The 57,671-nt window shown below is 62.1% G+C and carries 47 protein-coding genes and 2 tRNA genes (2 of these 49 running past the window's edge); 21 read left to right on the top strand and 28 right to left on the bottom strand.

The annotated features are described in order from the left end of the window. Nucleotides 1–427, top strand: partial view of a signal recognition particle-docking protein FtsY gene (gene ftsY, locus CHB73_RS06665; protein ID WP_089273339.1) — the 3' end only. It extends 920 nt beyond the left edge of the window; 427 of the gene's 1,347 nt are visible here — the last part of the coding sequence; the start codon falls outside the window, past its left edge; it ends in the stop codon at nucleotides 425–427. Nucleotides 428–430: 3 nt separating this feature from the next. Here ftsY and CHB73_RS06660 read toward each other — a convergent pair whose 3' ends face one another. The 3 genes from CHB73_RS06660 to CHB73_RS06650 are packed head-to-tail and all read right to left on the bottom strand — an operon-like array spanning nucleotide 431 to nucleotide 2,841. Next, the gene (locus tag CHB73_RS06660; protein WP_089273337.1) at nucleotides 431–1,483 is read right to left on the bottom strand and encodes a DUF2157 domain-containing protein; all 1,053 of its coding nucleotides are present in this window, start codon (nucleotides 1,481–1,483) and stop codon (nucleotides 431–433) included. A 12-nt stretch (nucleotides 1,484–1,495) separates the two neighbouring features. After that, on the bottom strand, nucleotides 1,496–1,960 hold the full coding sequence (locus tag CHB73_RS06655) for a DUF3124 domain-containing protein (protein WP_089273335.1): 465 nt from the start codon (nucleotides 1,958–1,960) through the stop codon (nucleotides 1,496–1,498). Then, nucleotides 1,957–2,841 carry a pseudouridine synthase gene (locus tag CHB73_RS06650; RefSeq protein WP_089273333.1) on the bottom strand — a complete coding sequence of 295 codons (885 nt, stop codon included), beginning with the start codon at nucleotides 2,839–2,841 and terminating at the stop codon, nucleotides 1,957–1,959. Before CHB73_RS06650 ends, CHB73_RS06655 begins: the two co-directional genes overlap by 4 nt. A 123-nt stretch (nucleotides 2,842–2,964) precedes the next feature. Between CHB73_RS06650 and CHB73_RS06645 the strand changes: the two genes are divergently transcribed. From CHB73_RS06645 to CHB73_RS06610, 8 genes are all read left to right on the top strand, one after another. Then, nucleotides 2,965–3,954, top strand: a complete 990-nt coding sequence (locus CHB73_RS06645) for an ornithine cyclodeaminase family protein (protein ID WP_089273331.1) — start codon at nucleotides 2,965–2,967, stop codon at nucleotides 3,952–3,954. A gap of 3 nt (nucleotides 3,955–3,957) precedes the next feature. Continuing rightward, nucleotides 3,958–4,848, top strand: coding sequence for a DMT family transporter (locus tag CHB73_RS06640; protein ID WP_143337327.1), 891 nt, complete (start codon nucleotides 3,958–3,960; stop codon nucleotides 4,846–4,848). Continuing rightward, entirely contained in the window at nucleotides 4,845–8,132 is a 3,288-nt protein-coding gene (locus tag CHB73_RS06635; RefSeq protein WP_179216931.1) for a UvrD-helicase domain-containing protein, read from the top strand. The genes CHB73_RS06640 and CHB73_RS06635 overlap by 4 nt, the downstream gene beginning before the upstream one ends. Further along, a complete protein-coding gene (locus CHB73_RS06630) occupies nucleotides 8,129–11,071 on the top strand; it encodes a PD-(D/E)XK nuclease family protein (RefSeq protein ID WP_089273327.1) in 2,943 nt (980 codons plus the stop codon). The genes CHB73_RS06635 and CHB73_RS06630 overlap by 4 nt, the downstream gene beginning before the upstream one ends. Before the next feature lie 25 nt (nucleotides 11,072–11,096). Beyond that, complete coding sequence (locus tag CHB73_RS06625; protein WP_089273325.1) at nucleotides 11,097–11,537, top strand: PPC domain-containing DNA-binding protein; 441 nt, start codon at nucleotides 11,097–11,099, stop codon at nucleotides 11,535–11,537. 13 nt (nucleotides 11,538–11,550) lie between these two features. Then, entirely contained in the window at nucleotides 11,551–12,774 is a 1,224-nt protein-coding gene (lhgO, locus tag CHB73_RS06620) for an L-2-hydroxyglutarate oxidase (RefSeq protein WP_089273323.1), read from the top strand. A gap of 78 nt (nucleotides 12,775–12,852) precedes the next feature. Continuing rightward, nucleotides 12,853–13,983, top strand: coding sequence for an NAD(P)H-dependent flavin oxidoreductase (locus CHB73_RS06615; protein ID WP_089273321.1), 1,131 nt, complete (start codon nucleotides 12,853–12,855; stop codon nucleotides 13,981–13,983). Nucleotides 13,984–14,013: 30 nt separating this feature from the next. Continuing rightward, nucleotides 14,014–14,523 (top strand): peptidylprolyl isomerase, encoded by a 510-nt coding sequence (locus CHB73_RS06610; protein ID WP_089273318.1) that lies wholly within the window; start codon nucleotides 14,014–14,016, stop codon nucleotides 14,521–14,523. Between the two features lie 195 nt (nucleotides 14,524–14,718). On the opposite strand, the gene CHB73_RS06605 is transcribed toward CHB73_RS06610, so the two are convergent. From CHB73_RS06605 to CHB73_RS06575, 7 genes are read right to left on the bottom strand one after another with little or no spacing between them, the layout of a single operon-like run. Next, on the bottom strand, nucleotides 14,719–15,174 hold the full coding sequence (locus CHB73_RS06605) for a DUF523 domain-containing protein (RefSeq protein WP_089273316.1): 456 nt from the start codon (nucleotides 15,172–15,174) through the stop codon (nucleotides 14,719–14,721). Further along, complete coding sequence (locus CHB73_RS06600; protein ID WP_089273314.1) at nucleotides 15,171–16,163, bottom strand: tyrosine recombinase XerC; 993 nt, start codon at nucleotides 16,161–16,163, stop codon at nucleotides 15,171–15,173. Before CHB73_RS06600 ends, CHB73_RS06605 begins: the two co-directional genes overlap by 4 nt. Continuing rightward, nucleotides 16,138–17,088, bottom strand: a complete 951-nt coding sequence (locus CHB73_RS06595; protein ID WP_089273312.1) for a GGDEF domain-containing protein — start codon at nucleotides 17,086–17,088, stop codon at nucleotides 16,138–16,140. Before CHB73_RS06595 ends, CHB73_RS06600 begins: the two co-directional genes overlap by 26 nt. An 11-nt stretch (nucleotides 17,089–17,099) precedes the next feature. After that, entirely contained in the window at nucleotides 17,100–17,975 is an 876-nt protein-coding gene (locus tag CHB73_RS06590; protein ID WP_089273310.1) for an HDOD domain-containing protein, read from the bottom strand. Nucleotides 17,976–17,978: 3 nt separating this feature from the next. Next, entirely contained in the window at nucleotides 17,979–18,320 is a 342-nt protein-coding gene (locus CHB73_RS06585) for a hypothetical protein (RefSeq protein ID WP_089273308.1), read from the bottom strand. 25 nt (nucleotides 18,321–18,345) lie between these two features. Beyond that, nucleotides 18,346–19,545: a DNA-processing protein DprA gene (dprA, locus tag CHB73_RS06580; protein WP_089273306.1), complete on the bottom strand. Its 1,200-nt coding sequence runs from the start codon at nucleotides 19,543–19,545 to the stop codon at nucleotides 18,346–18,348. A 22-nt stretch (nucleotides 19,546–19,567) separates the two neighbouring features. Further along, nucleotides 19,568–20,275 (bottom strand): tetratricopeptide repeat protein, encoded by a 708-nt coding sequence (locus tag CHB73_RS06575; RefSeq protein WP_179216930.1) that lies wholly within the window; start codon nucleotides 20,273–20,275, stop codon nucleotides 19,568–19,570. A 163-nt stretch (nucleotides 20,276–20,438) separates the two neighbouring features. Between CHB73_RS06575 and CHB73_RS06570 the strand changes: the two genes are divergently transcribed. Further along, complete coding sequence (locus CHB73_RS06570) at nucleotides 20,439–21,461, top strand: hypothetical protein (RefSeq protein WP_143337326.1); 1,023 nt, start codon at nucleotides 20,439–20,441, stop codon at nucleotides 21,459–21,461. Between the two features lie 187 nt (nucleotides 21,462–21,648). Here the strand turns inward: CHB73_RS06570 and CHB73_RS06565 are convergent, their stop codons facing one another. The 7 genes from CHB73_RS06565 to CHB73_RS06535 form a co-directional block, all read right to left on the bottom strand. Then, nucleotides 21,649–24,720, bottom strand: coding sequence for a chemotaxis protein CheA (locus CHB73_RS06565; protein WP_089273300.1), 3,072 nt, complete (start codon nucleotides 24,718–24,720; stop codon nucleotides 21,649–21,651). Nucleotides 24,721–24,813: 93 nt separating this feature from the next. After that, the gene (locus CHB73_RS06560) at nucleotides 24,814–25,182 is read right to left on the bottom strand and encodes a response regulator (protein ID WP_089273298.1); all 369 of its coding nucleotides are present in this window, start codon (nucleotides 25,180–25,182) and stop codon (nucleotides 24,814–24,816) included. Then, complete coding sequence (locus CHB73_RS06555; RefSeq protein WP_089273296.1) at nucleotides 25,175–25,852, bottom strand: chemotaxis protein CheW; 678 nt, start codon at nucleotides 25,850–25,852, stop codon at nucleotides 25,175–25,177. Before CHB73_RS06555 ends, CHB73_RS06560 begins: the two co-directional genes overlap by 8 nt. After that, complete coding sequence (locus tag CHB73_RS06550) at nucleotides 25,839–26,618, bottom strand: ParA family protein (RefSeq protein WP_089273434.1); 780 nt, start codon at nucleotides 26,616–26,618, stop codon at nucleotides 25,839–25,841. Before CHB73_RS06550 ends, CHB73_RS06555 begins: the two co-directional genes overlap by 14 nt. A gap of 43 nt (nucleotides 26,619–26,661) precedes the next feature. After that, nucleotides 26,662–27,540: a CheR family methyltransferase gene (locus CHB73_RS06545; protein ID WP_089273294.1), complete on the bottom strand. Its 879-nt coding sequence runs from the start codon at nucleotides 27,538–27,540 to the stop codon at nucleotides 26,662–26,664. Further along, nucleotides 27,541–29,469, bottom strand: a complete 1,929-nt coding sequence (locus CHB73_RS06540) for a HEAT repeat domain-containing protein (RefSeq protein WP_089273292.1) — start codon at nucleotides 29,467–29,469, stop codon at nucleotides 27,541–27,543. Nucleotides 29,470–29,541: 72 nt separating this feature from the next. Beyond that, nucleotides 29,542–30,645, bottom strand: a complete 1,104-nt coding sequence (locus tag CHB73_RS06535; protein WP_089273290.1) for a protein-glutamate methylesterase/protein-glutamine glutaminase — start codon at nucleotides 30,643–30,645, stop codon at nucleotides 29,542–29,544. A 199-nt stretch (nucleotides 30,646–30,844) separates the two neighbouring features. On the opposite strand from CHB73_RS06535, the gene CHB73_RS06530 reads away from it, so the two are divergent. The 5 genes from CHB73_RS06530 to CHB73_RS06510 all read left to right on the top strand — a co-directional run bounded on the left by CHB73_RS06530 (nucleotide 30,845) and on the right by CHB73_RS06510 (nucleotide 38,385). Then, nucleotides 30,845–30,921: transfer RNA gene (locus tag CHB73_RS06530), tRNA-Pro, on the top strand. Between the two features lie 462 nt (nucleotides 30,922–31,383). After that, entirely contained in the window at nucleotides 31,384–32,055 is a 672-nt protein-coding gene (locus CHB73_RS06525) for a TetR/AcrR family transcriptional regulator (protein ID WP_089273288.1), read from the top strand. Between the two features lie 16 nt (nucleotides 32,056–32,071). Beyond that, entirely contained in the window at nucleotides 32,072–33,667 is a 1,596-nt protein-coding gene (locus CHB73_RS06520; protein WP_089273286.1) for an efflux RND transporter periplasmic adaptor subunit, read from the top strand. Nucleotides 33,668–33,688: 21 nt separating this feature from the next. Further along, nucleotides 33,689–36,916 carry an efflux RND transporter permease subunit gene (locus CHB73_RS06515; RefSeq protein ID WP_089273284.1) on the top strand — a complete coding sequence of 1,076 codons (3,228 nt, stop codon included), beginning with the start codon at nucleotides 33,689–33,691 and terminating at the stop codon, nucleotides 36,914–36,916. Further along, nucleotides 36,916–38,385, top strand: coding sequence for an efflux transporter outer membrane subunit (locus CHB73_RS06510; RefSeq protein WP_089273282.1), 1,470 nt, complete (start codon nucleotides 36,916–36,918; stop codon nucleotides 38,383–38,385). The genes CHB73_RS06515 and CHB73_RS06510 overlap by 1 nt, the downstream gene beginning before the upstream one ends. Before the next feature lie 197 nt (nucleotides 38,386–38,582). On the opposite strand, the gene CHB73_RS06505 is transcribed toward CHB73_RS06510, so the two are convergent. The 3 genes from CHB73_RS06505 to CHB73_RS06495 all read right to left on the bottom strand — a co-directional run bounded on the left by CHB73_RS06505 (nucleotide 38,583) and on the right by CHB73_RS06495 (nucleotide 42,018). After that, nucleotides 38,583–40,835: a DNA translocase FtsK gene (locus CHB73_RS06505; RefSeq protein WP_089273280.1), complete on the bottom strand. Its 2,253-nt coding sequence runs from the start codon at nucleotides 40,833–40,835 to the stop codon at nucleotides 38,583–38,585. Nucleotides 40,836–40,941: 106 nt separating this feature from the next. Further along, complete coding sequence (gene efp / locus CHB73_RS06500) at nucleotides 40,942–41,499, bottom strand: elongation factor P (protein WP_089273278.1); 558 nt, start codon at nucleotides 41,497–41,499, stop codon at nucleotides 40,942–40,944. Nucleotides 41,500–41,544: 45 nt separating this feature from the next. Then, entirely contained in the window at nucleotides 41,545–42,018 is a 474-nt protein-coding gene (locus tag CHB73_RS06495; protein ID WP_089273276.1) for a type II 3-dehydroquinate dehydratase, read from the bottom strand. A gap of 108 nt (nucleotides 42,019–42,126) precedes the next feature. Here CHB73_RS06495 and yihA point away from each other — a divergent pair, with 108 nt between their 5' ends. After that, on the top strand, nucleotides 42,127–42,747 hold the full coding sequence (yihA, locus tag CHB73_RS06490) for a ribosome biogenesis GTP-binding protein YihA/YsxC (protein WP_089273274.1): 621 nt from the start codon (nucleotides 42,127–42,129) through the stop codon (nucleotides 42,745–42,747). On the opposite strand, the gene CHB73_RS06485 is transcribed toward yihA, so the two are convergent. Genes CHB73_RS06485 through CHB73_RS06475 form a run of 3 tightly spaced genes read right to left on the bottom strand, consistent with a single transcriptional unit; the run spans nucleotide 42,728 to nucleotide 45,242 of the window. Beyond that, complete coding sequence (locus tag CHB73_RS06485) at nucleotides 42,728–43,882, bottom strand: LptF/LptG family permease (RefSeq protein WP_089273272.1); 1,155 nt, start codon at nucleotides 43,880–43,882, stop codon at nucleotides 42,728–42,730. The two genes, yihA and CHB73_RS06485, sit on opposite strands and share 20 nt — an antisense overlap. After that, nucleotides 43,879–45,054, bottom strand: coding sequence for an LPS export ABC transporter permease LptF (lptF, locus tag CHB73_RS06480; RefSeq protein WP_456152179.1), 1,176 nt, complete (start codon nucleotides 45,052–45,054; stop codon nucleotides 43,879–43,881). The genes CHB73_RS06485 and lptF overlap by 4 nt, the downstream gene beginning before the upstream one ends. Next, nucleotides 45,042–45,242: a hypothetical protein gene (locus CHB73_RS06475; RefSeq protein ID WP_089273430.1), complete on the bottom strand. Its 201-nt coding sequence runs from the start codon at nucleotides 45,240–45,242 to the stop codon at nucleotides 45,042–45,044. The genes lptF and CHB73_RS06475 overlap by 13 nt, the downstream gene beginning before the upstream one ends. Nucleotides 45,243–45,429: 187 nt before the next feature. Here CHB73_RS06475 and CHB73_RS06470 point away from each other — a divergent pair. From CHB73_RS06470 to CHB73_RS06460, 3 genes are all read left to right on the top strand, one after another. Then, nucleotides 45,430–45,506 (top strand) — tRNA-Met (locus tag CHB73_RS06470). A gap of 222 nt (nucleotides 45,507–45,728) precedes the next feature. Then, nucleotides 45,729–46,994, top strand: a complete 1,266-nt coding sequence (locus CHB73_RS06465) for a branched-chain amino acid ABC transporter substrate-binding protein (protein ID WP_089273270.1) — start codon at nucleotides 45,729–45,731, stop codon at nucleotides 46,992–46,994. 83 nt (nucleotides 46,995–47,077) lie between these two features. Then, a complete protein-coding gene (locus CHB73_RS06460) occupies nucleotides 47,078–48,724 on the top strand; it encodes a GGDEF domain-containing protein (protein ID WP_179216929.1) in 1,647 nt (548 codons plus the stop codon). On the opposite strand, the gene CHB73_RS06455 is transcribed toward CHB73_RS06460, so the two are convergent. Further along, nucleotides 48,721–49,299 (bottom strand): LysE/ArgO family amino acid transporter, encoded by a 579-nt coding sequence (locus CHB73_RS06455; protein ID WP_235641529.1) that lies wholly within the window; start codon nucleotides 49,297–49,299, stop codon nucleotides 48,721–48,723. The two genes, CHB73_RS06460 and CHB73_RS06455, sit on opposite strands and share 4 nt — an antisense overlap. A 155-nt stretch (nucleotides 49,300–49,454) precedes the next feature. Here CHB73_RS06455 and CHB73_RS06450 point away from each other — a divergent pair, with 155 nt between their 5' ends. After that, a complete protein-coding gene (locus CHB73_RS06450; RefSeq protein ID WP_089273266.1) occupies nucleotides 49,455–50,357 on the top strand; it encodes a LysR family transcriptional regulator ArgP in 903 nt (300 codons plus the stop codon). Between the two features lie 201 nt (nucleotides 50,358–50,558). Here the strand turns inward: CHB73_RS06450 and ahcY are convergent, their stop codons facing one another. Next, a complete protein-coding gene (gene ahcY / locus CHB73_RS06445; protein ID WP_089273264.1) occupies nucleotides 50,559–51,977 on the bottom strand; it encodes an adenosylhomocysteinase in 1,419 nt (472 codons plus the stop codon). A 37-nt stretch (nucleotides 51,978–52,014) separates the two neighbouring features. Further along, nucleotides 52,015–52,926 carry an ArsR/SmtB family transcription factor gene (locus CHB73_RS06440; RefSeq protein ID WP_089273262.1) on the bottom strand — a complete coding sequence of 304 codons (912 nt, stop codon included), beginning with the start codon at nucleotides 52,924–52,926 and terminating at the stop codon, nucleotides 52,015–52,017. 182 nt (nucleotides 52,927–53,108) lie between these two features. Here CHB73_RS06440 and CHB73_RS06435 point away from each other — a divergent pair, with 182 nt between their 5' ends. Beyond that, nucleotides 53,109–55,004, top strand: coding sequence for a methyl-accepting chemotaxis protein (locus CHB73_RS06435; RefSeq protein ID WP_179216928.1), 1,896 nt, complete (start codon nucleotides 53,109–53,111; stop codon nucleotides 55,002–55,004). A 68-nt stretch (nucleotides 55,005–55,072) separates the two neighbouring features. Here CHB73_RS06435 and CHB73_RS06430 read toward each other — a convergent pair whose 3' ends face one another. Next, a complete protein-coding gene (locus CHB73_RS06430) occupies nucleotides 55,073–56,011 on the bottom strand; it encodes an SAM-dependent methyltransferase (RefSeq protein ID WP_089273426.1) in 939 nt (312 codons plus the stop codon). A gap of 44 nt (nucleotides 56,012–56,055) precedes the next feature. Beyond that, nucleotides 56,056–57,671 carry the 3' portion of an NAD(P)/FAD-dependent oxidoreductase gene (locus CHB73_RS06425; protein ID WP_089273258.1) on the bottom strand. Its footprint extends 49 nt past the window's final position, so 1,616 of the gene's 1,665 nt are visible here — the last part of the coding sequence; the start codon falls outside the window, past its right edge; the stop codon is at nucleotides 56,056–56,058.

Genomic DNA, 57,671 nt, shown 5'->3' with positions numbered 1-57,671 from the left:
GGCCGAGGGGGCGGATCCGGCGGCAGTGGCCTTCGAGGCCGTGGACCACGCCCTCAAGGAGGGCTACGACCTTGTGCTGCTGGACACGGCCGGCCGCCTGCATACCAAGGTCAACCTCATGGAGGAGCTCCGCAAGATCAAGCGCGTGCTGGACAAGAAGCACTCCGGCGCGCCCCACAAAAGCGTGCTCGTCATCGATGCCACCACCGGACAGAACGCCCTGTCGCAGACCAAGCTGTTCAACGAGGCCGTCGGCGTGGACGAAATCGTGCTCACCAAGCTGGACGGCACGGCAAAGGGCGGGGTCATGGTTGGCGTGGCCATCAGCCACAAGCTGCCCATCAGCTTCGTGGGCCTGGGGGAAAAGATGGAAGACCTGCGCCCCTTCGTGGGCGAGGACTTCGCCAAGGCGCTGCTGGGACAATAGCCGTCAGCGCACGCGGCCACGCGGCAGTGCGCAAAGCAGCCACTCGGGCAGCCGGGCCAGCACGGCTGCTTCCAGGGCGGCTGCGCGCCGTTGATACGCCCAGCCAAGCGCCATGACCGCAAGGCCGATGAAGCTCAGCACGAATGGAAAAACCAGGGAATCGGCGAACACCCTGTAGGCGAGATGTCCCAGGTACAGGCACACGCCCGCCCCGCCGAACACGAGAAACGTCCTGCGCTCCAGCAGCACGGCCAGTCCAAGCAACCCCACGTTCACAGCCAGATACCCCAGGCGGGCAAGCTCAGAGGCGCTATCCATGGCCGTCAATGCGCCCCAAAAGGCCATCAGACCAAACAGATAGCCCCAGAACGCGAAATCTTCTCGCGTTCGTCGGTCCAAGACATACGCGCAGGACAGCATGAACAGGCCGAACCACAAGGTGACCTGACGGCGCTGGTCCCAGCTGAACTCTCCCCCTCCGGCCAGCAGCGCGGTAAAATCCATGGACATGAACCACAGCGCCAAAGCAATGGGCGCGGCGAGGAAAGGAAAGCGGAAGCGCCGCACGGCGAGCGCCCCGCCGAACACGGTCGCGGCCTCCATGAGCAGCCAGCCGGAACGTATGCGCGTGGGATACAGATGGTACGCCGCCGGGGATCCTGATGGCCAGAAGCCCGTCAGCACTTGCGCCCCGTATACGCCCATGGGGATCATGCTCACGGCCAGGGCGATGAGCACGCCGCCTGGCGTCCGGCCGCCAGGCCTGCTCCACAGGGCCGCGCCAGCACAGGTGAATGCGCTGGCGTACCCTGCGGAGGTGAGCAGAAATCCGATCCCGCCCATGTCGTCCCAGGCGGAGGTGACAAACCAGCCCATGGCGCCGATGACCAAAAGCCCGCCAAGATAAAAGGCCAACTGCTGGACGTTCAAACCTGGCTGCTGGACGCAACGCTGTTCGGCAATGCGCAGCAGTTCGCGCACCTGCTCCGAGGTCACGACGCCCGCCTGAACGGCCACGTCCAGGTCGACGCGTTCGATGGCCCGGCCTGACTTCATGCGGCTCCCCGGCTATTCCTGAACCGCCACGCCACGGCTGGTGAAGGAAATGCCCTGGCTGTTGGCCGTGCCGATCATCACGGACTCCACCACAGGCTCGTTCACGGGCGCGTCCGCGCGCCAGCGCACCAGAAACGACGCCCCGGAACCGCCGCTGGTGTCGTTCTGCTCCACGGTGAACTCTCGCGCCGCCATGGGCGGCAGCGGCGATTCATGGGTCAGAAACCGCTTGATCAGCTTGCCGTCCGAGCCGTAGTAGTCAACAGCGGTGATGCGCATGGCGCGGCGCGGGTCGGCGTTGCGCACGGAAAGGGTTATGGTCAGGTCAAAGGGCCGCGTCTTGACCCCGTGGTAAATGTGCGAATAGCACGGCACATAAAGCAGTTGTCCCTTGGACATTGCCGACTGCGCGAACGCGGACAGGCTGGCCGCCGCGATGATTGCACAGACGGCGACGGCGGCAAGTGACTTCTTCATGCTTCCTCCATGCTCCGAGCCGGGTCGGGCGTTCCGGTCCGGTCAAGTTCCCCAAGCCAGGGCGGCGGGCAATAGGCGCGAAAGCCCCGGAACTCCATCCGCTGATGATGCAGATACAGCGTGGCGTCGGCCTCGCAAATGCCCTCGCCGTACAAAGGATCGCCCACGATGGGCAATCCGGCGGCGGCGAGGTGCGCGCGAATCTGATGCCGGGCCCCGGCCTGAATGCGCACGCGCACAAGGGTGCGCCCGGCGGAAAGCACCGCCTCAGGCCAAACAAGGGTCCAGCCGCGCGGGTCCGGGTCGAGACGGCCCAGCACGCGGGTGCGCTTGCAGTCGTCCGTGTCGAGCCGACGCTTAAGCTCGAGCGTCTCTGCCAGTTCTCCCTGGACCACAGCCAGGTATTCCTTGAGAACCGAGCCGGGCGCGAGGGCCTGAAACGCACGAGCCGCAGCCTGTCCCATGGCCACAAGCACGATGCCGGATGTGGGGCGGTCCAGCCGATTCAACAGTATTGGCGATTCTCCGGCAAAGAGCGAAGGCAGCATGGCCTGCAGGCTCGGCCCGCCTCCCCCGGCCAGGGAGGCGCTGTGCAGCCCGGCGGGTTTGTCCACGGCGGCATACGCTGCAGTGCGAGTCAGCACAGGCACTTGCGGACATTCAAGGTCCGAAGGCCCCGTTTCTTCCGGCAGCACCTCCACGCGCTGCCCGACCTTGAGCTTGAGCCCGGCCGAGGCCGCCCGGCCGTCTACCAACACCCGTCCCCCCTCAATGAGCCGACGACGGCCCCTCAAGCCGCTGCCGGGAAGCAGCACCTCCAAAGCGCGGTCCAGCCGCATTCCCGCCGCAGACGCATCCACACAAAAATCGCATTGTCTCATGCGGTGGACACTACCCCCAGCGCACCGCGTGCGCAAGCCGCGTGCGGGCGTCCGCTTTTGACGAAGCACGAGAAAGAGCTTACGGAAATGAGTCTGCAAAACCATCCCCATCAGGAGCGACCCATGGACTTCGACGTGCTCTGGCTCTCCCGCGCGGACATCGACTCCCTCGGCATCACCATGCGCGAAATCATGGACGTGGTCGAGGAAGGCTTCGCGGCCATGGGCCGCGGCGAGGTGGAAATGCCTGCCAAAATCGGCATCCACACCCGGCGGGACTGCTTCAACCACTCCATGCCCTGCTACGTGGGCGGCACGCTCGACATGGCCGGGGTCAAGGTGGTGTCCGGCTATCCCCCAAACCAGAAAAAGGGGCTGCCCTACATCACCGGAATCTGGACCCTCATCGACCCGGAGACGGGTCTGGTTCGCGCCGTAATGGACGCGGCCTGGATCACCGCCTGGCGCACGGGCGCCGCCTCCGGCGTATACGCCCGCCACTTCGGCGATCCCGAAACCCGCTGCGTGAGCATCATCGGCCTGGGCGTGCAAGGCCGCATGAACCTGCGCGCCATGATCGAGGTGTTTCCGAAGATCGACGCCGTGCGCATGTTCGATCCCGTTTCCGGCCAGGCGGAACGCTTCGTGGCCGACATGCGGGCACTGCTTCCCCAGGCGGATTTCTGCAATTGCGGCTCGCCCAAGGAGGCCGTGGCCGGTGCGGATGTGGTCATCACTTGTTCGCCCATCGTGGAAAAACCCAAGCGTTTCGTAGAAGCAGGCTGGCTCAAGGACGACGTGCTCGCCATCGCCGTGGACTACGACTCCGCCTTCGACGCGGCCACCATGAGCGGCGCGTCCTGCTTCACCACCGATTCCGCGGGACAGTATCTATGGACCCAGGAACATGGCGTATATTTTCTGAATGGCTACCCGAACAAGCCGGGCCTGCACTCCGACATGGGGGAAATCTGCGCCGGGACAAAAACCGGCCTGCGCAGGGGCAGGCGCGCGGCCGTGCTCATGGGCATCGCGCTTGACGATGTCATGACGGGCCACCTGATCTACGAGAAGGCGCTGGAGCACAAGGTCGGCGCCTGGGTGCAGCTTTAGGCGATGCTGAACGCTGGCTATATCTACGTCCTGTGCGCCGCCGCCCTGTGGGCGCTCATCGGGCCGCTGTCCAAGCAGGTCATCAGCCTGGGCGTGTCGCCACTTGAAGCCGCTTTCTGGCGTTCCGCCATCGGCTGGAGCTTTTTCGCCGCGCACGCCCTGGCCACGGGGGCCTGGCGGCTCCAGCGCAAGGACGCCCCGGCCATCGCCTCCTTCGGCATCATCGGGGTGTCCACCCTGTTCGGAGCCTATGTCCTGTCCATCAACATGGTTGGGGCGGCGCTGGCCTCGGTGCTGCTCTATACCGCGCCAGCCTGGGTGGCCGTGCTGGCTTGGCTGACCCTTGGTGAAAAGATGCACGCCCACAAGCTGGTGGCGCTCTTCATGACATTGGCCGGAGTCGCCTGCGTGAGCCTGGGGCCTGCGCTGGTCTCCGGCAAGGGGCTGGGCGCGGTGAACCTGCCGGGCATTCTGCTGGGGCTGTTGTCCGGATTCAGCTACGCCACGTATTACATCTTCGGAAAACGCTACCTGGGCCGCTACGCCACGCCGACGCTCTTCCTGTACGCATTGCCCGTGGGCTGCCTGGGGCTCCTGCCTTTCGTCACCTTTACGCCCAAAAGCGGCGAAACCTGGCTCTTTCTGACCCTGCTTGCCGCAACAACAACATACGGGGCCTACAGCGTATATTACGAAGGGCTCAGAAGACTCTCGGCCACGCGCACGGCCATTGTGGCCACCCTTGAGCCCGTGCTGGCCGCAGGCTTGGCTTATGTGTGGTGGGACGAGCGCTTCGACCTCATGGGGTACGCTGGCAGCGCGCTCATCCTGGCCGCAGTGCTCTGCACCATCCTTGGAGGCGGGCGCAGCCACGGCCAGGAGGCGACAAGTTGACGCACTCCCCTTTCCGGCAGGTGAAGGCTTCAGCGGGTTCGGGCAAAACCTACGCGCTCACCCTGCGCTTTCTTGACCTGCTCGCAGGCAGCTCCGATGCGGACGCAGCCGTTGACTCCCCACAGTCGCGCCCCGGTCGGGCCTGCGCGGCCGAGCCTTCGCCAACCCTTTCGCGCGGCTACTCCTGGCCGGAGATACTTGCCGTCACCTTCACCAACAAAGCCGCTGCGGAAATGCGCGAACGCGTGCTTGGAGCGCTGAAGAACCGGGCCCTGGGCAAAACGGGCGGCCCTGGCGACGCCCTTTCCCCCGACAAAGCCGGGCGTCTGCTTGAGGACATTCTGCGCCATACGGAGCATTTGGGCATCCGCACCATCGACAGCCTCCTTTCGCTGCTAGTGCGACTATTCGCCCTGGACCGCGGCCTGAAGCCCGACTTCGACACCGTGTTCGACGAAGGCAAGGCCATCGGCGCACTTCTGGACCGCTTTCTGGCCCGCTGCGAAAAGGGCGGAAGCGATGCGGCGCTTTTCGAACAGGCCGTGCGCACCCTCATTGAGCATGAAGCCAAGGAAGGGTTCTGGCTCCATGAGGCTCTTCGCGAACGCATGGTGGACCTCGCCAAGCATTTGCTGCGCATCCCGCCCGGGGTCCCCGTCACCACCGACCAGGCACGCATGGCGGACCTGCTTGCCGTGAGCTTCGAGGAACTGGGGCGCGCCACGGACGCCCTCTCCCAGGCCGTCTCCGGCGAGGAGCTCGCCCCCAGCGCCAACTTCTCCTCCCTGCTGCGCAAATGCGCGGAGGCGGAGCTTTTCGACACCCGCTGGGCCAACTCCGCCTATCTTTGCAAAGACGCCCTGGATGAGTGCCTGCTGAAGAAATCGCAGGGGAAATGCTCGGCTGAAGCCGAGGCCGCCTACGACGCCTTCAAGGCCGCCGCTGCGGAACACATCCGCTGTCAGGCCATCCTGTCACCGGCCTATGCCTTGGCCCCCTGTGCGCAAATCGCCGAGCGGCTGCTGCGCGAGTTGGATGCCGAACAGCGGGAAAAAGGCTTCCTCTTCGGCTCGCAGATGGCCGACATCGTGAGCGAAGCATTGGACGGAGGGCTGGGCGTTCCAGACGCTTTCTGCCGACTGGGCGACCGCCTGCACCACATGCTGGTGGACGAATTCCAGGACACCAGCCGCTCCCAGTGGAGCGCCGCCCTGCCCTTGGCCGCCGAATGCCTGTCCAAGGGCGGCAGCCTGTTCTACGTGGGCGACGTGAAGCAGGCCATTTACGGCTGGCGCGGGGGCGATGCCAAGCTCTTCGACGAGGTGGCGGACGACGGGGAGCTACTTGCCATTTCCGGCGGCCTTGCGCGTGACGCCCTGCCCTGCAACTGGCGGAGCCTGCCGGAAATCATCGGCTTCAACAACCGCGTTTTCAGCCGCCTTGGCCGCGAGGACACCGCCCGGGACATCGCCTGCGACCTGCTCAAGGGCGCGCCGGAAGACATGCTGGACGCCTTCGCGCACAATGCTGTGGCCGCCTTCTCCGATGCCGCCCAGGAGGTTCCTCCAGGCAAAGACGCGGATGAGCCCGGCCGGGTTCAGGTGCGGCTGCTCCCTGCCGGAAAAACCGAGGAAGTGCTCCAGGCCGGACTGGACGCACTGGCGGATACGCTCCTCAACGATGTGCTGACGAGGCGCAGGCCCGGCGATGTGGCCGTGCTCGTGCGCACGGCGAAACACGCCGATCTGGTTTGCGAACGCCTTGTGGCCGAAGGGCTGCCCATCATCACCGAATCCAGCCTGCAACTGGCGCGGCACCCCATCGTGCGGCAGTTGGTCGCCTTGCTGCGTCTGCTGGACGCCCCGCCAGACGACCTGAGCTTTGTGACCCTTGTGTGCGGCGAGGAGCTGTTCCTGGCGGAAAGCGGCTTAGGCGCGGAGCAAATTCTGGAATGGATCGCCGCCGAGTCCCAACGCCGCTCGGCGGAGGACAAGTCTGCCGGAGGCCGTGGCGGACTCCTCTCACGTTTCCGGGACGCTTTTCCCGAAATCCACGAGCGCCTGCTCGCACCTTTTTTGCGCGGCACAGGTCTCATGCGGCCTTACGACCTTGTGCGCGCGGCCCTCGACTCCTTCCAGGCGCTACAGCGCCACCCCGAGGCCGAACTGTACATGCGGCGCTTCCTTGAGGTGGTCCACCTTGCCGAATCGCAAGGCATGGGCTCCCTGCCGCGCTTTCTGGAGTTCTGGGACGAGTCCGGCGTGGAGGAAAAAGTGCCCCTGCCGGAATCCGCGGACGCCATCCGCATTCTGACCATACACAAGTCCAAGGGCTTGCAGTTCCCGGTGTGCGTCATCCCCTTCCACAACTGGTCCGCCGGTCCCAAGGGAGGCGTGGATGTGGTGGAACTGCACGGCCACCGCGTGCTCACGCGCATGACCAAAGCCCTGGGCCGTCCCTATTACGCGAGCCTGTCCGAAGAGATCCTGGAGCAGGCCAATCTGCTCTATGTGGCCTGGACGCGCGCCGAAGAGGAGCTCTACGCCTTTGTTCCCGCCACGGAGGGCAAACAGCGTCTTGGCGCCGCCCCGGTGCTGCTGCACCATCTCCTCGGCGTTTCGCCGGAAGACGCCGGCCTCGACCTGGGCAAGGCCCCGTTCCGCAAGGCTCCGCAACCTCTCGAATCCCGTGCCCAAGCACCTTCACCCGCTGTTCCGAAAAGGACCGAGGCCCCGGAATTCCAGGCCTGGCTGCCACGCCTGCGCGTATTCCGCCATTCGGTGGAGGACGCGGGCTTCGACGAGCGCACACGCGGTACAGTGGCCCACAAGGCGGCGGAACTGCTGCGCCCCACCGGAGACGATGCGGCGGACGCCCAGCGAGCGGCCGTGCTGGCCTTAGGGGAATTCCCTGAATTACGGGCCCTTAAACAGGAACAGCAACTCACACTTCAAGTACAGATTGAAGAAATGATGCGATGGATGCTCGCGCGCCCGGAAATCCGCCCCCATCTGGGGTGCGCAGGCTCGGAGCTGAGCATACTGACTGGTGACGGCGCGGTGCTGCGTCCCGACCTGCTGCGCCTGACTCCAACCGGGCCAGTGGTGCTTGAATTCAAGACAGGCCACGCCGAACCGGAGCATGTGCGGCAATTGCGCAGTTATCTCGCCCTTGCGCGCGCCCTGGCCACCGCTCGCGGAATGGGGGGGGGCGCGCATGGTTTCCTCGTCTACCTCGACCGGCGCGTGGTGGAGCCGGTGGAAATTGAAGGAGACGACGCATGACCCGCCAGCCCATGCGCATCGTGCCGTGGAGCGAAGACTTCATCCAGGCGTTGGCCAAACACCTCGTGAACCGGGGCAGCGACTTCGAGCATGTGCGCATCGTGTTCCCGCACAACCGCCCGGCCCGGCATCTGCGCGCCGCCCTGGCCGAAAGCAAAGGCTTGAAGCGCCCCTGCCTGCTCCCACGCATGTCGCCCCTGGACGAGTTCCTGCACGAACTGCGGCGCGAGCTTGCTCCGCGCCCCTTGCTGCGTGCAGGCCAGCTGGACCGGATCGGCGTGCTGCACGGCATCGTTCGCGCCCTTGCGCTCGCGGATGGTCCTCTTTCGACTTTGTGCGGCACGGCCGGAGCCTTCTTTCCCTGGGGGGCGAGACTGGTGCGCCTGCTTGAGGAAATGGCCGGCCAAAACATACGCCCAGCCGCCATCCACAATCTCGAAGGAGAGGTCACGCCCTGGGCCGAGGCCCTGCTCGCCCGGTTGGACCGCATCGGCGAGGCCTATGGGGCCGAGTTGGACCAACGCGGCTGGACCACGCCTGGACTGGACGCGCAATGGCTGTGCCAGCACAGCGCCGAAGCAGCTGCAGCCCTCGGCGGGGAGACCGTCATTTTTGCAGGCCTGCACGCGCTGAGCGGTGCGGAAGAACCGCTCCTGCGCGCACTTTGGGAAGGCGGCGCGGAGTTCTTCTGGCACAGCGACCCCGCCCTCGCCCAGGAGGGCGACACGGCATGGCCCGCCCGGGAGCACAAGCGCTGGTTGAGACGATGGGGGGCCGCAGCCGTGCTGGAGCAGGCTCCAAGCCCAGGGGAGGGGCAGATCCGGCGCTTCTACGAAGGGTATGACCTGCACTCGCAGCTCAGCGTGCTCGAACGTGAACTGGCCGCCTTGCCGGATACCGAGCGCACCGCCGTGGTGCTGCCCGACCCCGGAGCACTGGTGCCGGTGATGCACCACCTGCCGCCCGTGGAGACCAACATCAGCATGGGCTATCCGCTGGAACGCTCGGCCTTGGCCCAACTGGTGGAGACCATACTGGTCTTGCGGGAAAACGCCATGCCTGGCCCTGATGGCGCGCTGCGCTACGCCTGGCGCGATCTCGTCGCCCTGGTGCGGCATCCGCTGCTGCGGATGCTGCGCGTGGAGACTGACGCCGGGCCGCAGACGCCGCTCAAAGGCGCCTATGTGGCCTGGGAACGGCACATCCGTGCTGGCGGGCCGTACCAGGCCCCCGGCCAATGGCTGCTGGCCTATGACGACCAGGATTGTTCCGCTCCGGAAAGCGAGATTCGCGCACTGCACGCCGAAGTCCTGGCCGCGTGCTTCGACAATTTCCTCAACCTGGAAACCCTGCGCCAGGCCGGACTGGCTCTGGACGCCCTGTGCGGCCTGCTGCGCCGACGCGGTGGCGACACCTGGCGGCGCAACCTCATTGATGCGGAATGCCTGGTCCGCCTGTGGCGCTCTGTGGTGCCGGAACTCACCGGCAGCATCCTGGCCGACGAACCATATGGCCTGGACATCGTGCTCATGATGACGCGCCACCTTGTCAAAGCCGAGCGCGTTTCTTTCGAGCCAGAGCCCTTGGCCGGGCTGCAGGTGCTGGGCATGTTGGAAACGCGCCTGCTGGGGTTCAGCCGCCTGTTCATTCTGGACGCCACCGAAGACAAGCTTCCGGGCGCATCGGCTCCGGACCCGCTGCTGCCCGAGCCGCTGCGCCAGGCCCTGGGCTTGCCCGGCCGGCGCGAGCGGGACAACGTCGCGGCGCACACCTTTTTCCGCCTGCTCATGGGCGCGCAAGAGGTGTCGATATTCTATCAGGCCGGGGTTCGACCCGGAGCGCTGGAGGGCAAAAGCGAACGCAGCCGCTACGTCGAGCAGCTTCTGTGGGAACTGGAGCAACAGCGGGGGGAACAGGTGAAGCCGCTCCCCCTGGCCGATGACGAGGCGCCGTTGCGCAGCGTGAGCTTTCCCGTGCGCCCAATCCAGTCCCGCAGCCGGGATATCCCCCTTACCCCCGCCCTGCGCGCCCGGCTCGCGGAGCGGCTCCAACACAAGGGCATCACCCCTTCTGGCCTGGAACTCTGGCTCACCTGCCCCAAAAAGGCCTTCCTTGCGCAGGCTCTCGGCCTGCGGCGCATGGAGGAAGTGGCCGATGACGGCGACCGCGCCCGCTTTGGCGAATTGGTGCACCGCGTGCTCAAGGAATTTCTTGCGCCCCATGTGGGCCGCCCCATAGACGGGACCACAGTGGACGCCGAAACGCTCTTCAAGAGCTTTGAACAGGCGCTGAGCCAGGAGGCGTTCGCCCAGCAGATGCCGTTTGATGTGCGCACGGTGCTGTTGGCGGCCGGACGCGAGCGTCTGCGCCTCTTCCTGGACAAGCTGCCGAAGACCACGGTTCTGGCCTTGGAACATCCGGTCTTGACCCCCCTCTCCGTCCCGGGCATTGATGGCGCCGACAGCACCATGCGTCTGCATGGCCGCATCGACCGCGTTGACGAACGCGATGGCCGCCGTCTGGTGTTGGATTACAAGACCGGAGGCGTCAAGGAAGGCGGAGCCGAAGGCTGGCTCGACCCGGAGGCCTTTACGGCAATGGGCGACTGCCTCCCCGGATCCCCCGAAGCCGAAGCCCTGTTCCTGCGCCTTGCGCAGCTCGGCCTGGATGTCCAGCTTCCCGCGTACATGCACATGCTCGAGGCTGACGGAGCTGGTCCTGCCGCGAACGCCGCGTGGGTGGAACTCAAAAGCGATGGTTCAGAGCGGCTGTTCTTCGCCAAAGACGTGGACGAGACGACACGGGCCACCGTGATCCAGACCCGTGTACCGCAGTTGCTGCGCTTTGTGCTCGGCCATGTTTTTGCGGCGCGCGTCCTGCCCGCCCTGCGGGGTCGGCACTGCGAATATTGCGACTTCAAAGGGCCGTGCGGCGCATGACCACGGCAAAGGGAGACGATGAGAGATGAAAGTTGAGGAAGGGAGCATAGGCAGAGTGTTCGTGCTGCGCCTGGAGGACGGCGACCGTCTGCCCGACTGCGTGGAGACCTTCGCCAAGCAACGCGGAGTGCTGCGGGCCTTCTGCGCCCTTGTGGGCGGCATCGGGGCCGGGCGCATCGTGGTCGGCCCCAAAGAGGGATCCTCGCCGCCCGAACCGGTACTGGCGGATATCCTCGGCGCCCATGAGACGGCCGCCGTGGGCACGCTGTTTCCCGACGAATCCGGCCAGCCCAGACTGCACATGCACGCCACCTTCGGCAAAGGCCGGGATGTCAAGACCGGCTGCATCCGGCCGGGCATCGACATCTGGACCATCGGGGAACTCGTCCTGGTGGAATTGACCGGCATGAAAGCGCTGCGCAAGCGCGATGCCGCTACCGGTTTCGAACTGTTGGACATCGAATAGATCGGCGGAGATCATGGCACACACGGCAAGCATTCTCATCTGCGGCGCAGGCATCGTCGGCCTCACCCTGGCGCGCGACCTGCTCGCCGCCGGGTACGGCGACATCCTCATCATCGACAAGGAGCCCGAGGCCGGACGGCACGCATCCGGCAGAAACAGCGGAGTGCTGCACGCGGGCATCTATTATGCGCCTGGCTCCTTGCGCGCGCAGTCCTGCCTGGCGGGCAACCAGCGCATGAAGGAATACTGCGAGGAGCGCGGCCTGCCCCTGCTCAAGACCGGCAAGGTCATCGTGGCCCGTGATGAATCCGAGCTGCCGACCCTGCGCGAATTGCACGTCCGCGCCACGCAAAACGGGGCGAAGGTTGAGCTCATCGACGACCAGCAGTTGGCCGAAATCGAGCCCAACGCAAAGAGCGCGGGGCTGGCGCTGTTTTCCCATTACACTGCCGTGGTGGACCCCAAGGCCATCCTGAAGAGCATTCAGGCCGAGCTGCTCGCCTCCGGGAAGGTCAAGCTTTTGTTCGACGCGCGCTTCCAAGGGCTGAAACACGAGAAGGGCGCGCGGCTTCTTGTGCGCACCACAGCCGGAGACATCTCCTGCGCATTCTTCGTCAACGCTGCCGGGGCATACGGCGATGTCGTGGCCCACGCCTTCGGGCTTGGAAAGGATTATCAGCTCATCCCCTTCAAAGGCATCTACAAGAAGCTCAAACCGGAAAAGGCCCACACCATCCGGGGCAGCATCTACCCCGTGCCGAACATCAAAAACCCGTTCCTCGGGGTCCACTTCACGCGCGGCGCCCATGGCGACGTCTACCTTGGCCCAACGGCCATCCCCGCATTCGGGCGGGAGAACTACGGCCTCCTCTCCGGCATCGACTCCGAAGCCTTCTCCATCCTCCTGCGGGACGCGGTGCTTTTCTTCCGCAACAAGAAATTCCGCGAGGTCGCCCTGGAGGAGCCCAGAAAATACTCCTTCACCTACTTCTTCAATGACGCGCGACGTTTGGTCAAAACCCTGTCTCCAGATGACATTGAAGCAACGCCAAAGGCTGGCATCCGGCCACAACTGGTGGACATCAAGAAAAACGAGCTGGTCATGGACTTCATCATCGAGGGGACGCAGAATTCCACGCATGTCCTGAATTCCATCTCTCCCGCGTTCACCAGCTCGCTCTTCTTCTCCGAAATGCTGCTGCATTCGCACGTCGAGCCAAAGCTCAGAAAGCTCTAGGGGCCCAAGGGCCGCGGACACCTTGACAAGGCGGTTAAAACACGAAACAAGGCGTCAACACAATATGAGAGGTTCACAATGAAACTCCCCGAGCTTCATTTTGGCGACCGGATCGCCCAGCTCCCCATCATCCAGGGCGGAATGGGCGTAGGCATATCACTCTCCGGCTTGGCCTCTGCGGTGGCCAACGAAGGCGGCGTCGGCGTCATCGCGGCCGCCATGATCGGCATGGGCGAACCGGACATCGCCAAAAACCCCAACGAGGCCAACATGCGGGCCCTGCGCGAAGAAATTCGCAAGGCCAAGGAGCGCATGACCCAGGGGCTTCTTGGGGTCAACATCATGGTCGCCCTCACCAACTTTGCGGACATGGTCCGGACATCCATCCGGGAAGGCGCCGACGTCATCTTCTCTGGCGCAGGACTGCCTTTGGATCTGCCCAAGTACCTTCGCGAGGAATTCCCCGGAGAGCTGGCCGAAAAGGCCCGGACCAAGCTGGTGCCCATTGTCTCTTCCGGCCGCGCTGCGGCCATTTTGTGCAAGAAATGGCTCATGCACTACAACTACCTGCCAGACGGCTTTGTCGTGGAAGGGCCCAAGGCTGGCGGGCATCTGGGTTTCAAGGCGGAGGAGATCGACAAGCCTGAATTCCAGCTCGAAAACATCCTGCCCGAAGTGGTGGAGGCCGTCAGGCCGTTCGAGATCACAAGCGGCCGCAGCATTCCGGTCATCGCCGCAGGCGGCATCTATACCGGAGCTGACATTGCGAAATTCTTGCAAATGGGCGCTTCGGGAGTGCAGATGGGCACGCGCTTCGTGGCCACGCATGAATGTGACGCCGACCAGGCCTTCAAGGACGCTTTTGTGCGGGCCCGGCGCGAGGACATCACCGTCATCAAGAGCCCTGTGGGAATGCCGGGCCGCGCCATCTTCAACGAGTTTCTGCAGGCCGTGCGCGAAGGCCGCAAAAAGCCCTTCAAGTGCCCGTTCCATTGCATTAAGAGCTGCGATTTCACCACCACGCCCTACTGCATATCCCAGGCCCTTGTAAGCGCCAAGAAGGGCCTCTTGAAGAACGGCTTCGCCTTCTGCGGAGAAAACGTGTGGCGAGTGGACAAGATCACAAGCGTCAAAGAGCTCATCAACGGGCTCAAGCAGGAATTCGACGATTTCGTAGCTCAGAAAAAGGCGCAATTTTCCATCAAATAGGCAATAATCAGGCATCAAGCAGGAGTACCAATGAGCAACCCCACCGTTCTGATCGAAACCCCCATGGGCGAAATGCTCGTGGAGCTGTGGGCCGACAAGGCCCCCGAAACCGTTGCCAACTTCCTCTCCTATGTGGACGAGGAATTCTATGACGGGCTCATCTTCCACCGCGTCATCAAGAACTTCATGATCCAGGGCGGCGGCATGGACATGATGATGCGCGAGAAGAAGAACAAGGCCCCCATCAAGAACGAGGCCCGTGCCGACACTCCCAATGAGGCCTTCACCATCGCCATGGCCCGCACCATGGATCCCCACAGCGCAACCAGCCAGTTCTTCATCAACGTGAAGGACAACGACTTCCTGAACTTCACCGCACCCACCGCACAGGGTTACGGATACACCGTGTTCGGCAAGGTCACCGAAGGGCAGGATGTAGCCACAAAGATCAGCACCGTGCGGACGAAAAACTACCTCGGCCACGGCGACGTGCCCGCCGATCCCATCAGCATCATCAGCATCCGCCGCTTCGAAGTGTAGTTCGAAAGGCTTTCGCGACACAAACGGCGCGCTCACATCGAGCGCGCCGTTTGTTCTTGGCGAGGAGGAAAAGGGGAGAATTCCCCCTAGTGCCGACATGCGCCAATCCGGCAATGCTCACGACCTGATCACAGGCGCGGCATAGGCTGATGGCGATTCTGTTCAAGACAATCACGACACATTCCGTCGGGACGATCAGCCCCCCTGCTCCTGATTCTCGGCCTCAGTGGTGACCGCAAATCCCTGTTCCTTGAGCAAGGCGGCGAACACCCCATCTCCCGGCACAAGTCGACCGGAAAACGCGCCATCATAGACAAAGCCGCTGCCGCATGAGGGAGAGCGGGATTTGAGTATTGCCCGGACGCAACCATGGGCGCGGGCCACCTCTAGCCCCTTGCGGGCGCCCAAGGAAAACGCCTCGGTGCAGTCCGCACCGGAGTTCGCCACCACGCGTCCATTGCGCAACTCCATGGGCGCGCGCGGGGTCGGCAGTCCCCCCAGCTGTTCAGGGCAGACCGGAACAGCCCTTCCCTGCTCCACCATACGGACCACTGCCGGGCAGGGAAACGCGCTGCCGTCATACCGGCACGGATAGCCGGCCAGACAGGCGCTCACCAGGACAGGCGCGCCTAAATCAGTGTGTTCCGTCACGCTTTTCCTTCCTCCTCCTGCCCTCCATGGGCACCAGCTTGGCCTTGGCCCTCTCCACCAGCTCCAGCGTGCGGATGCGCCTTGTCGTAGACTTCCATAATGCGCCGTAGATCAAGATGCGTGTAGCGCTCTGTTGTGGAGAGCCTGGCATGGCCCAGCATCTCCTGCACGCTGCGCAGATCGGCCCCGGCCTGCAATAAATGCGAGGCGAAGCTGTGGCGAAAGGTATGTGGATGCACCTGCTGCCCAACCCCGGCGGACACGGCAAGACGCGACACGATGCGCTGCGCCTCCCGCCGCGACAGCGCTCCCCCCCGTTGCCCAAGAAACAGCTCCAGCACGGAATCGTCCCTGACAAACTCCGGCCGGAGCTCAAGATATTCCATCAACCGCAGCCGGGCCGCCTCGCTCAAGGGGGCCAACCGTTCCTTGCCACCCTTGCCGCGCACCCGCACAAACCCCCGGTCAGCACGCACATCCTCAACAGTAAGCGAAAGGGCCTCGCTGATGCGCAGCCCCGAACCGTACAGCAGTTCGGCCAAGGCAAGATCGCGAATTCCTTCGGGCCCAGGCCGCGTTGGCGCGTCCATAATGGCGCAGGCCTGGTCCACGTTCAAGGCGCGCGGCTGGCGGGTCTCCTGCCTGGGGTTGCGCAACCCGGAAAGGGGGTTGGCATCGACAAGTCGATTGCGCAGCAGATAGCGGAAAAACGAACGCAGAGTGGAAAGCTTGCGCGCCATGCTGGATTTCTTCTGGCGCAGGCGGTGCAATTCGGCCAGAAAACCCGTGGCGTCTTCGCGGGTGATGGCCTGGAAGGCCTCAAGGGACTTGCCGCGCCGGACGAGATGGGCAGCGAACTGCTCCAGGTCCGTTGCATACGCGCGCACCGTGGCGAGGCTGTACCCCTTCTCAACCTCCAAGGAAGCGAGAAAACCCAGGCATACCTCCGGCAGCCCGCGGAAACTATTCGGTGCGTCTGTCGAGCACATAGCTGCTCTTTGGGTTTTCCTTGGCCTTCTTCTTGAGCCCCATGGCGATGGCCGAAGCCTCGCCATAGTGCTTGAGGCGTCCCCCCGTATTGAAAACCACGGCGATGGACACGGCCATGAGCGGAAAACTGCGCACCGTTCCCTGCCGGTCGGTCGAGATTATGCCGCCGCGTTCGCGATCCTCTTCATCGTAGAAATGGGGCACGATGTCGTCGAACGCGGCCACAACACGCTGGCAGGCCTCCTCGGCGATTTCGGCAGGCACGATGAACACGAAATCGTCGCCCCCAACATGCCCCACAAAACTCTTAACGCCTGGAAAACCGCGAATGGTGTTCACGATGACCCGCGCCGTCATCATCAGCACCTCGTCACCGCGCGAAAACCCGTACTTGTCGTTGAAGGACTTGAAATGGTCCAAATCGCAATAGGCCAGGGCAAAGCCGTCCTTCCGGTCGATGAGCTCCTGGATGCGGCTGATGATGCTCGTGTTCCCCGGCAGCTTGGTGAGGGGGTTGGCATCCATGGCGCGGGACGCCCGGCAAAGGGTCAGGCGAATGCGTTCCCTGGCCTCGCGCGGGGAAAACGGCCGCAAAAGAAAATCGTCGGCCTCGATCCGCGCCCAGTCCCAGTCACGCTCCAAATCCTCGCCATCCAAACACAGGACCACGGGAAGCTGACGGTAGACGTTCTCGCTCTTGACGATGGACGCCACCTCGCCGCTCGCCATGTCGGCAAGACGATTGTCCACAACAAGCAGATCCGGCGGTTCGTTGAAGATGGCCTCCATGGCGCGCCGCCCATGTCCGAACACAGTCCAGTCCAGCTCTTCTGGCGGCCACAGGCCCTGGAGCAACTCGGCCAACTCCGGATCGGGGCTCAAAAGCATGGCCTTTTTCCGCCGCGAATAGAGATCCTGCCCCATGGCGCCTCTCCTCAGTCTCCCCGCCCCTTGCCCGGATCAGGCTCCTCGGGAACGAAATTCACGCCCGAGACCTCGCCGAGATTCTCAGCAAAAGCGTCAAAGACGCGATCAAGATCGCCAAGGTTCAGCCCCAGCGCCTTCAGGGCATGTTCTGACAACGGCACAGCTTGGTCGTCGCCGCCGCTCCCGAACTCAAACACGCGGACGACGAAATCGCCTACATGGGCGGCTGCGGCATGCAGCGGATAGAACTGCGCCCGTTCCGGGTTGTGGTGCGAACTCATGGCCTCCTTGATCGTCGCGGGCAGATGCCAGTGCTGGGCAAGCCAGGCGTTGATGCGGTCGTGTCCGAACCCGAGCACGGCCTTTTCGGCCTCAAACCAGCGCAAATCCTGGCTGCGCACGGCTTCTCCAACGGCCTTGTGCAGTTCGGGCAATTGCACGGCCGCCACCACCTTGCCCAGGTCGTGCAGCAGGCCGCACACGCTGAACTCCTCGGGATCCTTAAGCTTGGCCTCGCGCGCCACAAGGCCGGTGGCGAGCGCGCAGCCCACGCTGTGTTCCCAAAGCCCCTCCATCGACTTGCTCATGATATCAAAAACGCTGGTAGAGATGATGACCCCGCGGATGACGTTGAAGCCCAGCAGCACCAGGGCGTGCTGAATGGAGCCGATGCGGCCGGGGAACCCGTACACAGGCGAATTGACCATCTTGAGCACCTTGGCCGAAAGCACTTGATCGCGGCTGATGACCTTGGCGATGGCTTCTATGGAGGTGTTGGGATTCTGGACAAGCCTGGACACCTCGTCCAACACCTTGGGAAGCGTCGGCAGGTCGCGTATGGACAGGATCTGTCCCTTGGCGCTGGTCTTGAGATCCTCTTCCACGGCCTACCCCTGCTCCCCGCCTGCGGCGGGGCTGGCGGCAGCGTCCGCAGCAGCCTTGATGGTGAAATATTCCCGCAGGTGACGCTTCACCCTGGCCTGGAAAGGGTCGGCCTCAAGCCGCCGAAAAAGCTGATCCAGACGGGTGACGCGCTCGGTCGGGTTCTGGCTGGCGGCCACGGCGTCTCCAAGCACGAAAATCTTGTCCACGCCCATGCCGTCCAAACGGGTGATGAGCGAATCGGTGAGCTCAACGCCAGAGGCGATGATGGGCATACCGTTGGCCTTGGTGATTGGCTTGGCCAGCTTCATGCCCGCCTTGGCGAGGCTGAGAGGTATCTTTTGCATGTGATGTCCGCCTTGAAGTAAGGAACTACGCAAGGCTATAGTACATGCCCGGCCACTGGCGGACAAGCCCCTGCAGCTCAAGCACCAGCAGACGACGGCTCATGGCGGAGGCGTCCTCGCCCAAGGCCTGGGTCAATACATCGATGTGGAGCTTGGCGTCCGTGGACAGCCGGGCCAACAGCGCGCGTTCGGAATCCGTAAGCGAATCGGGCAGGAGGCGGCCTCCAACGGGGGCCGACTGCGGCCGGACTGGTGGCGCAACAGGATCTTGCTGCGTCGCAGCCGTGTCTTCCTTTCGGGGCAGGGCCGAAGGGACTGACGCCAATTCCGAGGCGAACTGAAAACGCAAGGCGCGGATGATGTCCTCGGCATTTTCCACCAGGGCCGCGCCCTGCTTGATAAGCTTGTGGCAACCGGCGAATGTCGGCTGTCCGAGCGGTCCGGGCAGGGCGAACACCTCCCGCCCCTGTTCGCTGGCAAGCCTGGCGGTGATAAGGCTTCCACTGCGGGCAGCGGCCTCCGCCACCAGGACCCCCAAAGACAGACCGCTAATTATACGGTTGCGCACGGGAAAATTTCTGGCTTCCGGACGTGTGCCGGGACCAAACTCCGTGACGACCAGTCCCTGGGCTTCCAATGCGCACCGCAAATCCTCGTTCTCGGGCGGATAGTGGACATCCAGTCCGGCTCCGAGCACGGCGATTGAACTGCCCACGCCGCCAAGCGCGGACTGATGCGCCTGCCTGTCGATGCCTGCGGCCATTCCCGAGACCACGGTGACGCCAAAACGCGAAAGATCCGCGCTGATGCGCTCCACGCTGCGCAAGCCAAGCAGGGTGCATTCCCGCGCGCCGACAACAGCGACAGCCGGATTCTTCAGAAGCGAGACATCGCCTTGGCAATAGAGGAGCACGGGAGGATCGGGAATCTCTTTCAAGCGCCCGGGGAATCGCGGATCGAACCAGGTGAGCACACGAACCTGGCCCGCAGCCGCCCGAACAGCGCGATACTCCGCCTCTGCGGCGGGCCGCCAGGGCTCCTGCAGGAAAGCCTCCGCACGATTTTTCGGCAGGATCTTCCGTTCAGCCCAGTTGCGCGCATCGCTTACGGCCGCGAAGGCGCTGGGATATGCCTGGAGGATACTCTTCCAGGAGCGAGGGCCGAGCCCTGGCGTATTGCGCAATGCCAGGCAAGAAAAGAATTCCTTGGCCGCATCAAGGCTCATGGGGGACCTACGCTGGAAGGGCTCAACCGCCAAGCTCTGTAAGGAGCTTGCGCGCGGCAGGAGCCGGCTCGGACTTGGGGTGGTCCTTCAAGAGGGCGCGCAGGTACAAGGTGGCATTCTCCGGTTCGCCCATCATCTGGTAGCACAAGCCGATCTTGTAGAGCGCCGCCGCCGCCTTGTGATGCTTGGGGAAGCGACGGGTCACCTCCTTGAAGGTGAGGATGGCCTGAGGATAGTTTTTCTCCAGGTAATAGCTCTCGCCAATCCAATAGATGCCATTGGGAACCAGTGCGCTCTTGGGGTCGGTCGCAAGGAACTTTTCCAGCAGCGCGCGGCCTTCTTCGCCCTTTTCCGCCCGGACCAGCGTCATGCCTTGATCATAAAGCCCCTTGCCGGAATACGCCGGAGGGGGAGAGACAAAAGACTGCTGCGCCGAGGATGGCTTGATTGCAGATGGCGCAGCAGGGCTGGCGGGGGCAGGGGCCGCTGGCGAAACGGAAGCGGAAGGCGAAGGGACCGCTGATGAAGGCGCTGCAACGGCGTGCCCAGGGTCCTGGCGCTCTTGCAACCTGGCAAGGGACTCCTCCAAAACGCGCATCCGGTCCTGCAACTTGCGCTGCTGGTCGCGCGAGCGCTCTTCCTGTTCACGCTGCGATTCCTTGAAATTCAGGAAGTTCTCCTCAAGGCTGCGCAGCCGCCACTCCTCGCTCAGGCCTCTTTGCGCGTCCATCTTCCCAGCGCAACCTGACAAGGAAAGCACACACAGCGCAATGACGATACCAGATTTCCGCATCCGAGACTCCCTGTTCACGAATCATTAGGCCAGGGCGGCGATTTTGGCAAGAACGCCGTCCCCTGCCGGGGCACGCCAGCCCCTTGCCTCGATTGCTGAAATGCGGCAGAAGATACTGGACTGGCAAAAGAAGGAGGCGCCAATCTCCCCCATGTCCATGTCCGAGCTGTTCAACATCGCCGGGGCCCTCGCACCGCCCGGCTTCTTCCTTGTCTTCGGCCTAGCGGCCCTGGGAGCGCCCATGCTTGCTCTTGTCTGCCAGACCGCAGGCCAGTTGCACACCACCCAATACATAGAGGCGTACTCGCGCCGGTTGCTGCGCATGGCGTTGACGGCATCGCTCCCCCCCCTGCTGGCCCTGCTCACTGTTTGCGGCGTCGCGATGGTCAAGGCGCCCTGGATCATGGACTGGGCACATGCTGCGCCGCTTGGACCAGGCCTCGTTGCGATAGCCATTCCAGCATACCTTGCGCTGCTGATGACGCAGAGACGCTCAGCACGGGGCCGCCGCCATGCCCGGCAAGACAACCCTTTGCTCCAAACATTCATCCTATCCGTATTGGCTTTTGGCATACTGCTGCTGCTGCTTGCCCTGGCCGATGGCGTTTTGGACCAGGCCAAGGCTGTGCTGCGGATTCCTCTTGATCAGCGGCCGTCCGCAGTCCCTCTGGTCACGCCGGACCTCTCCGCCCTGCCGCCCCTGTTCTGGACGTTGCTTGCTGCCCTGACCTGCCTCTCCATCACCTGCGCCAGCACCTTGAGCCTGGAATATCTGCTCTTGCTTCGAGACCGCGAACCGTTCGGGCGTGAAGCCCTGGCGCAGATGCTCCGGATCGCGGCCCGCGCCACCCTGAGATCGGCCCTGGTCTCCATGGCATTTTTGCCAATGCTGTGGACCGGCCTGCCGGAGCCGATCGCCCACACGGAACAGGCCGCCTATTCACGCGGACTGATGCTGCTTGCTGGCTGCTGCACCCTGCTCATCTGCCTTTGCTCCGGCCTTGTGGCACGCTCCGCCCGCCCGTGGGCGAAATCAGGCCCAGTGCATATCTCCGCGGTCCTGCTCTGGATCACAGTGACAGCGCTGCTCTGCATCGCCTTTCTCTGCTTCTATGCCGACTGATGCGCCGGGCAACAGCAATGGGCGCTCTCAACGAAATGAATCGGTCCTGTCCAACAGCCCCAACGAAAAGGCCAGCGAGTCGCCCCGCTGGCCTTGTAAATACAGGCTCTTAGAAAACTCATAGCGTCGCGAATTACACATTCACAACCCAAAACGGGGATGCGGTAAACGCCATGCGCCGCCACGGCTAGTCGCCGCCATGCCCTCCCTGCTTCGTGGTGGCTGTGGCCAAGCTGTACACTTCGTGCGGGTCAAGAATAAGCACGACGCTGCCGTCACCCATAATGGTGGCCCCGGATATGCCACGAATCTCAAAGCCGTTGAGATACTGGCCAAGGGGCTTGATGACGATCTCCTGGCGCTCCAGAAGCCGGTCCACGACAATGCCCAGCCTGCGGTCATTGTCGTGGATGATGACCACGGGCAGAATGTCGCGATCCTCCGGATTTGGCGGCAGGCCGAGCAAATCGGAGAGTTCGATGATGCCGAGCACCTCACCGCGCAGGGTGATGGCCTTGCGGTGATTGACCTCGCTCAAGCGCTCCACCTCGATTTTGGTGGTCTCGCTCACGGCATCCAGTGGGATGGCGTACATGTCCTTCCCCACCTGGACCATGAGCGCATCAATGATCGCCAGGGTAAGCGGCAAGGTCAGCGTGAAGCGCGATCCGCGTCCAACCTCAGAGTTGATCTGAATGTTGCCCTTGAGGTTCTTGATGTTGGTCTTCACCACATCCATGCCCACACCACGGCCGGAGATGTCCGTAATCTTCTCGGCACTGGAAAAACCTGGGGCGAAGATGAGATCGACGGCCTGCCGGTCGTCCAGCAGTTTTGCTTCCTCGGGGGTTACCAAGCCTTTTTTCACGCCGACTTGGCGCATTTTCTCAGGATCAATGCCGCGTCCGTCGTCCTCGACCTCGATGGCCACGGAGTTGCCTTTGTGGTAGGCGCGCAACCACACATGCCCCTTGGGATTTTTGCCAGCGGCGATACGTTCCTCTTCGGGCTCGATGCCGTGATCGAGTGAATTCCGGATAAGGTGCACCAGAGGATCGCCGATTTCTTCACCAACGCTCTTGTCGAGTTCGGTCTCTTCACCCTCGGTGATGAGTTCCACCTGCTTGCCGCTCTTGCGTGAAAGGTCACGCACAAGGCGTGGAAAGCGCGAGAACACCGTATGCACAGGCACCATGCGGACCTTCATGATGGTATCCTGCAGATCATCGGAGATGCGCGCCATGGCGTAAGTGGTCTCGGTGAGTTGCTGGGCCACAGTGGAGACATCCTCGTGGCCGTCCTCAAGGGCGCGGGCGAGCATGGAATACCTGTTCCGGTTGATGATGAGCTCGCCGATGAGGTTCATCAGATGGTCGAGTTTCTGGTGATCCACCCGAATGGTGGTGGCGCCTTTCTGCTGTGGCGCCTGGCCGGCCTCGAACGCCTGCTGGGCGGCCGTTGGCGGAGGAGTGGAGATGCGGCCAGCAGCTGCTGGCGCGGGCTTCGGGGCAGCGGCGGCTGGCGGTGCCATTGGCTTTTGTTCTTGCTTGAGCGCGGAAACGGGCTCCGGCTTTGGTGCGGGCCTCGCTTCTGGCTTTGGCTCTGACTTTGGCTTTGGCTCTGGCTCTGGCTTTGGCTCTGGCTTTGCTTCAGGCTGTTGCGCAGAACTGGCGGCGGAAGCAGGTGCTCCTCCTCCCTTCACACTTGCCAGGGCGCCCAGGACCATATCCTTCAAGATGGCGATTTCCTGAGACAGGATGTCGAGCATGAGATCGAAATCCATGTCCGACTTGCGGGCCTGGTCAACGAGGTTTGCGGTCCGCTCCGCGTAATTGCGGACGTCCGCCAGGCCCATGTAGCCGCAGGAGTTCTGTATGGTGGTCAAACTCCTGTACACGCCGTCGATGAGTTCGCGCTGGGCGGGATCCTTGCGCAACATCTCCAGGGAGAGATCAAGACTCTTGTGCTGGTGCAGCACGGCCTGCTCAAAAATGGCGACATCCTCGGGGTCATAGCCGCCAGATTGGGACCCGCCGGGGTCGACAGACGAGGCATCGGCCTTGGCTGCGAGTTCTGGATCCGCCTCCCACGAAGCGGAAGTCCCGTCCGAGGGCAACGAGGAGCCCGTCTCTCCGGAATCGACGACCGCGTCCGTGGACTCCGGCTCTTGCTGAACACCCTTTCCTGCGGAAGGCCGCGTCTGGGCCCCGCCCTCGAATTCTGGCGCAAGCACGGCGAGATATTGCTCCGGAACGCTGAGATCGCCCGCTTCGGTGGAAGCCTGAAGCACGGCGGCCATCATGCTGATGTCGCGCGGAGTGGCCTTGCCAGACTCCATATCGATGCGCCCCAGCAATTCTTCGATAAGGTCCACCACCGCCAGAAGCAGGTCGATGATGCCCCGGCTGGTGCCCATCTCGCCCTTGCGCACGCGGTTGAGCAGGGTTTCGGCCTCGTGAGTGAGGGCATTGAGCTCGCGGTAGCCGATAATGCCGCTGTTGCCCTTGATGTTATGGAAATACCGGAAAATGTCGTTGACCAGATCCCCACCGGCATCGGGATTCTTCTCAAGATCGAGCAACCCCTGGTTGAGGCTGGCGACGAGATCGCGGGCTTCCTCAAGAAAATCGTTAAGATGGCCATCGCCAACCGTGGTCAGCGTGTAGGGGGTAGGATCAAAACCAGGAGCCGGGACATAGGGGACGTTCTGCCAACGGATGGTCACAGGACCATCGGCCTCCTGCGGCAAGGGCTCCGCAAGGTCGGCGTATGTCACCTCGGGCGCCATCGGTTCCTCCGCTTCGACGCCGGTATCGTCCATCCCTTCGGTCGCGTCAGAAACGGGAACCGAAGAACCGGACTCCTCTCCGGCAAGGGCGCTCTCAATCCTGGCGATAATGCTGGTGGTGTCCACATCGCCTTCCTGGCCTGTGGTCTCCAGATTATCCACCATGGTACGCAAGGCGTCGGTTGCGGCTAAGATGATGTCCATGATGCCGGAATTCACGGCCATGGCGCCCTGGCGCAACTCGTCGAGGATGTTCTCAGCCTTGTGCGCCAACCCGTTTATTTTATGCAACCCCAAGAAGCCCGAAGCCCCCTTGAGCGAGTGCATGGGGCGGAAGATCTCGTTCAACAGGCCGAGATTCTCCGGACTTTTCTCCAATTGGAGCAGGTTCGGTTCGATGGTCTCCAGATGCTCCTTGGCTTCGACAAAGAAGTCGGCGAGGATTTCCGGATCAAGATATTCCTGGCTCATTCAGCTACCTGCCTGCTCGTGTGTACCGACCCTGCCGTTGCCTGTTCCCCTGCGCGCCCGTGCCCTGGCTGCAGAACAACGGCACAGGAGGAATCATCCCAGAAGCATTTTTACGTTGCGGACCATCTTTTCCGGCTGGGCGGGTTTGACCATGTACAAATTGGCGCCCAGGGTCAGTCCGGTTTCTATGTCCTTGTCCTGCCCTTCCGTGGAGAGAACGATGATGGGAATGTCCCGGTAGGCCTCCTGCTCACGGATGTTCTTGATGAAGGTGAACCCGTCCATGCGCGGCATGTTCACATCGCTCACGATCAAGTCGACCTGTTCCGCGGCGTACAGCTTTTCCAATCCGTCAAGACCGTCCTCCGCCGTGGTGACCTTGAAGCCTTCCTTCTTCATGATAAAGGCCACAAGGTTCCGTACAGTCTTAGAATCGTCCACAATCAAAATATGTTTAGGCATGAGTCCTTCCCCCTTGCAGCACCACCTGGACCAGGTTGTCGATGGACAGAATGCTTATGAGTTTTTCGCCTGCCTTGTAGAGACCGAGAAGCAGATGCGCGTTGACGCCGACATTGGCCTCCACATTCCATTCAAGGTCAGCCCCATCGGCCTTGTACATCGTTGAAACCGCGTTGATCATAAGTCCGATTTGAAGGCCACGATGTCGGCAGACAACGATGAAGCGGTCCTCCTGCTCACCGGGGATGCCGAGAAGCAACCGCAAGCTTACTAGCGGGGTCACACGGCCGCGAAGATTGATGATGCCCGCGATGCTGCTTGGGGCTGCGGGAAGCTTGGTTGGGCGCACATACCGGATGACCTCCTGGATCACGGTTATGGGCAAAGCGTACTCGCGACCCATAAGGGAAAAGCTCACCAGGCGTATCTCCGTCTGCGCGCGCATTTTCTCGTCCGAATGCTCCTCAGCAGAGGAGGATTCGGAGGCGATGCCCGACACGACATCAGCTCCACGGGGATCAAGGCGTTTGGCCTCCGCAAGAACCCGTTCCCTTTCCACGCCAAGATACTTGTCCAGAAAGGCTTCCTCGGCGGAGGTGAGCGCACGCCCTGCGTCATCCACATCGGGCAGGCGGACGTTCTCGACGAAATATTGTTCAGGGGTTTTCATTGGTGTCTATCTCTTTTGCCAGCTGCATGTATTCCAAAGCCCCGCGGGCCTTGGGGTCGATCTCGAAAATAACCTTGCCCCCGGCGCTCGACTCCCGAAACTTGGTGTCGAAATGGATGACGGTTCCAAACACGCGCTCCCCCAACTTGTCGCGCATGATGCGCAATATGCGCCTGCACGCCGCTGTGCGCTGGTCGTACATGGTGGGCAGGGCCATGTAACAAACGCTTTTCGGCAACACCCGGTTGAGCAGCCGTATGGTGTCGAACAGCAGACGAATTCCGTACAGGGCCAAAAAATCCGTCTGTATGGGAATGAGCACAAGGTCCGAGGCGACTATGGCGTTCACCAGGAGAATGCCCACATGCGGCGGGCAATCAAGCAGCACATACTCATACTCGCCCCGCTTGAGCTCCAGCGCTTCCGTCAGGATGAGTCCCTTGTTCTTGCGATCCCTCAAATCCACTTCAAGCTCAGAAAGCCTGATATGGCCGGGAACGAAGTCAAACCCTCCTGCGAGTCCGCGCTTCAGAATGCGCTCAAAAAGCGCAGCATCGACGCTCTCGGCCTGGAAAAGATCGTACGCCGTAGCCTCCAGCGTCTCCGGAAAAAAAGAGAGATGCACCGAGGCGTTGGCGTGCGGGTCCAGGTCCATGACCAGCACCCGCTTGCCGCGCAATGCCAGGGCGGCCGCCAAGGTCAGTGTGGTGGTGGTTTTGCCCACACCGCCTTTCTGATTGGCTATGGCGATGACCCTGGCGCTCACAATCACCTGAACCGCAAGCCCAGCGTCCGTGCACCGGAACGCATCAGGCCTCCTTCTTGTACATTATGGCTCCGGGGTAGTGGATGGGCTTGAAGGAGCGCGTGATGTTGTGCAGCGACTCCGAGTGCCCGATGAGGAGATAGCCGCCCCCCAGAAGGTTGTCGTAGAAGGCCCCTATGACCTTGCGCTTCATCTCGTCGTCAAAATAGATGATGACGTTGCGGCAGAACACGATCTGCGACCGCTCCACCCGTTTGAGCGCCACACGGTCGGACAAATTCAGCTGCCCGAAGGAGATGAGGCGCTTGAGTTCCGGCCGGACGCGAAAGTTGTCGCCATCTTTCTCGAAATAGCGGGCGACGATTTCTTTGGGCGTGGTGCGCAAGGTGTACTCGTTGTAGAGACCCTTGCGCGCGGCCTCAAGCACGCGCTCGGAAAGATCGCTGGCGGTGATCCGCACGTCCCAACTGGCCAATTCGTTCTTGAGCACCTCGGCCACGATGATGGCGATGGTATATGGTTCCTCGCCGGTGGAGCAACCCGCCGACCAAATGCGCAAGCGCTTGTCGCCCTTCTTCTTGAGCTCGGCGATGACCTCGGCGAGGATGTTCTCCTGAAAAACCTTGAGCTGTGGAGGGTTACGGTAGAAGCTGGTCTCGTTGGTGGTGATCACCTCGAATAACTTGGTAAGCTCGCCTTTCCTGTTGGAGTCGTATTGGAGATAGTGGTAGTACTCGCCAAAATTCTTGAGGTTCAGGAGCTTCAGCCTGTTCGCAAGACGATTCTCCAGCAGGTACTTGCGGTTGTCCGCGACATAAATGCCGCACTGCGCATAGATGAAGTCACGCAACTGCACAAACTCGGCGTCGCTGATTTTGAGCTCCGCGCCGACGGCCGCAGTGGTGGAAAAAAGCGCTGCCATCTAAAGTTCCTTTTCCTGTTCTTCCTGAATTCTGGCAATGGCTGATTCCGCAGCCTCCATCAGCTCTTGGTCCTCCCCCCCGGAAATGCTCAGCAAAGCCTGGAACGCCGCCGTGCCGCCAATCCCGCCAAGGCACTCGATGGCCCGTATGGCCACCAGCTTGTTGGGATATTCCAGCAATGCAACCACTTCTGGCAAGGCTGCCGCCACCCGGTGCTGGCTCAGCACCTCAAGCGCGCGCACCTTGACCCAGTCATCGACATCGGACAACGCGCTCACAAGGTGGGGAACAATCTCCGGCGTGAAGCACCGGCCCATGATCTCGACCACGGTCTGGCGCACATCCCGGTTCTCATCCAATAGGCGCGGCGCAAGGGTATCGAGCCATATGTCATTCTGGAAGCAAAGGCTTGATATGGCCTCCAAGGCATGTTTGCGGATTTCCGGTTCGGCGTCCTCAAGAGCGCCCTTCAACAGCTCGATGTTCGCGGCGGCGTCGATGCGCCCCAACGCGTACACGGCCATGAGGCGCTTCATGTGGTCCTGCCCCAGAAAAAGCTCACGGAAACGGTCCTGCATGGCGTCACCGCCGATGGCGACGCAGGCCTCAAGCGCAGCCTCCTTCACGTCATCGTACTGGTGCTCCAGAAGGTCGAAAAGCGCCTCGGCTGCCGGCGCGTGCTTGAGCTTCTGCCCGAGGAAGGCGGCAGCGGACTTGAGCACCTTGCCATCGTTGTGCTTGTGCAGAATATCCATGAAAAAATCGATGCTGCCCGCCCCGGCGATGCGCGACAGAACAGAAACAATGGCCCGCTGCACGGTGATGTATCCCTGCCAGAAGGCGTTCACCAGAACGCTCTCCACCTCCGGGTCCTCGATACGCGACAGGGTCTCCACGGCAAGCAGAGCCGCGTGGACGTCCTCGTTGCGCAAAGCATTCTTCAAAACTGCGGTGACGCCCATTTGGGCGAGGTTGGCAATAATGCCCTCCAGGCGATCCTGATCCTTGTCGGCGTCGAGTTTGACAGCGATGGCGAAAACCCCGGCGGCGGCATCGTCTCCCCCCATAGCGGCCAAGCCGGAAATAGCCGCATCCTGGACCTCGACATCCTCATCCTCAAGCGCGACGAGAAGATAGTCGCGGAAATTCTCTCGGGCGTCCTTGGGCAGCAGGTTCACCAGCTTGGCCCCAAGGATCTTGACGATGGCCTTGACGATCTTGTTGCGCAAAGCCGTGGGCGAGTCCTCCATGCGGCCAAGCAGCAAAGAAACGGCCTTTACGTTTCCCATGTCGCCCAGCGCGTCGATGATCATGGAGACCACAAGCTCCGAAGAATGGCTCATGGCCTTGACCATGGCGTCGACGGAACTCGCATGGCGAATCTTCGCCAAGGCCTCGATGACGGAATACTGGACCCATTCCTCGTCGCGCATGGCTTGGTTCAGGCATTTTGCGGCCTCTGGCAAGCCAAGGTTCCCAAGGCTCACAGCAGCCTGATAGCGGACGTTGACCTCTGGATCCTTGAGCAGCGCGTCGCAAAGCGGACCGATGGCCATGGTGTTGTCGGCGGAGCCCAAAATATCGGTGGCGAAAATCCGGATATCGACGTCTTCATCCTTGAGCAGGGGAATGATGGACGACAGTTCCTGGCCGCCCAAAGCGCGGAGGATATCCATGGCGCCGTTGCGCACAGGGGCTTCATCGGAACGCAGCAGCGGGATGACTCCGGTGACGGCCTCCCGTCCGCCGATCTTGCGCAGTGCGTTATCCGCAGACTCCTGAACGCCGATGTTGCTGCTTTTGAGCATTTCGACCAACAACGGCACGGCGTCCTCGCAATGCGCTTCTCCGGCGAGGTACGCAGCCTCGCGCAACACATCCGTTTCGGGACTTTTGAGCATCGCCAGGATTTCTTTGCATTCGGTCATCGAACTGAGCTCCTCCAGGATATCGCCCCGCTAGCGAAACACAACGAAGCAATCCCCCTCTGCCGCCGTTGCTCAAACATACAGATTATTCATGATGGCCTGGGCCATGTCATCAATATCCACAATTTCGTCCGAAAGTCCAGCATCAACAATTGCCTTGGGCATTCCATAGACAACGCAGGTGGCGTCGCTCTGCGCCAGGGCTCGACCGCCCTTTTGCTTGAGTGCGCGCACCCCCTCCATGCCGTCGTTCCCCATTCCCGTGAGGATCACCCCCAACGCCCGTCTGCCCACGGCCTCGGCCGCGCTGCCGATGAGCACGTTCGCCGAGGGCTTGTACAGGGCGCTGGCAGGCTCAGTACTGATCTCCAGGTCAACGCGGCTGACCATCTGCTTGAGCAGCAGGTGTTTGCCGCCAGGGGCGATGAAGGCGCAGCCGGACTTCAGGCGGTCGCCAGGCTCGGCTTCCTTCACGGATATCTGGCACAGCCCGTCCAGTCGTTTGGCGAAAGGCCCGGTAAATGCGGCGGGCATGTGCTGGGCGATGACGATGCTTGCGGGAAAATTTGCGGGCAGAGCCGAAAGCACCTTCTGCACAGCCGGCGGTCCGCCGGTCGAGACGCCGATGACCACCACGTCCCGCTTGGGCGCCCCGCCCGCAGTGGCGACCGGGGACGCAGGCCTTCCGCAAGGACGCGGTTCCGGCCGACCGGCAGGGGACGGAGCCGCGGCAGGTCTCGTGGCCGCGATTCCCCCAGCCCTAGACCGGGAGTGCATGAGCCTGCGCGAAGCCACGATCTTGACCTTGGAGATGAGGTTGGCCTCGATCTTGATTATGTCCAGCGAAACCTTGGAAAGCTGCTTGGGGATGAAGTCCACCGCGCCAAGATCAAGAGCCTTCAGTGTGGCCTCGGCCCCCTCGTTGGTAAGCGAACTGACCATGAGCACAGGTCGGGGCATTTCCATCATTATATGGCGCAGAGCGGTGAGCCCGTCCATGCGCGGCATCTCAATGTCCAAGGTCACGACATCGGGATCGTGCTTGCGGATGAGCTCCAGGCCCTCCTCCCCGTCGCGGGCCGTGGCCACAACGTCGATCTCCGGGTCCTTGGCCAGCATGGTGCTGATGGCCTTGCGCATGAACGCAGAGTCGTCGACGACAACAACCTTGATCACAAAGTGACTCCTTTGCATAATGTCGCAACTTCCGGGGCGATGCTCGGCACCCGTGCCCCACCACACTACTTAGATTCGCACAAATCCCCCTGTTTGTCCAACCAGAACAATGCCCCCGGCATATCGACAAATTCAAAGAACCGCTCCCCAAACCCTTGCCTTTTGATTGCGATTCAGCTAAAAGCCGACCTCTCGACAACGGGATGTGGCTCAGCCTGGTAGAGCGCCGCGTTCGGGACGCGGAGACCGCTGGTTCAAATCCAGTCATCCCGACCAGAAATCTCAGGGGAGGCGTACGCGCCTCCCCTTTTCATTTTCCCTCCAGCACCAACACGTGCATGCCTTTGCTGCCATCGGCCTGGCGGCGAAGCGGCTCCGCCGACGCGCGCTTGAACTTTTGCCAGATTGTATGGCATGAAGACTCACCCCCTCCTTCGCCACGTTAAAATCCCGACGCGTTTGTGCACATCGCACTGCACAAAGTGCAAATATGTGCACGCCTCATATGCATCCCCCCCTCGGAAGCATGGTCCCGGAGGATCCTCCCCTGAAAACATGATAAAATCAGCATCCGGACTCAACATCAAGAAACCAACGCACGCACTGTAACATTTCAAGATCATTACCTTAATCAACGATACAACTTTTCACCGCGCAAACACCTTGACAAGCCGGAGGCATAAATTTAAATGCCGTTTAAATTTTGGTTCTAAACTCCGTTTGTCCACCAGAGGAACAATGATCGAAACACAAGACACAGGCACAAAGGCTCGGTTATTGCATACTGGCCGTAAGGTTTTTGCCGAAAACGGACTCAAGAACGCGACCATCCGCGACATTTGCGGCTTGGCCGGGGCAAATGTGGCGTCCGTCAACTACCATTTTGGCGGCAAGGAGAAACTTTACGTGGCTGTGCTCCAGGACTACATTGAACGGGAAAACAGACGCAACCCCAGGGACAAGGGCGTCACCCGGGACAGCTCCCCGGAAATGCGCTTACGGGCATATGTGCGCAGTCTGCTCCTGCAGACCCTGGGAGATGGAACCCTTGAAAACGAGCGGCTGGGGAAGCTGCTCACTTTGGAATTCATTGAGCCATCACAACTCTTTGGGGAACTTTTTGAAAAGCACTGCCGAGAGACGCACAACCTGCTCCTCGACATTGTGCGGGCCGCATTGCCCGGTGCGGACGAAAGCATTGTAAGCCGCTGCGCCTCCAGCATCATCGGCCAATGCGTGCTCTTCGACTTCGCCAAAGAGGCCATGAGCCGCATGAACCCGGCGCTGGTCCTCGAACCCGGCACCATTGACGAAATCACGGACTTTATCATGCAGTTCTCGCTTGGCGGCATGGAGCGCCTCCGGGCCTTGCTCCCGCACCGACAGGACGCCTCCGCCACCACACTCTAAGCATCAGGACACAACCATGCGCATTGCACAAAACACCGCTCGTTCCTTGTTCATCCCCCTCGCCCTGACCGCGGCCTTGTTCGGCTGCGGCGGAGACAAGCAGGCTGCCGGGCCGGCTCAAGCGCCAGAACCGGAAGTCAGCATCGCCACGATTGCCCCGCAGCAGGTCACACTGACCACCGTGCTTGCGGGACGGACTTCGGCCTACCAAATCTCCGAAGTCAGACCACAGGTCGGAGGCATCGTCCAAAAACGGACCTTCAAGGAAGGCGGGGACGTGAAAGTTGGCGAGGTGCTCTACCAGATTGATCCCGCCACCTACCAAGCCGCCTACGACAACGCCAAGGCCACGCTCGCCAAGGCCGAGGCCAATGCGGTTCCGGCGCGCCTGAAGGGCAAGCGGTACGCCAACCTGTCCAAGGTCAACGCCGTAAGCCAGCAGGACAACGACGACGCCCAGGCCGCCATGAACCAGGCCGAGGCCGAGGTCGTCGCCGCGCGCGCCGCCTTGGAGACGGCCCGCATCAACCTTTCCTACACGCGTGTCACCTCGCCGATCACCGGACGCATCGGAAAATCCAACGTGACTCCGGGTGCGCTTGTCACCGCAAGCCAGGCCGATCCGCTGACCACGGTCCAGCAGACGGACCCCATGTACGTTGATGTGACACAGTCCAGCGCAGAGGTTCTGCGCCTCAAGCGCGACCTTGCCAGCGGCAAACTCAAGAAATCTGGAACAAACGGCGCCAAAGTGAAACTGCTCTTCGAGGACGGCACCCCGTATCCTCTTGAAGGTTCGCTGCAGTTCTCCGATATCACTGTGGACCAAAGCACCGGCGTGATCACCCTGCGTGCGCTGTTCCCCAATCCCCAGCAGGATTTGCTGCCCGGCCTGTACGTGCGCGCCGTGCTGGAGGAAGGCGTCGAGGAAAACGCGGTGCTGGTGCCGCAGCAGGCCGTCACGCGCGACAGCAAGGGCAACGCCCTGGTCATGGCCCTCAAGCAGGACAACACCGTCGAGGCCCGGTCCATCACCGTTTCCCGTGTGGTTGGCGACAAATGGCTTGTGTCCGAAGGCCTCGCCGCGGGCGACCGCATAATCGTCGAGGGGCTCCAAAAGGCCAAGCCGGGCTCAAAGGTCAAGCCCGTGGAAGCCGGTTCGGCCCAGCCCGCGCCCAAGGACTTGCCCCAGGCCGACGCAGCCGGAGCCAAGCAGCCCGGCCAGCCGGAAGCGGCAAAAACAACAGCTCCCGCCAAGGACGCCAAGCCTGAGGCGAAGCCTGCGGCCAAACCTGAAGCGAAGCCTGCGGCCAAGGCCGAGGCGAAGCCTGATGCCAAGTCTGAGGCGAAGCCTGCGGCCAAGCCTGAAGCGAAACATGCTGCACAGGCCACGCCTTCGCAGGCGGCGCCCGGCGCCACAAAGGCGGTTTCCGGAAAGGACGCCATGAAGGAGACCATGCGGGAAGTCATGGCGGACGAGCCCAAGACAAAGACCACGGCCAGCGCGAATAGAACCCTTGTCTATTCCCCGCCCAAGGACCAGCCGTGGCCCGGCTCCACTGGTCCCGGCACAAGCGTGAAGAGCGGCGATTCCACCGCCAACCACCAGTAGCAACAGCCGGAGCAGCAGAGAATGGCAAAATTCTTCATTGATCGCCCGGTATTCGCCTGGGTGATCGCCATCATCATCATGCTCGTGGGGGCGCTCTCCATCCTGACGCTGCCCATCGCGCAGTATCCCAAGATCGCGCCCACTGCCATCACCATCAACGCCACATACCCCGGCGCTTCCGCCAAAACGGTCGAGGACTCCGTCACCCAGGTCATCGAACAAAAGATGAAGGGCATCGACGACCTGCGCTACATGTCCTCCACCAGCGATTCCTTCGGCCAGGCCGAGATCACCCTCACCTTCGACTCGAACACGGATTCCGACATCGCCCAGGTGCAGGTGCAAAACAAGCTCTCCCTGGCAACTCCGCTGCTTCCGGACGCAGTGCAGCGCCAGGGCATCACGGTCAACAAAAGCTCCTCCAGCTTTTTGATGATCATTGCCTTGGTCTCTGACGACCCGGCCACGACCGGCAACGACTTGAGCGACTATGCGGCATCCAACTTGCTTGATCCCATAAGCCGCGTGGACGGCGTGGGCGACGCAATGGTTTTCGGCGGACAGTACTCCATGCGCGTCTGGCTCGATCCAGGCAAGCTCAACAGTTACAAGCTCATGCCTTCCGATGTCCAGGCGGCGATCACTGCACAAAACGATCAGATCTCCGCTGGCCAAATCGGCGGCACCCCCGCCCTGCCAGGGCAGATGATGAGCTACACCATCCTGTCGCAAGATCGGCTCGAAACCGTCGGGCAATTCGAGCGGATCATCCTCAAGGTGAACCAGGACGGCTCCACCGTCCGCTTGAGCGACGTCGCCCGCGTCGAACTGGGGAGCGAATCATACGACGCCACCTCCCGCTTCAACGGAAAGCCCTCCACCGGCATCGCCATCAAGCTGGCAACCGGAGCCAATGCGCTGAATACCGTGAACCAGGTGCGGGCCACCATCGACCAGCTTTCCAAGACCTTCCCGGAAGGGATCCACGCCGTGTATCCCTACGACACGACCCCCTTCGTGCGGGTCAGCATCGAGGAAGTGGTCAAGACACTGGCCGAGGCCATTCTGCTGGTGTTCTTGGTCATGTATCTGTTCCTGCAGAACTTCCGGGCAACAATCATTCCGACCATCGCGGTTCCCGTGGTGCTTTTGGGCACTTTCGGCGCGCTGGCGGCCTTCGGCTTCTCCATCAACACCCTTACCATGTTCGGCGTGGTGCTCGCCATCGGCCTGCTTGTCGACGACGCCATCGTCGTCGTTGAAAACGTCGAACGCATCATGACCGAGGAGGGCCTCTCCCCCAAAGAGGCCACGAAAAAATCCATGGGCCAGATCACCGGCGCGCTTGTCGGCATCGCCATGGTTCTCTCCGCGGTGTTCATCCCCATGGCCTTCATCAGCGGTTCGTCCGGCGTCATCTACCGTCAGTTCTCGCTCACCATCGTTTCGGCCATGGCGCTCTCGGTGCTGGTGGCAATCGTGCTCACTCCGGCCTTGTGCGCCACATTCCTGAAGCCGGTTCACAAAGGCGAACACCACACGCATACCAAAACCGGTTTCTTCGGCGCCTTCAACCGCCTCTTTGACCGCGGAAGCGCAAAATACCGCGACGGGGTGTCCGGCCTTCTGATGCGGCCCAAACGCGTCATGGCTGTGTATCTGGCCATCGTCGTCGCCCTAGGCCTGCTGTTCATGCGCCTGCCATCCTCATTTTTGCCGGAGGAAGACCAGGGCATCATCTTCGGCCTGGTGCAGCTGCCCACGGGAGCCACGCAGGAAAGCACACTCAAAGTGCTGCAGCAGGTGGAGAAGCACTTCCTTGAATCGGAAAAGGAAACCGTGAGTTCCCTGTTCACCGTTGCGGGCTTCAGCTTCGCGGGCAGTGGGCAAAATGCGGGCCTGGCCTTCATTCAGCTCAAGCCCTGGAACGAGCGCAAAGGGGCGCACGCCAGCGCCGAAGCCGTAGCCAACCGCGCCATGATGGCCTTCTCTCAAATCAAGAACGCAAGCGTGTACGCGTTCCTGCCGCCTGCAGTCATGGAACTGGGCAACGCAACAGGCTTTGACCTCTTCCTGCAAGACCGCGCAGGACTGGGCCATGAGGCCCTGATCCAGGCCCGGAACCAGCTCCTGGGCATGGCGGCCAAGACCCCCACCCTCATGGCCGTGCGCCCCAACGGCATGGAGGACACCCCGCAATACCGCATCGACATCGACCAAGCCAAGGCCGGGGCCTTCAGCTTGTCCCAGGCCACCATCAACGACACGCTTTCCACCGTCCTTGGCGGAAGCTACGTAAACGACTTCATCGACCGCGGTCGCATGAAGAAGGTGTATGTCCAGGGCGACGCCCCCTACCGCATGATGCCCGAAGACATCAACCTCTGGTACGTTCGGAACACAAAAGACGAGATGGTCCCCTTCTCGGCCTTCTCCTCGGGACGTTGGACTTACGGTTCGCCCCGCCTGGAGCGGTACAACGGCCTGCCTGCGGTCGAGATCCAGGGCATGGCGGCTCCGGGCTTGAGCTCCGGCGCGGCCATGGCCGCCATCGAGGACATCGCGTCCAAGCTTCCCGCCGGGCTGGGCATCGAGTGGACCGGCCTGTCCTACCAGGAGCGCATGAGCGGCTCCCAGGCTCCGGTCCTGTACGCCATATCCATCCTGGTGGTGTTCCTGTGCCTGGCCGCCCTGTACGAATCCTGGGCCGTGCCGACCGCGGTCATGCTGGTGGTGCCCCTGGGCGTGGTGGGCGCGGTGCTCGCCACCTTCGCACGCGGCCTTACCAACGACGTGTTCTTCCAGGTCGGCCTGTTGACCACCATCGGCCTTGCGGCCAAAAACGCCATTCTCATCGTTGAATTCGCCAAGGACCTTGTGGAGAAGGGGCACGGCCTGCTGCACGCGACAATGGAGGCGTCACGCCTGCGCCTGCGCCCCATCCTCATGACCTCTTTGGCCTTCATCCTTGGCGTGCTGCCTCTGGCCATCGCCAGCGGCGCCGGTTCCGGCAGCCAGCGCGCCATCGGCACGGGCGTCATCGGCGGCATGGTCACCGCGACGATTCTAGGCATCTACTTTGTGCCCGTGTTCTTCGTCATCGTCTACAAACTCGCCATGGGCAGAAAGCACGCGCCTGCGGACCCGCAGGACCAAGGCGGAGGCCTGGAGCCAGAAGTGCCTACGCCCGGCCAGGAGCCGGGCGGCGCGGGGAACACCGATACCAACAGTTCACACGAGGTGAAGTGATGCGCCCAAACCAAAAGACTGTAGCGGCCGTGTGCCTGGCCGCCCTGCTCCCGATCTTCGCCGGGGGATGCACCCTGGCGCCCAAATACGTCCAGCCCAAGCCCCCGCTCCCGTCAGACTGGACAAGCGGCACTGGAGCCAAGGCCGAGGCTGGAACCACGATGCGCGACTGGCGGAACGTCATCGCCGACGAGCCCACCAAACGGCTTGTCGAGCTTGCCCTGGCGAACAACCGCGACCTGCGCGTGGCCGCGCTGAACATCGTGGCCGCACAGGCGCAGTATCAGATCCAGCGCGCGGACCTGCTGCCCAAGATCGATGCAACCGCCGGGGCCAACATGAACCGCACCCCGGCCAAGCTCTCAAGCTCGGGCAAAGCCGTCACCAGCCGCACCTACAGCGTCGGCCTCGGCTTCAGCTCATTCGAGCTTGATCTCTTCGGCCGCATCCAGAGCCTGAAGGACGAAGCGCTTGAAACATTCCTCGCCACAGAGGCCTCCCGCCGCAGTGTGGAGCTTTCCCTCGTGGCTGAGGTGGCCACGGCCTACATGACCCTTGCGGCGGACCGCGAACAGCTGGCCCTGGCCCAGGAGATTCTGGAAACGGAACAGGCATCTTACGAGATCGTCCGGCAGCGTCATGAATTCGGCGTGGCCAACGATCTGGAGCTGGCCCAAGCCCAGACCACAGTGGACACGGCTCGGGTGCAGCGCGCCAAGTACGAGGCCCAGGTGACCCAGGACGAAAACGCCCTGGCCGTGCTGGTTGGAATGCCCCTTGGGCCGGAGCTGCTGCCCGCCAAGTCGCTGGCGGAAATCACGCCGCCCACCCCAGTGCCCGCCGGGTTGCCCTCCGAGGTGCTGACCCGCAGGCCGGATGTTCTCGCCGCCGAACACCAGCTCAAAGCCGCCAACGCCGACATTGGCGCAGCAAGGGCGCGCTACTTCCCGTCCATCGGCATCACCTCAAGCGTAGGCTTCGCCAGCTCACAGGTAAACGACCTCTTCAATTCCCCGGCGGGCGCGTGGTCCTTCGTGCCCCAGCTCACGCTGCCCATCTTCCATACCGGGGCCATACGCGCCGGGGTCAAGTATTCCGAGGCCCAGCGCGACATCATGGTGGCGCAATATGAAATGACCGTGCAGACGGCCTTTAAGGAAGTGTCCGACGCACTGGCGCTGACCGCTTCCCTGGAGGAACAGGTCAAGGCCCAGGGCTCCCTGGTGGCGGCCTCGGGCAAAAGCTACGAATTGTCCACCCTGCGCTACGAAAACGGTGTGGACTCCTATCTCACCAAACTTGATTCGCAACGCAGCTACGCAGATTCGCGCCAGGCGCTCATCGCGGCGCGCCTCTCTCGTCTGGCCAACACCCTTACCTTGTACAAGGCACTGGGAGGTGGTTGGGACAGCCCGGAGGCCCTGGCGGCGGAAAAGGCGGCGGAAGAAAAACGTACGGCGGACCAGTAGCCGCACGTTGCACCGGCAATTCCAAAGGCCCTGGCGATGCGCATCGCCAGGGCCTTTTTTCGTGCCAGCCGGACGAACACGTCTCCGCAGCACATCGCGGCTGGTTCTGAATCCCACACCGACTGGACGCCATACAGAAAAGCCCTGGCGACTGCTGATCGCCAGGGCTTCAGGAATGCTTCAGCAGGCTCAAGCGCCTATTCGCGTCCCTTGATGACCATGCGCGGCTTGCTGCCGTCCTGGGGGCCAAGCATCCCGTCGGCCTCCATCTGTTCGATGTAGCGGGCGGCCCGGTTGAAGCCGATGCGGAAACGGCGCTGAATGAGGGAGATGGAGGCCCGGCCCTGCCCCACAACAAATTCCGCAGCCTCGGCGTACATGGGATCGTCGGCCACGCCGCCGCCATCGCCCGCGCCGCCGCCGGGACCGGTGGCCTCGCCTTCCTTGCGCCATTCGCTGAAGTCAAGGTCGAACTGCTGCGGCTGGCGCGCCTTCCAGTAGGCCACCAACGCCTCAATCTCTGATTCGTCCACATAGGCGCCGTGCATTCGCTTCAGCTTGGAGCCTCCGGACTTGTACAGCATGTCGCCCTTGCCCAGCAGCCGTTCCGCGCCCACAGTGTCCAGAATGGTGCGGGAGTCGTGGCGGCTGGTCACCTGAAACGAGATGCGCGTGGGAAAATTGGCTTTGATGAGCCCGGTGACCACGTCCACGCTGGGGCGCTGGGTGGCCAGAATCATGTGGATGCCGGACGCCCGCGCCAGCTGGGCCAGACGCACGATGCACGTCTCGACATCCTTGGCCGCAGTCATCATCAAATCGGCCAACTCATCTATGATGATGACCAGGTAGGGCATGGGAGAAAGGTCGGCCAAATCCTCAGGACGCTTGTCGCCCATGTCGGCCAGCTTCTGGTTGAAGCCCTCGATGTTGCGCACGCCGAGGCGGGCCAGGGTCTCATAGCGCGAGTCCATCTCGCTCATGGCCCATTCCAACGCGCTTTTGGCGAGCGTCATGTCCGTCACCACGGGGTGCACCAGGTGCGGCAGATCGGCGTAAATGGCCAGCTCAATACGCTTGGGGTCGATGAGCAGCAGCTTGACCCGATCCGGCGTGGCCTTGAAGAGCATGGACACAAGAAAGCCGTTCAGGCATACGCTCTTGCCCGCGCCGGTTGCGCCCGCCACAAGCAGGTGGGGCATGGAGGCGAGGTCGGCCACCTGCGGCGAACCCTGAATGTCCTTGCCGAGCGCCAGCGTCAGCGGCGACTTGGCCATGCTGAACACAGGGTGTTCGATGACCTCACGCAGACTGACGGTCTGGCGCACTTCATTGGGAATCTCCACTCCGATGGAATCCTTGCCGGGAATCGGGGCCTCGATGCGCACGGCCAGCGCCTTGAGCGACAGGGCGATATCATCGTTGCGCGCCGCAATGGTGCTGATTTTGACCCCTGGCGCGGGCTTGAACTCGAACATGGTGACCACGGGGCCAGGCACCACCTGCTGTATCTCGCCCTGGATGTTGAAGTCCGCAAGACAGGACGTCAGCTGCCGGGCCTTGGCCTGCAAAGTCTTGGGATCGGCAACGGCCTGCTGGGTCGGGGCTTCGCGCAACAGTTCAACGGCCGGAAGCTCCGGACCGGGCCCGAGGCGTGACGCGGATTTCTTCTGGGGCGCTGGCGCGGTGAACGGCTTGAGCACCATGTCTGCTCCCGTCGGCGCAGCGGAAGGTTCAGCGGAAGACGCGGACGTGTTCCGTGTGGTTTCCGACTCGTCGGCGCGGCGGTTCATGCGCTCGCCAAGGCGCTCCAGCAAACGCAGGGATGGTTTCTCCGCCCGTTCCTTGGGTTGACTGTCCCGTTTCGTGGCGCGATCGGCTTCTTCAACGGCCTTGCGGCGCAGGTTGCGTTCCCGGCGCTTGCACCACTGGTCGTACAAAAAGGAGCGCAGACGCTTGAACACCGCGCCCCAGCTCACCTGAAAGCCGATCTGCAGGGACACGGCGCTCAAGAACAGCCAGCACAGCACAGAACCCCAGGAGTTGAACAAAGAAAAGGTCGTGGAGACAGCGAGCTTGCCCACGACTCCGCCCCCGGCCAAAGTCGGTGCCTGGCCAGGCAAGGGCGCAGCCCAAGGTTTGGTTGCCCAGGCCATGACGCTCAGGACCAGAAGCCCGACGCCAATCCAGCGGAACAAACCCAAACGCAGCCGCTCGGCGAACTGGGCAAGGCCGATGTAGGCGATGACCAGCGGCCAAGCCAAGGCGCCGATGCCGAAAATCTCCACAAGCACACCGGCGCTGTACGACCCGATGCGCCCGGCGAGGTTGCCGGTCTTGCGTGCGGCGCTCACGGCCTGATTGAACGTGGGATCCAGCGGATCAAAGGAAAAAACGCACAACGCAAGGAAGGCGGCCACGAAAAGATAGGCCAGCCCTCGAATCTCCATGCGGAACTTGACGGTGTCCGTGGCTCTTCCCTCCGCGCCAAACGTTGCGACGCGCCCGCCCCTTTTGGGGGCGGGCTTACGGGATGCGGGCATCAGCGGACCGGGATCACTCGCGGCTCAGATATTCGCCGGTGCGGGTGTCCACCTTGATGCGCTCGCCCTGGGCGATGAACAGGGGCACGTTGACGGTGATGCCGGTTTCGAGCTTGGCTGGCTTGTACGCGCCGGTGACGCGGTCGCCCTGGACGCCGGGCTCGGTTTCCACCACTTCCAAAGCCACGGAGGCGGGCAGATCCATGTCGAACAATTCCCCGTTGTAGAGCATCACCTTGACGGTTTCGCCCTCTTTCACATAGCCGCCCTTCTCTCCTACCTGCGTGGCGGGGATGTTCTTCTGCTCGTAGCTCTCCAGGTCCATGAACACGAAGTCGGTGCCTTCGCGGTACAGGTACTGCATTTCCTGCATGGAGATATCCGGCTTGTCGACCTTCTCGCCGGAACGGAAAGTCTCGTCAATGACGCGGCCGGTGAGGATGTGCCTGAGTTTGGTGCGCACGAAGGCGCCGCCCTTGCCGGGCTTCACATGCTGGAACTCGACGATCTCGTAAGGCTTGCCATCCATCTCGATCTTGAGACCGCGACGGAAATCAGACGTGGAATACATTCAACCTCCGGGGCATTCTGGCGAACAAGTCGTTGTCGCGCCTGATTATTTTGTATCCTGAAGCTGCTTCGCGTGCCGCTCCAGCGCCAGGACGGCCAACGCATACCCGAGAATGCCGAATCCGGCAACACATCCGATGCAGCTTTTCCCCATGAGGCTCTTCTGCCTGAGGGGTTCATCGGTACGGGCGAAAATGTTGGACAGGTGCACCTCAACGCAGGGCACGCCGATCCAGGCCAGACAATCGGCAATGGCCAGGCTGGTATGGGTGAGGGCCCCGGCGTTGAAGGCGATGCCCGCAACCCCTTCGGTCCGGGCCTTTTCCAGCCGGTCGATGAGATTGCCCTCGAAGTTGGACTGGTGGAAGAGCAACGCCACCTCCTCCGCCGACGCGCCCAGCATGGGTTTCAGCAGAGAGGGGAGCGAATCAAGGGTTTGCGTGCCGTATATTTCGGGCTGGCGGGAACCGATGTGGCCAAGGTTCGGACCGTTCAAAACGAGGTAGGTGCGGGTGCTCATGGAAACCGCCTGGGGTTGAAGGTACCGGAGAAAGCTTGACGCGGAGGACAAAACCAACCAACAAGGGGAACCACGCGCAAAACAGCGCGCAACACGCCCTGGAGCACTATGAATCGAACCTTCGACTTAGTCAAAACAGCCTATACCCTGGCCCAGATGCAGCCCTGCCAAGAACCGCAGGTGGCGCTTGCCGGACGTTCCAACGTGGGCAAGAGTTCGCTCATCAACTGCTTGGCCGGGCGCAAGGCCCTGGCCAAGGTCAGCTCCACGCCGGGCAAGACCCAGAGCGTCAACTATTTTCGTATCGAACCTGGCGGCTACACCCTGGTGGACCTGCCGGGCTACGGGTACGCGCGGCGCTCGCAAGAGGAACGCACCCGCTGGGGCAAACTCATCGAGCGCTACCTCACGGGCAATCCAGGCCTCAAGGCCGTAGCCGTGCTGCTCGACGTGCGCGTGTCCCCGCAGCAGAACGACTTGGAACTTGTCGGCTGGCTCAGACACCAGGGCATCCCCATCCTGCCTGTGCTCACTAAATGCGACAAGGTGAACCAGCGCGATCAGGCGGCCCGCCAGCGCGAGTGGCGCGACCTGCTCGGCGGCGCGGCCACTCCGCTGTGCTTCTCCAGCGTCACAAGGCAGGGGCGTGACGCACTCTGGGACGCCTTGGACCATTGCGCGGCCCAGCCGGAGTCATCCCAAGCAGCCGCTACGCCTCCGATCGGCTGAGACGCCTCGCCACGCCTTCGCGCCAACGGCGCGCGCGCGCGGCGAACCGCGGAGCGCATATCCACGCCAGCCGCATACCGGCAAGCAGACCAAAGGCGGTGTTGGCCAGCCACGCCCCGGCGACCGGCGGCAAAAGCCCCTTCTGCCCGGTGGTGATGCCCAGCACGTACAAACCGTAGTAGCTGAAGACAACCAGCAGGCTCAAGACCATATTGACATACAGGTTCTCGAAAAAGGAACACAGGGCCAGGGCCAACAGCGCCATCACCACAATCGAAAAGGCGTAGGACCATTTCCCGTGCCAAGCCGTGCGCAGTCGCTCCACATTCGACCCGGACTCGCGCAATTCGTCGATGACCTGCCCCAGACGCCATAGGGGAAGCTCGGAACGATCGGCCACGTCGGCGTTCAAAAAGCTCCGCATGTCCTGCCGCAAGGGAATGAAGCTCGTCAGCAGCTTGCTGGACATGAAGTCGCGGGTTTCGATCTCCCAGACATCGAGCAGGCCCCAGCCGTGTTCGTCCACAAGGCCCTTCTTGGCCGTCATGATGCGCTCCAACCGCTGGGAGTCGGTGTCGAATTCGTAGACCGTCACATCATTGACACGGCTCTGCGTCGGCTGAGCTTCCGTGGCGTGGACAATGTACGCCCCCTCGCGGAACCAGAGATTCTTGACCACGCGTTTGTCCAACTGCCGCTTGCGTACTTCCTCGCGCCAGATGCGCGAAGCCTCGCGCTCGCCATAGGAAGCAATGAACTGGGAGAAGACAAGCTGTCCGAGGCTCCACACCAGCGCATACACCACAAAAAACCGAATGAACCAGCCCATGGACATGCCGCCCGCGCGCAAGGCCATCATCTCCCGGCTGCGAACCATGATCCCGATCTGCAGCACCACGGCGAGGAGAAACACCGCCGGCAAAATCTGCGACAAGATCAGCGGCATCTTCACCAGAAAATAGGTCAATGTCTGCCGCAGTCCGAGGCCAGCATCCAGAAAATGTTCCAGACGGTCGGCCAGATCGGTGAGGAGGTAGATGAACACGCCCGCGCCCAGACAGGTGGCCATCAAAAAGAGGTTCTGGCGCACCAGGTAGCCGCCCAGCGCACCCAGCCTCGGCAAGCTCACGCTCATGCCGGGCGCCTCCGCTGCAGCTTGCGCGCGGCCCACAACACAGGCCCAGGAACGCGCTCCCGCACGGCCTGCCGAAAAAACACGCCTCCTGCGAGGGCAAAGAGGATATTCGGCAGCCATATGCCGATGACAGGAGGCACCACGCGCGATTCGCCCATGCTCTCCGCCACGGAAAGCATGGAATAATAGACCAGGAAAACGCCAAGAGCCAACACCAATCCATGCTGCTGCTTGAGCGCGCGGAAGACGCAGGCGATGGGCACGGAAAACAGTCCCAGCACCAGGCACGCCAGAGGAAGGGCCAGTCGCTTCTGGATCTCGACCTTGACCTTGCGCGCGCGGTCCAGGTCAAAGACCTTGCTCATGAGTTCCGAATCGCGGTCGAACTCAAGCAGCCGTTCAAAGGAAAGCTCCTTTGGCGAAATGCGTTCAAATCCCATCTTTCGCAGCATGTTGCCCAAGGGAAGGCGAACCGTGTAGGAGCCGAAATGCAACACGTCGAGCTTTTCGCCTTCGCGGCGGAAAATTCGGCCGTTCTTGAACATGACCTTGATCTGCTCCTTGGCGGGATCCGTAGTGACGGAGCCCTCCGGCGCGACCACCGTCGTGGTGAGTCCCTTGCTGGTCTTATCCTGCACAAAGACAAAGCGTATGTCCCCGGAATCCAGGTCCACCTGTTGCGCATAGATCGTAAGCCCAGGAAATTCCTGATTGAATACACCGGCCTGTAATGAAAGCTTGGTTTTGGTGCGGGCGAACTCCATGAGGGAAACCTTGAACTGCTCCATGCCCCAGGACACGCCGTAAAGCGAAACGTAGAGGCTGAAAAGCGTGCACGCACCGCAAAACAGCAACGGCGCGGGGAGAAGCTGATACAGGCTCACCCCGCTCGCCTTGAGCGCCGTCAGCTCCCGGTCCGCTGCCATGCGCAGAAAGGTCAAAAAGACGCTCAACATGCAGGCGATGGGCGTTAACAGCAGCATGAAAAATGGGCTCAAGTAGACGAAAAGGCGCAAAATATCCAAGACGCCCAGGTTCTGCGACAGAAGCAGTTCACGCAACTGCAGCATCCTGCCCACCAGAATGAGCCCCAGCAAACAGGAGCCGATGAGCAGAAACAACTGGACGAGCTCCTTGAATATCTGCCTGTGAATGATCTTCAAGAGCCGCACTCGTCCTTGGCCTGCTGGGAATAGAAGCGCTCCAGAAACTCCACGTCAAGAGGGCCGAGGTTGAACCGCACGGCCGCTTCCTCTATGAGCGGGGCCACCGGTCTGAGCGGAGAGACGCCGCAACGCTTCTCGCCAATCCAGTCCAGGGCGCGCTTGGTCAGCTCGGATTGGGGTATGACTGTGCTCATGAACGTCTCCTTGTTCATCGGTCCGAATTCTCTTTGCAAATGCTACACCACAGACGCCCCACTGGCAACGAAGGGTGCAGGGCCAAGCAGAAAGAGAAAAAATGAAAAAAAACGTTTCTCCCCTGCTTGCGGGTCTTGCAAAGCGGTTCTGGAATAGCTATAAGGCGCTTCCCGTTACGGGAAACCTGGCGAGGTAGCTCAGTCGGTCAGAGCATGCGGCTCATATCCGCAGTGTCGGGGGTTCAATTCCCTCCCTCGCTACCAGCAAACAAAACCCCTGCTCCGGCAGGGGTTTTTTTGCGCCCAAGACAAGGCTCAACCCTATGGTACGCAAACTTTTCACAATAATTGGCAATATTCTATCACTTCTCCTTTGACTCCCAAAAAGCAAACCGGTAAGACTCTCGCCAAACCTCCCGTCTTCCATGGCGAGGGGCCGTTGCCATTGATGACGCTGACCGACCAGACATCAACCCACGGAATCCCATGCGACAGATTTCCGGCCGAAACCTGCTGATCTCCGCTCTCTGCTGCGGAATGGCTCTCTGTGCAGCGTGTTCGCGCTCGGACAGCCCCTCCGCCTGCAACGATGCGCTCGGCTGCGTCGAACTCGATCCGGGGGCTCCAATCACCATCGGAGTCATTCAGGCCCTGACGGGCAGCATCGCCAATCTTGGGCAGGAGCAGCTTCGGGGCCTGGAACTCGCCCTCGCGAAGCGTGACGGACGGATCCTCGGCCACAAGGTGGACCTCGTCATCGAGGACACCAGCTGTTGTGCGGAAGGCGGGGCCAACGCCGCCCTCAGGATAACCTCCGACCCCAAGGTCGTGGCCATTTTCGGCACCACCTGTTCAGGAGATGCGGCCACGGCCTCCAAGGTCATGAGCGAAGCCGGGTTCACCATGATCTCCGGCAACAACTCCGCCCCATCGCTCACCGCCATCGGCGGACAACGCGGACCGGACTGGCGCGCCGGATACTTCCGCACAGCCCCAAACGAGGAAGCCTCAGGGCCGGCTGCCGCGACCTTCGCCTATCAGGTTTTGGGGATTCACAGGGCTGCGGTCATCAACGATGGGGATCTGTACACCCGCAGCCTCGCTCAGGGATTCGCCAAGCGCTTCAAGCAACTGGGCGGCGTGGTAAGCCTCGAAGCCACGGTAAGCAAGCAGGACACGGACATGCGCCCCGTGCTGGAGGCGATAAAGGAATCACGGGCGAAAATGATCTTCTTCCCCTTGTTCCAGCCGGAGGGGAACTACCTGATCATGCAGGCGCGGCGTGACCCTGCCCTGCGTGACATTGTGCTCATGAGCGATGGCGCGCTCATCGAGCAGAGCTTTATCAACGCAGTGGCGCAGGCGGCCAAGGGCGTCTATTTCGTGGGGCCGACCCCGCCGAGACCTTCGCCGGAGCTTGAGCAACTGCAAGCCAGTTACCGGAAGCACTTCAAGTCGGCGCCGTCGACATATTACTATGTCAGCGCCTACGATGCGGCCGACCTGCTCTTTTCCGCACTTGAGAACACAGCGGAAAAACTGCCCGATGGAAGGCTGCGGTTGGGTCGCCAGGCCTTGCGCGACGCGCTTTACTCCACTCGGGAAAGGCAGGGGCTGACGGGCACGCTCTCCTGTAACGAGTTTGGGGACTGCGCCCAGCCAAGCTTCAACATACTTCGCCTTGACGACCCCGAAGATGGCGTCGAGGGCCTCAAGGCCAACGTTCAATTCACATACAAGCCAAAACCATGAGGCCCTTCGACAGGCTGCGCGCGGCCTGGGGGAATCTGGGCGTTACGGCCAAGCTGGGACTCGGCTTCGCACTGCTCTTCTGCATGATCCTCGTCGAGGCGGCGGCAAGCCTCATCGCCCTCGGGGAAGTACGCCGCGCTGAGGCCGTTATCCTGAATAGCGTCGAAATCCGGCAGCGAATTTTCGAAATGGATGGCCAATTGGAAAAGGCCCGGCGGCTGCACCGCGACTTTTTCCTCCAATATCCGCGCATCGGATTCCTGCCAGCCCAGGAGCTGTACTTCCACCCCGCCACGGAGGTTATCGCACAGGTTGTGGCTCTCAGCGGTGAACTCAAGCGCCTTGTCGATACCTCCGGCGTCAGCGAAGCGTTACGCGACCGCAGCAACGACCTCACGCTCTACCTCAACACCGCAACACGATTCTCTGCTATATTTCAAGATCTTATCGCTCTAGTCACAACGCTTGCCGCACCGGAAACCGGTTTGGAAAGCCAAATTCACGCGCTGGAAAACGCCATCGGCGATTATTCCGAGCATTCGCCGCAGACCTTGCTCCCATTCCAAAAGATGGTTCTGCACCACAGGCGGTACACCATCACGCGGCAGCGCCCGGACATGCAGTCAGCCCTCAACGCCTGCAACGAGCTCCGAAGGGCCATCGCAACGGACCATGGATTCAAGCCCGCCGACCAGACCAAAGCCCTGCGTCTTCTTGCCCGATACGCCACGGTGGCCAAACAAATCCCAGACATCGACATGGCCATCAGGGGCAAGCTTAATGATTTCACTCTCCAAGCGCGAGCAGTGGACCCCATTTCCGAAAACCTCAAGGCTATCGCCACGCAGGAAGTCGAACGGGCCAACAACCGCATTGTCCTCGCCAGCCGCATCTCCGCAGGGGTCATCATATTGATGGCCGTTGTCGGCCTTGGCTTCGTCCTGCTTGTCGCCGCAATCCTCCACGCCAGCGTAACGCGCAAACTTGTCGCTCTGACACATTTCGCGGAGCAGATGCGCGCGGGCAACTTCGAAACGGCAGTAGACCTCAATTCCCATGACGAAGTGGGCATTCTGGCCGCAAGCTTCAAGGACATGGCGGAGCGTATGCGCCAGCTCTTCGGAAACCTGGAGCACAGAGTGGAACAACGAACGGCGGAACTCACCGAGGCCCGCGACAGGCTTGAAGCGCTGGTCGCCGAACTGGACGACAAGAATCAGGCGCTGGAAATCCTCTCCGTCACAGACAGACTGACAGGGCTGGCCAACAGGCGCAAACTTGAATCCTCCCTGCAGGCCGAACTGTTGCGCTCACGGCGTTACGGCAAGGGCTTCTCCATCATACTCCTTGATATCGACTTGTTCAAATCCGTAAACGACACCCACGGGCACCAGGCGGGCGATGCAGTGTTGGTGCGGCTTGCCGAACTGCTGCGCAGCAATTCGAGAGAAACGGACATCGTGGGGCGCTGGGGCGGCGAGGAATTCCTGATCATCTGCCCGGAGACGAGCCTGATGCTCGTGGCCGCCTTGGCCGAGCGTTACCGCATGGAGATGGAACGCTGCGACTTCGGCCATGTTGGCAGGATTACGGCCAGTTTCGGCGTTACGTGCGTCCAGGAAGGCGACACGGTCCCCCGCATACTTCGCCGTGCCGACCAGGCCCTCTACCGGGCCAAGGAAACGGGCCGCAACCGCGTCGAGGCGCACGGGACGCACGCGCTGCACTAGCTTGCCAAACGAACCAGGGCATCGCCACCAATGCCCGCAGCCAAGCCCCACATGGTCACCCCCACCAGCGCATCCAGCACGCGCCAAGCTCCCGGCCTGCGCAACACCGGGGCAAGGAGCTTGCCCCCCAGGCTCAGGGAATAGAACCAGCAAGCCGAGGCCGTCACCGCGCCGAGTCCGAACAGGGCTCGCCCCTCCGGCGCCAGTCGGCTGGACAGTCCGCCGATAAGCACCACGGTATCCAGCAGGGCGTGCGGATTCAGCAGGCTGACTGCGAGGGCCGTCATAAGAATAACGCGCCGTTCCGGGGGTGCGTCCTGTTCCATGGGAACCAGTCGCCCGCCACACAGAACCCTGCGAAAGGCGCAATACCCATAACACAGCAGAAACACCGCCCCACAAAGCGCAAATGCAGAGCCGAGCCATGGCGTGTGTCCGGTCAGCGCGCCCACTCCGCCGACCCCGGCGGCGATGAGCACGGCATCGCAGGCGGTGCATACCCCGGCCACGAACCACGGACGATGCCCGCGCGCGCCCTGCGTCAACACAAAGACGTTCTGCGCTCCAATCGCCATGATTAACCCTGCGCTTAAGGCAAACCCCTGACAAAACAATGCTGCTCCCATCATGAACGCTCTCCCGGAGTATTGTGATGCCCAGGCTACCGGTGCGTTTACATGAAGTACAATTCATTCTTTTCAAATGTCATAAATTTTACTACTGAACACCCATGCTGGACTACAAACTCCTGGAAGCCCTGACGGCCGTGGTCGAGGAAGGCGGTTTTGAGCGCGCAGCCCGACGCCTGAACATTACCCAATCGGCCGTGTCGCAACGCGTGCGTCTGCTCGAAACAACCCTCGGACAGCCCGTGCTCGCGCGGACGCAGCCCCCCAGCCCGACATCAGCCGGAACCATGCTTTTGCGCCATGCCCGCCGCGTCGAGCTGCTTGAAGCCGAGCTTGGTTGCGAAGTCCAAGAAGCCACCCAGGCCAAAGGTTGGCGGACACTTGCCGTGGGAATAAACGCCGACAGTCTGGCCACATGGTTCGTAGCAGCCGTTTTGCCGCTGGTGGCGCAAGAAGGCATTACCTTCGACGTGAAGTCCGACGACCAGGAGCGGACGCAGGATTTGCTGCGCAAAGGCGAAGTGGCTGGATGCGTGAGCACGCGGGAAACCGCCATTCAGGGCTGCCGGGCGGTGTTCCTTGGCGTCATGCGCTACCATTGCGCCTGCACGCCCGAGTTCGCAGAGCGCTGGTTCCCGGCTGGGCTTGATCTTGGTGCAGCGCGGCTGGCCCCGGCAGTGGTCTTCAATCGGCACGACACGGTGCATGACCGGTTCCTGTCCGCCCGTTTGGGTGAAAGCCCGCTCCAGGCCCCTCGGCATCACGTTCCCGATTCCCTGCGCTTCGTGGACTTCGTGCTCGGCGGCGCTGGCTACGGAATGATCCCGCACATGCAGGCGATCCCTCCCCTGGCCGAGGGCCGTCTGGTCGATCTGGCGCCAGGCGACGCCCTGCCCGTCCGGCTTTTTTGGCACTGCTGGAACCTTGAATCCCCCCTGCTGGACACGCTTACCCGCGCCCTGCTCCAATCATCGCGCACGGAACTCATCCAAGGGCAGACCTAACAGCATCCATTCGAAATCATGGAGTATTCACAAAATACTCAAAGAAGTCTCGACAATGCGCATACCCGCAACAAAACGTTACTCCACCCCATGCAGGGCGGAATCCAACTCCGGACGCATAAAGGCCTGGACCGCTTTCACGACCCAGGCCTCATCACAACATCCGTGAGGGACCAGGGCAGGCCCCCCCGGCCCGCACGGCTAGTAGCGGTAGTGGTCCGGCTTGAAGGGGCCGTCCACGGAAACGCCGATGTACTCGGCCTGCTGCTTGGTAAGGGTGTCGAGCTGCACGCCCAGGCGCTCCAGGTGCAGCCGCGCGACCTCCTCATCAAGCTTCTTGGGCAGAATCATGACCTTGGGCTCGTACTTGTTGGCGGCCAGGTCAAGCTGGGCCAGCACCTGGTTGGTGAAGGAGTTGCTCATGACAAAGCTGGGGTGCCCGGTGGCGCAGCCCAGGTTCACCAGGCGGCCCTCGGCCAGAACGATGATCGACCGACCGTTGGGCAGGGTCCACTTGTCCACCTGCGGCTTGATTTCAAGCTTGGAGCACTTGGGGTTGCCCTCCAAAAAGCTCATTTCAATCTCGGAATCGAAGTGGCCGATGTTGCACAGGATGGCCTCGTCCTTCATTTTGAGCATGTGCTTGGAGTTGACCACATGGTAGTTGCCCGTGGCGGTGACAAATATGTCGCCAAGCTCACAGGCCTTTTCCATGGGCATCACTTCATAGCCCTCCATGGCGGCCTGAAGCGCACAAATGGGATCGATCTCCGTCACGAGGACCCGCGCGCCGAATCCGCGCATGGACTGGGCGCATCCCTTGCCCACGTCCCCGTAACCGACGATGACGGCGACCTTGCCCGCAATCATCACGTCCGTTGCGCGCTTGATGCCGTCGGCAAGAGACTCCCGGCAGCCGTACAGGTTGTCAAATTTACTCTTGGTCACGGAGTCGTTGACGTTGAAGGCGGGGAACAGCAGCTCGCCCTTCTTCTCCATGTCGTACAGACGGTGCACGCCCGTGGTGGTCTCCTCGGAAACCCCGCGAATCTGTGCGGAGATGCGGGTCCATTTCTGGGGATCAAGCTGGTATCCGGCAGCAAGCCGGTCCATGATGATCTGAAACTCCTTGTTGTCGGCCTTCTTCTTGAAGAGTGAAGGATCTTTCTCGCACTTCACTCCCTGGTGGACCAGCAAAGTGGCGTCGCCGCCATCGTCCACAATAAGGTCCGGACCAGAGCCGTCAGGCCAGGTGAGGGCCTGCTCCGTGCACCACCAGTAGTCTTCGAGGCTCTCGCCCTTCCAGGCGAAGACGGCGGCGCTCTTGTTGGCGACAATTGCGGCGGCGGCGTGATCCTGAGTGCTGAAGATGTTGCAGGAGGCCCAGCGGATATCCGCGCCCAAGACGTACAGGGTTTCAATGAGCATGGCCGTCTGAATGGTCATGTGCAGGCTGCCCGTAACCTTGAAACCCTTGAGCGGCTTCTTTTTGCCGAATTTCTTGCGCAGAGCCATGAGCCCCGGCATTTCGTTCTCGGAGAGCTGCATCTCTTTCTTGCCCCACTCGGCAAGGGCCATGTCGGCAACGCGATACTTCAGCTTGGGATCTACTGCGAGCATTGGTGATTCCTCCAATGGATTGTATCGGACTTGCGGGTTACGCCAACGCCGCCTCGGCGATGAGCACCACAAGCCCCTGGTTTACCGGATATGCATCCGTACGGCGCGGGTGAAACCCGGCCGCACGAAGCCATGTATACATGGTTTCCGTGTCCACGCCCAGCCTCGCATCGCCATATTTGACACGCATGGCGTCGAACTCATGCCTGTCAAATTCGGCGACATAAAGGGTTCCTCCGGGCGCAAGCACACGCCTCGCCTCGGACAAAACGGCCACAGGATCGCTGACATGGTGCAGAACGAGCGAAAGCGTGGCGGCCTGGGCCTCTCCCTCGCGCAGGGGCAAGTGTTCCAACTCGCCCAGGCGCAGACTGATGTTGTTCCTGCTCCCCAGGCGAGACGCAGCCAGTTCGAGCATACGCGGGGAACTGTCCACACCGATGACCTGGCGGGCGCTTTCCGCCATTTTGTCCAGCAACTCGCCGGTTCCACAGCCCAGATCAACGGCGATCATGCCCGGGTGCATCCGCCTTGCGAGTTCCTCGGCCAAATCGAAATCGCCAAGGACCTCGCGGGAGAGATCCCTCCAGGCCCCAGCAACGGAATCAAAGAAACGGCGCGTCGCCTGTGCGCGTTCATGCAGCGCGGCTTGCGCCCGCTCGGTATCCAGCCGGTGCTGTGCAAGAGTGACAAAAAACGACGAATTCCGTTCAAGATACTCCTTGGACGACCCGCTCCGCGCGGCATGGTAAAAGACCCACAGCCCTTCCCTGCGGCACTCGACAAGCCCCGCCTCTGCCAGAATCTTGAGATGACGCGAGATACGGGGCTGTCCCATGGAGAAAACGGCCACCAACTCGCCCACGTTCAACTCGTAGCAAAGCAGAACGCTCATGAGTCGGAGCCGTGTTTCGTCGGCCAAAGCCTTGTGGATGCGCAAAAAGTCCATGTCGTCGATCCATATATTAAGATATCTTGATGAATGCAGGGTATTCCACGCAACGATCTTTTGTCAAGCGGTCGGACTTCCAAATCGAAGAGGCTAAAGCCTGCCTTGATTCACGCCGAAAAGTGACGTACGTGCTTTACGTCAAAACATCACACAATCATCTGTCTAAACATGAGGTGTCCATGAAAAACATGCGCTTGGCCATGAAACTCGCCCTGGGTTTCGGGGTGGTGCTCGCCTTGACCGCACTTTTGGCCGCCCTGAGCTGGAACGGCCTTTCAAATGTTCTCGACCGCATGGACAAGTCCGACGCCATGAGCGAAATCATCCGTCTTGGCCTGGAATCGCGTCGCCAAGAAAAGAATTTCCAGATTCGCCGCGATCCGCAGAGCCAGGAGGCCCTGTCCAAGGCCGTCGCTGAAATCCTGGAGCTGGCCGAACGCTACAAGGCGAAATTCGAGGTCGCGGAAAACCGGGAACAAATGGACAAGGTGCTCGCGACCACCAAGGCTTACGACGCAGCCTTCAAGGGCTACGTGGAACGCGAGAAAACCCGCCTGGCGACGCAAAAGGCCATGGGCGAAGCGGCCGGACGGGCGACCAAGGCCGCCGACGCCATGAACGCCAGCCAGACCGCACAGATGCAGGCCGACCTCAAACTGAAAAACGGCGGCGCGGCCATGGAAGCCCGTGTCGGCGTAGCCAGCGAAGCCGCCAGCATCGCCCAAAGCATCACGTCCGTCCGCCTCACCATCATGTATTACATCCAAACCGGAAAGGATGAATACCTGCAAACAGCCCGCGATCAGGGCAAAACGCTCCTCGCAAACATCTCGTCGCTCAAGTCGCGCTTTACCAAACCCGCCGACGTTGCCGAAGCCGAGGCCATTCTGGGGGAACTTGAGTTCTACATGAAGGGGCTTGAGAGCTACGCCCAGGCGGTTGGGCAGCAAAAGGAAATGGAAGACCAACTCATTCAAAGCGCTCGGGAAATGCAGAAGGTCTGCGAACACACCCGCGACACCATCAAACAAATCATGTTCCGAGAGATTGCGCTCTCGCGGACGGTGCTGCTTACCGGGGCCCTGCTGGCCTTGATTCTGGGTGCCATCGCGGCCCTGCTGATCACCCGCGCCATAACCGGTCCGGTGAACAAGGGCCTCAACTTCGCCAAGCAGCTTGCCGATGGCAACCTCGATGTCCGCATTGAGGTGGACCAGAAGGACGAAATCGGCGCGCTTGCCGCCGCCCTCACGGACATGGCCGCGCGGCTGCGTTCGGTGGTGCTGCAGGTCAACGCCTCTGCCGAATCCGTGGCTTCGGGTTCCGAGGAACTCTCCGCCTCAAGTGAAACCCTTTCCCAAGGCGCGACCGAACAAGCGGCAAGCGTTGAGGAAATTTCCTCAAGCGTCGAAGAAATGGCTGCAAACATCCGTCAGAACGCCGACAACGCCATGCAGACCGAAAGCCTTGCCCGCAAAAGCGCTGAAGACGCCAAGCAAGGCGGCGACGCTGTAACCAGAACCGTGGACGCCATGCGCCAAATAGTCGAAAAGATAGGCTTCATCGAAGAAATCGCGCGCCAGACCAACCTGCTTGCGTTGAACGCGGCTATTGAAGCCGCACGTGCGGGCGAACACGGCAAGGGCTTCGCCGTTGTGGCCGCCGAGGTGCGCAAGCTTGCTGAACGCAGCGGCGCGGCGGCCGGTGAAATCGGACAGCTCTCCACAGCCAGCCTCGCCGTGGCGGAAAAGGCCGGTGGGATGCTGGCCACCATCGTGCCCGACATCGAGCGCACAAGCGAACTGGTCCAGGAAATCAGCGCCGCCTGCCGCGAGCAGACCACCGGCGCGGACCAGGTGAACAAGGCGATCCAGCAATTGGATCAGGTGATTCAGCAAAACGCCTCGGCCTCCGAGGAAACGGCCTCCACCAGCGAGGAGCTCGCCGCACAGGCCCAGCGTCTGACCCAGGTGATGCAGTTCTTCAAAATGGGCGCAGACCATAAACAGGCCCAGCCGCTGGCCCTGGAGGCTGCGCCCGCAGCCAAGACAGACGAAGGATTCGAGAAATTCTAGACCATTTCATTGCGCACAAAAAAGGGCGGAGGACACGCAGTCCACCGCCCTTTTTTTCTTTCAGAAAGCTAGCGGATGAGCGCCCAGGTGAGTTCGTGCTTGTTGTGGGCCAAGTGCATCACACGCGCGCCCGGAATCTCGGCAAAGGTCCGAATGGTCTCACGGTCCCCTTCCCCCTGGCACTTGAGGGTGCAGACGAAGTTGCGGCACGCGTCGGCATCCAGCCAACGCGTCACCAATTCCAACAGCCGCGCTGGGTAGCAGGCCATGTCCGAACACAGCCAGTCCACCCGTGCGCCCGGTCCGCCCGCAGTTCTCGGTTCAAGGCCGAATCCGGACCCGATGCAGTGCTCGACTTGCGGCATTGCGGAAATCCGTGGATCAAGCGGCGCTTTGTCCACGCTGAACACACGCGCGCCAAGACTCGCCAGAACCCAGGTCCAGCCGCCGGGGCTGGAGCCGAAGTCCAGGCACAACTCCCCGCAAGCGGGTTGGACCCCAAGCAGCGTGAAAGCCTCCCAGAGTTTCAAATACGCACGACTGGGCGCGGATTCGCGGTCCTCCACAAACCGGGCCTGGCCATCGGGATAGGGGCTTGAACAGTCGGACGCCGCAATCACCGTCTGCTCATCCCACAGGGTAAAGGAACCCAGCGGAGCCGTTGGCGCTGGCTGGCCAAAAACTTGCGGCCGCGCGGACACCCTGGGCAGCTTCTCGGCAATAAGCGCGGCGCGCCGGGCCAGCCGCACGGGATGTGGCCACCAGTTCCGCTGGATATCGCGCAGCGCGCGCGCACCTTGCCCAATGCTCGGAGCCGCAAGGAGCCTGGCGTTGCGCCACACGTTCTGCGCCCAGGCCGGGGCGCTGCACGGCGCCCGCCGCACAAAGACCAGATCGCCGAAGACCATGTGCTCCGGCCCGGCCGAGCCAGAAACGTCCAAATCCGCAAGCAGCTCCGGAAGAAAACCCGGGGCGGCCAAATACCCGGTAAACACCCCGTCGCGCATCCACCTGGGCAAGGCGACAGGCAGGGAATGCAGCCAATCCACGCTCACGCCCCCTCTCCATCGGCCGTATGCTCGCACGAATCCAGGTCGCCCACGGGCACCCCGCACAACGCCAAGGCAGCCGCCTCGGCCACTCGCAGACCATCCACCGCGCTGGACACAATGCCTCCGGCGTATCCCGCGCCCTCGCCCGCCGGATACAATCCCGGCAAGCCGAGGCTTTGCATGCCCGATCCGCGCAGAATCCGCACAGGGGATGAAGAACGCGTCTCCACGCCGGTCAAAAGCGCTCCAGGATCGGAGAAGCCGCGCAGCTTGCGGTCAAAGGCCACAAGTCCCTCGGCCATGGCCGAGCAGACATGGTCCGGCAGACAGCCGCGCAGCTGGGCGGGGACTACGCCCGGCGCGTAGCTCGGTGAAACGGCGCCAAAACGACGCGAGGCGGTGCCGCTCAGAAAATCGCCCACGGTCTGCGCCGGGGCGCGGTAATCTCCTCCGCCGAGCTTGAACGCCAGCTGTTCCCAGTGGCGCTGAAACTCGACCCCGGCAAGAGGGGCGTCCCCCCCGCCCATGTCCCCTGGCGCAACGCCCACAAGGATCGCGCTGTTGGCGTTCGCCCCGTCCCGCGCGTGCAGGCTCATACCGTTGGTCACCACACCGCCAAGCTCCGAGGCCGCGGCGATGACCTGCCCGCCCGGACACATGCAAAAGGTGTATACGCCGCGCCCATTGGCCGCCTGGTGCGCCAGCTTGTAATCGGCAGCGCCGATTGCCGGATGCCCGGCCAAACGTCCAAGCTGCGCCTGATCCACGAACCTTTGGGGGTGTTCCACACGGCAACCGATGGCGAAAGGCTTGCGCTCCAGCGGCAGCCCCAGAGAATGCAGCATGGCGAAGGTGTCGCGGGCGCTGTGCCCCACGGCCATGATGACGCAGGACGCTGCGATGGTTTCGCCGTTTCCCAGGCGTACGCCGCAACAACGTCCCTGCCGAACAGTCACGGCATCCACGCGAGCGCCAAAGCGCACCCTGCCGCCCAGGCGTACGATCTCCTCCCGGAGTGCGGCCACCACGCAGCGGAGGCGATCGGTTCCGACATGGGGCTTGTTCCGCCACAAAATGTCCTCAGGCGCCCCATGGGCCACAAGCTCCGCCAGCACCTTGCCGCAGCGTCCGCGCCGCTCCTTGATCTGCGTGGTGAGCTTGCCATCGGAAAAGGCGCCGGCCCCACCTTCGCCGAACTGGACGTTGGACTCCGGGTCAAGGGCCTCGCCACGCCAAAAGGCGTCCACCTGCCCAGCGCGCTCCTGAATGGACCGTCCGCGCTCCAGCAGCAGCGGCGCGAATCCAGCCTGAGCCAAGGCCAGAGCAGCGAACAGTCCGCAAGGCCCCGCGCCCACCACCACAGGGGGCTGGGCCAAATCATCCGGCGCGCTTACCGGGAAGCGGTAGGGTCTGTCCTCGGCCAGGGCGACTCCAGGAGCGGCATGCGCCAGGACACGCTGTTCGTCGGCACAGGCGATATCGAGACTGTACAAGAATACCGCACCGTGCTTCTTGCGGGCGTCCAGCGAACGCCGAACGATCCGCAGACGGACTATTTCGTCCGGCGGCACCCCAAGGCGGGAGGCTGCGCAGCTGCGCAGCTCCTCGAAATCAT

Origin of the sequence: Humidesulfovibrio mexicanus (genome assembly GCF_900188225.1) — a bacterium.
Classification (GTDB): Bacteria; Desulfobacterota; Desulfovibrionia; order Desulfovibrionales; family Desulfovibrionaceae; genus Humidesulfovibrio; species Humidesulfovibrio mexicanus.
Note: the sequence above shows the minus strand (reverse complement) of the source record. Positions and strands in the feature narration are given on the sequence as shown.

What these genes read in the sequence shown, in the direction of transcription:
- CHB73_RS06660 (WP_089273337.1), bottom strand. Translation starts at nt 1,483, where the DNA reads ATGAAGTCAGGCCGGGCCATCGAACGCGTCGACCTGGACGTGGCCGTT.
- CHB73_RS06655 (WP_089273335.1), bottom strand. Translation starts at nt 1,960, where the DNA reads ATGAAGAAGTCACTTGCCGCCGTCGCCGTCTGTGCAATCATCGCGGCG.
- CHB73_RS06650 (WP_089273333.1), bottom strand. Translation starts at nt 2,841, where the DNA reads ATGAGACAATGCGATTTTTGTGTGGATGCGTCTGCGGCGGGAATGCGG.
- CHB73_RS06645 (WP_089273331.1), top strand. Translation starts at nt 2,965, where the DNA reads ATGGACTTCGACGTGCTCTGGCTCTCCCGCGCGGACATCGACTCCCTC.
- CHB73_RS06640 (WP_143337327.1), top strand. Translation starts at nt 3,958, where the DNA reads ATGCTGAACGCTGGCTATATCTACGTCCTGTGCGCCGCCGCCCTGTGG.
- CHB73_RS06630 (WP_089273327.1), top strand. Translation starts at nt 8,129, where the DNA reads ATGACCCGCCAGCCCATGCGCATCGTGCCGTGGAGCGAAGACTTCATC.
- CHB73_RS06625 (WP_089273325.1), top strand. Translation starts at nt 11,097, where the DNA reads ATGAAAGTTGAGGAAGGGAGCATAGGCAGAGTGTTCGTGCTGCGCCTG.
- lhgO (WP_089273323.1), top strand. Translation starts at nt 11,551, where the DNA reads ATGGCACACACGGCAAGCATTCTCATCTGCGGCGCAGGCATCGTCGGC.
- CHB73_RS06615 (WP_089273321.1), top strand. Translation starts at nt 12,853, where the DNA reads ATGAAACTCCCCGAGCTTCATTTTGGCGACCGGATCGCCCAGCTCCCC.
- CHB73_RS06610 (WP_089273318.1), top strand. Translation starts at nt 14,014, where the DNA reads ATGAGCAACCCCACCGTTCTGATCGAAACCCCCATGGGCGAAATGCTC.
- CHB73_RS06600 (WP_089273314.1), bottom strand. Translation starts at nt 16,163, where the DNA reads ATGTGCTCGACAGACGCACCGAATAGTTTCCGCGGGCTGCCGGAGGTA.
- CHB73_RS06595 (WP_089273312.1), bottom strand. Translation starts at nt 17,088, where the DNA reads ATGGGGCAGGATCTCTATTCGCGGCGGAAAAAGGCCATGCTTTTGAGC.
- CHB73_RS06585 (WP_089273308.1), bottom strand. Translation starts at nt 18,320, where the DNA reads ATGCAAAAGATACCTCTCAGCCTCGCCAAGGCGGGCATGAAGCTGGCC.
- dprA (WP_089273306.1), bottom strand. Translation starts at nt 19,545, where the DNA reads ATGAGCCTTGATGCGGCCAAGGAATTCTTTTCTTGCCTGGCATTGCGC.
- CHB73_RS06575 (WP_179216930.1), bottom strand. Translation starts at nt 20,275, where the DNA reads ATGGACGCGCAAAGAGGCCTGAGCGAGGAGTGGCGGCTGCGCAGCCTT.
- CHB73_RS06570 (WP_143337326.1), top strand. Translation starts at nt 20,439, where the DNA reads ATGCGGCAGAAGATACTGGACTGGCAAAAGAAGGAGGCGCCAATCTCC.
- CHB73_RS06565 (WP_089273300.1), bottom strand. Translation starts at nt 24,720, where the DNA reads ATGAGCCAGGAATATCTTGATCCGGAAATCCTCGCCGACTTCTTTGTC.
- CHB73_RS06560 (WP_089273298.1), bottom strand. Translation starts at nt 25,182, where the DNA reads ATGCCTAAACATATTTTGATTGTGGACGATTCTAAGACTGTACGGAAC.
- CHB73_RS06555 (WP_089273296.1), bottom strand. Translation starts at nt 25,852, where the DNA reads ATGAAAACCCCTGAACAATATTTCGTCGAGAACGTCCGCCTGCCCGAT.
- CHB73_RS06545 (WP_089273294.1), bottom strand. Translation starts at nt 27,540, where the DNA reads ATGGCAGCGCTTTTTTCCACCACTGCGGCCGTCGGCGCGGAGCTCAAA.
- CHB73_RS06540 (WP_089273292.1), bottom strand. Translation starts at nt 29,469, where the DNA reads ATGACCGAATGCAAAGAAATCCTGGCGATGCTCAAAAGTCCCGAAACG.
- CHB73_RS06525 (WP_089273288.1), top strand. Translation starts at nt 31,384, where the DNA reads ATGATCGAAACACAAGACACAGGCACAAAGGCTCGGTTATTGCATACT.
- CHB73_RS06520 (WP_089273286.1), top strand. Translation starts at nt 32,072, where the DNA reads ATGCGCATTGCACAAAACACCGCTCGTTCCTTGTTCATCCCCCTCGCC.
- CHB73_RS06515 (WP_089273284.1), top strand. Translation starts at nt 33,689, where the DNA reads ATGGCAAAATTCTTCATTGATCGCCCGGTATTCGCCTGGGTGATCGCC.
- CHB73_RS06510 (WP_089273282.1), top strand. Translation starts at nt 36,916, where the DNA reads ATGCGCCCAAACCAAAAGACTGTAGCGGCCGTGTGCCTGGCCGCCCTG.
- CHB73_RS06505 (WP_089273280.1), bottom strand. Translation starts at nt 40,835, where the DNA reads ATGGAGATTCGAGGGCTGGCCTATCTTTTCGTGGCCGCCTTCCTTGCG.
- efp (WP_089273278.1), bottom strand. Translation starts at nt 41,499, where the DNA reads ATGTATTCCACGTCTGATTTCCGTCGCGGTCTCAAGATCGAGATGGAT.
- CHB73_RS06495 (WP_089273276.1), bottom strand. Translation starts at nt 42,018, where the DNA reads ATGAGCACCCGCACCTACCTCGTTTTGAACGGTCCGAACCTTGGCCAC.
- yihA (WP_089273274.1), top strand. Translation starts at nt 42,127, where the DNA reads ATGAATCGAACCTTCGACTTAGTCAAAACAGCCTATACCCTGGCCCAG.
- CHB73_RS06485 (WP_089273272.1), bottom strand. Translation starts at nt 43,882, where the DNA reads ATGAGCGTGAGCTTGCCGAGGCTGGGTGCGCTGGGCGGCTACCTGGTG.
- CHB73_RS06475 (WP_089273430.1), bottom strand. Translation starts at nt 45,242, where the DNA reads ATGAGCACAGTCATACCCCAATCCGAGCTGACCAAGCGCGCCCTGGAC.
- CHB73_RS06465 (WP_089273270.1), top strand. Translation starts at nt 45,729, where the DNA reads ATGCGACAGATTTCCGGCCGAAACCTGCTGATCTCCGCTCTCTGCTGC.
- CHB73_RS06460 (WP_179216929.1), top strand. Translation starts at nt 47,078, where the DNA reads ATGATCCTCGTCGAGGCGGCGGCAAGCCTCATCGCCCTCGGGGAAGTA.
- CHB73_RS06455 (WP_235641529.1), bottom strand. Translation starts at nt 49,299, where the DNA reads ATGGCGATTGGAGCGCAGAACGTCTTTGTGTTGACGCAGGGCGCGCGC.
- CHB73_RS06450 (WP_089273266.1), top strand. Translation starts at nt 49,455, where the DNA reads ATGCTGGACTACAAACTCCTGGAAGCCCTGACGGCCGTGGTCGAGGAA.
- ahcY (WP_089273264.1), bottom strand. Translation starts at nt 51,977, where the DNA reads ATGCTCGCAGTAGATCCCAAGCTGAAGTATCGCGTTGCCGACATGGCC.
- CHB73_RS06440 (WP_089273262.1), bottom strand. Translation starts at nt 52,926, where the DNA reads ATGGACTTTTTGCGCATCCACAAGGCTTTGGCCGACGAAACACGGCTC.
- CHB73_RS06435 (WP_179216928.1), top strand. Translation starts at nt 53,109, where the DNA reads ATGAAAAACATGCGCTTGGCCATGAAACTCGCCCTGGGTTTCGGGGTG.
- CHB73_RS06430 (WP_089273426.1), bottom strand. Translation starts at nt 56,011, where the DNA reads ATGCGCGACGGGGTGTTTACCGGGTATTTGGCCGCCCCGGGTTTTCTT.